The sequence below is a fragment of the Allobosea sp. 2KB_26 genome (genome assembly GCF_052115715.1).
Taxonomy (GTDB): domain Bacteria; phylum Pseudomonadota; class Alphaproteobacteria; order Rhizobiales; family Beijerinckiaceae; genus Allobosea.
On the sequence record NZ_JBFRHE010000001.1, the window covers coordinates 110,970 to 167,725 of the forward strand.

General features: G+C 64.6%; 53 protein-coding genes (1 of these 53 only partly in view). 31 read left to right on the plus strand and 22 right to left on the minus strand.

The annotated features are described in order from the left end of the window. Positions 1-222, minus strand: the start of a protein-coding gene (locus AB4099_RS00585) for a glutathione S-transferase family protein (RefSeq protein WP_441476675.1). It extends 456 nt beyond the left edge of the window; only the first 222 of its 678 coding nucleotides appear in the window; its start codon is at positions 220-222; the stop codon falls past the left edge of the window. A 45-nt stretch (positions 223-267) separates the two neighbouring features. Next, entirely contained in the window at positions 268-1,248 is a 981-nt protein-coding gene (locus tag AB4099_RS00590; protein WP_441476676.1) for a hypothetical protein, read from the minus strand. A gap of 263 nt (positions 1,249-1,511) precedes the next feature. Here AB4099_RS00590 and AB4099_RS00595 point away from each other — a divergent pair, with 263 nt between their 5' ends. The 4 genes from AB4099_RS00595 to AB4099_RS00610 all read left to right on the plus strand — a co-directional run bounded on the left by AB4099_RS00595 (position 1,512) and on the right by AB4099_RS00610 (position 7,099). Next, the gene (locus AB4099_RS00595) at positions 1,512-2,759 is read left to right on the plus strand and encodes an NAD(P)/FAD-dependent oxidoreductase (RefSeq protein WP_113514098.1); all 1,248 of its coding nucleotides are present in this window, start codon (positions 1,512-1,514) and stop codon (positions 2,757-2,759) included. A 188-nt stretch (positions 2,760-2,947) separates the two neighbouring features. Then, positions 2,948-4,090, plus strand: a complete 1,143-nt coding sequence (locus tag AB4099_RS00600) for a dipeptidase (protein ID WP_441476677.1) — start codon at positions 2,948-2,950, stop codon at positions 4,088-4,090. Positions 4,091-4,323: 233 nt separating this feature from the next. Beyond that, entirely contained in the window at positions 4,324-6,207 is a 1,884-nt protein-coding gene (locus AB4099_RS00605) for a methyl-accepting chemotaxis protein (protein ID WP_441476678.1), read from the plus strand. Between the two features lie 82 nt (positions 6,208-6,289). Further along, a complete protein-coding gene (locus AB4099_RS00610) occupies positions 6,290-7,099 on the plus strand; it encodes an RNA methyltransferase (RefSeq protein ID WP_441476679.1) in 810 nt (269 codons plus the stop codon). A 78-nt stretch (positions 7,100-7,177) separates the two neighbouring features. Here AB4099_RS00610 and AB4099_RS00615 read toward each other — a convergent pair whose 3' ends face one another. After that, a complete protein-coding gene (locus tag AB4099_RS00615; protein WP_441476680.1) occupies positions 7,178-9,445 on the minus strand; it encodes a TonB-dependent hemoglobin/transferrin/lactoferrin family receptor in 2,268 nt (755 codons plus the stop codon). Between the two features lie 350 nt (positions 9,446-9,795). On the opposite strand from AB4099_RS00615, the gene AB4099_RS00620 reads away from it, so the two are divergent. Further along, a complete protein-coding gene (locus AB4099_RS00620; RefSeq protein WP_441476681.1) occupies positions 9,796-11,115 on the plus strand; it encodes a flavin monoamine oxidase family protein in 1,320 nt (439 codons plus the stop codon). Here AB4099_RS00620 and AB4099_RS00625 read toward each other — a convergent pair. Further along, positions 11,112-12,044, minus strand: a complete 933-nt coding sequence (locus AB4099_RS00625) for a bifunctional helix-turn-helix transcriptional regulator/GNAT family N-acetyltransferase (RefSeq protein ID WP_441476682.1) — start codon at positions 12,042-12,044, stop codon at positions 11,112-11,114. The genes AB4099_RS00620 and AB4099_RS00625 overlap by 4 nt on opposite strands. 145 nt (positions 12,045-12,189) lie before the next feature. Here AB4099_RS00625 and murI point away from each other — a divergent pair, with 145 nt between their 5' ends. Both murI and rpsD read left to right on the plus strand, forming a co-directional pair. After that, positions 12,190-13,059 carry a glutamate racemase gene (gene murI / locus AB4099_RS00630; RefSeq protein WP_113513486.1) on the plus strand — a complete coding sequence of 290 codons (870 nt, stop codon included), beginning with the start codon at positions 12,190-12,192 and terminating at the stop codon, positions 13,057-13,059. 201 nt (positions 13,060-13,260) lie between these two features. Continuing rightward, on the plus strand, positions 13,261-13,878 hold the full coding sequence (rpsD, locus tag AB4099_RS00635; protein ID WP_043237713.1) for a 30S ribosomal protein S4: 618 nt from the start codon (positions 13,261-13,263) through the stop codon (positions 13,876-13,878). A gap of 166 nt (positions 13,879-14,044) precedes the next feature. Here the strand turns inward: rpsD and AB4099_RS00640 are convergent, their stop codons facing one another. From AB4099_RS00640 to AB4099_RS00650, 3 genes are all read right to left on the minus strand, one after another. After that, on the minus strand, positions 14,045-14,944 hold the full coding sequence (locus AB4099_RS00640; protein ID WP_441476683.1) for a heparin lyase I family protein: 900 nt from the start codon (positions 14,942-14,944) through the stop codon (positions 14,045-14,047). A gap of 241 nt (positions 14,945-15,185) precedes the next feature. Beyond that, complete coding sequence (locus tag AB4099_RS00645) at positions 15,186-15,338, minus strand: hypothetical protein (protein WP_441476684.1); 153 nt, start codon at positions 15,336-15,338, stop codon at positions 15,186-15,188. Positions 15,339-15,555: 217 nt separating this feature from the next. After that, on the minus strand, positions 15,556-16,041 hold the full coding sequence (locus AB4099_RS00650) for a Spy/CpxP family protein refolding chaperone (RefSeq protein ID WP_162768062.1): 486 nt from the start codon (positions 16,039-16,041) through the stop codon (positions 15,556-15,558). A gap of 368 nt (positions 16,042-16,409) precedes the next feature. Here AB4099_RS00650 and AB4099_RS00655 point away from each other — a divergent pair, with 368 nt between their 5' ends. From AB4099_RS00655 to AB4099_RS00665, 3 genes are all read left to right on the plus strand, one after another. After that, positions 16,410-17,411 (plus strand): P1 family peptidase, encoded by a 1,002-nt coding sequence (locus tag AB4099_RS00655; protein ID WP_441477649.1) that lies wholly within the window; start codon positions 16,410-16,412, stop codon positions 17,409-17,411. Between the two features lie 130 nt (positions 17,412-17,541). Further along, entirely contained in the window at positions 17,542-17,856 is a 315-nt protein-coding gene (locus AB4099_RS00660; protein ID WP_441476685.1) for a hypothetical protein, read from the plus strand. Beyond that, entirely contained in the window at positions 17,853-19,313 is a 1,461-nt protein-coding gene (locus tag AB4099_RS00665; protein ID WP_441476686.1) for a methyl-accepting chemotaxis protein, read from the plus strand. The genes AB4099_RS00660 and AB4099_RS00665 overlap by 4 nt, the downstream gene beginning before the upstream one ends. 40 nt (positions 19,314-19,353) lie before the next feature. On the opposite strand, the gene AB4099_RS00670 is transcribed toward AB4099_RS00665, so the two are convergent. Continuing rightward, positions 19,354-19,857: a GNAT family N-acetyltransferase gene (locus tag AB4099_RS00670; protein WP_441476687.1), complete on the minus strand. Its 504-nt coding sequence runs from the start codon at positions 19,855-19,857 to the stop codon at positions 19,354-19,356. Between the two features lie 58 nt (positions 19,858-19,915). Then, on the minus strand, positions 19,916-20,173 hold the full coding sequence (locus AB4099_RS00675; protein ID WP_113513492.1) for a YjhX family toxin: 258 nt from the start codon (positions 20,171-20,173) through the stop codon (positions 19,916-19,918). A 264-nt stretch (positions 20,174-20,437) separates the two neighbouring features. Here AB4099_RS00675 and AB4099_RS00680 point away from each other — a divergent pair, with 264 nt between their 5' ends. The 3 genes from AB4099_RS00680 to AB4099_RS00690 all read left to right on the plus strand — a co-directional run bounded on the left by AB4099_RS00680 (position 20,438) and on the right by AB4099_RS00690 (position 24,331). Beyond that, positions 20,438-21,226 carry an ATP12 family chaperone protein gene (locus AB4099_RS00680; protein ID WP_441476688.1) on the plus strand — a complete coding sequence of 263 codons (789 nt, stop codon included), beginning with the start codon at positions 20,438-20,440 and terminating at the stop codon, positions 21,224-21,226. Positions 21,227-21,315: 89 nt separating this feature from the next. Beyond that, positions 21,316-22,845, plus strand: a complete 1,530-nt coding sequence (locus AB4099_RS00685; protein ID WP_113513494.1) for an acyl-CoA carboxylase subunit beta — start codon at positions 21,316-21,318, stop codon at positions 22,843-22,845. Between the two features lie 34 nt (positions 22,846-22,879). Continuing rightward, complete coding sequence (locus AB4099_RS00690; protein WP_441476689.1) at positions 22,880-24,331, plus strand: FAD-binding oxidoreductase; 1,452 nt, start codon at positions 22,880-22,882, stop codon at positions 24,329-24,331. Positions 24,332-24,348: 17 nt separating this feature from the next. Here the strand turns inward: AB4099_RS00690 and fabF are convergent, their stop codons facing one another. The 7 genes from fabF to AB4099_RS00725 all read right to left on the minus strand — a co-directional run bounded on the left by fabF (position 24,349) and on the right by AB4099_RS00725 (position 29,921). Continuing rightward, on the minus strand, positions 24,349-25,626 hold the full coding sequence (fabF, locus tag AB4099_RS00695; RefSeq protein WP_441476690.1) for a beta-ketoacyl-ACP synthase II: 1,278 nt from the start codon (positions 25,624-25,626) through the stop codon (positions 24,349-24,351). Between the two features lie 9 nt (positions 25,627-25,635). Further along, on the minus strand, positions 25,636-26,151 hold the full coding sequence (locus tag AB4099_RS00700) for a winged helix-turn-helix transcriptional regulator (protein ID WP_113513497.1): 516 nt from the start codon (positions 26,149-26,151) through the stop codon (positions 25,636-25,638). An 82-nt stretch (positions 26,152-26,233) separates the two neighbouring features. Next, a complete protein-coding gene (locus tag AB4099_RS00705; RefSeq protein ID WP_441476691.1) occupies positions 26,234-26,875 on the minus strand; it encodes a hypothetical protein in 642 nt (213 codons plus the stop codon). Beyond that, the gene (locus AB4099_RS00710) at positions 26,872-27,489 is read right to left on the minus strand and encodes a hypothetical protein (RefSeq protein ID WP_441476692.1); all 618 of its coding nucleotides are present in this window, start codon (positions 27,487-27,489) and stop codon (positions 26,872-26,874) included. The genes AB4099_RS00705 and AB4099_RS00710 overlap by 4 nt, the downstream gene beginning before the upstream one ends. Beyond that, positions 27,486-28,445 carry an ABC transporter substrate-binding protein gene (locus tag AB4099_RS00715; RefSeq protein ID WP_441476693.1) on the minus strand — a complete coding sequence of 320 codons (960 nt, stop codon included), beginning with the start codon at positions 28,443-28,445 and terminating at the stop codon, positions 27,486-27,488. The genes AB4099_RS00710 and AB4099_RS00715 overlap by 4 nt, the downstream gene beginning before the upstream one ends. Then, the gene (locus AB4099_RS00720) at positions 28,442-29,194 is read right to left on the minus strand and encodes an ABC transporter ATP-binding protein (protein WP_441476694.1); all 753 of its coding nucleotides are present in this window, start codon (positions 29,192-29,194) and stop codon (positions 28,442-28,444) included. Before AB4099_RS00720 ends, AB4099_RS00715 begins: the two co-directional genes overlap by 4 nt. Next, the gene (locus tag AB4099_RS00725) at positions 29,187-29,921 is read right to left on the minus strand and encodes an ABC transporter permease (RefSeq protein WP_441476695.1); all 735 of its coding nucleotides are present in this window, start codon (positions 29,919-29,921) and stop codon (positions 29,187-29,189) included. The genes AB4099_RS00720 and AB4099_RS00725 overlap by 8 nt, the downstream gene beginning before the upstream one ends. Before the next feature lie 338 nt (positions 29,922-30,259). On the opposite strand from AB4099_RS00725, the gene AB4099_RS00730 reads away from it, so the two are divergent. The 3 genes from AB4099_RS00730 (at position 30,260) to dksA (ending at position 33,255) form a co-directional block, all read left to right on the plus strand. Continuing rightward, positions 30,260-31,633 carry an MBOAT family O-acyltransferase gene (locus tag AB4099_RS00730; protein WP_441476696.1) on the plus strand — a complete coding sequence of 458 codons (1,374 nt, stop codon included), beginning with the start codon at positions 30,260-30,262 and terminating at the stop codon, positions 31,631-31,633. Next, positions 31,608-32,645 (plus strand): hypothetical protein, encoded by a 1,038-nt coding sequence (locus AB4099_RS00735; protein WP_162768065.1) that lies wholly within the window; start codon positions 31,608-31,610, stop codon positions 32,643-32,645. Before AB4099_RS00730 ends, AB4099_RS00735 begins: the two co-directional genes overlap by 26 nt. Positions 32,646-32,832: 187 nt before the next feature. Then, positions 32,833-33,255: an RNA polymerase-binding protein DksA gene (gene dksA, locus AB4099_RS00740; protein ID WP_043237690.1), complete on the plus strand. Its 423-nt coding sequence runs from the start codon at positions 32,833-32,835 to the stop codon at positions 33,253-33,255. 238 nt (positions 33,256-33,493) lie between these two features. On the opposite strand, the gene flgH is transcribed toward dksA, so the two are convergent. The 4 genes from flgH to flgF are packed head-to-tail and all read right to left on the minus strand — an operon-like array spanning position 33,494 to position 36,886. Then, positions 33,494-34,246, minus strand: coding sequence for a flagellar basal body L-ring protein FlgH (flgH, locus tag AB4099_RS00745; protein WP_113514027.1), 753 nt, complete (start codon positions 34,244-34,246; stop codon positions 33,494-33,496). 23 nt (positions 34,247-34,269) lie between these two features. Further along, the gene (gene flgA, locus AB4099_RS00750) at positions 34,270-35,319 is read right to left on the minus strand and encodes a flagellar basal body P-ring formation chaperone FlgA (RefSeq protein WP_441476697.1); all 1,050 of its coding nucleotides are present in this window, start codon (positions 35,317-35,319) and stop codon (positions 34,270-34,272) included. Positions 35,320-35,330: 11 nt separating this feature from the next. Continuing rightward, the gene (gene flgG, locus AB4099_RS00755; RefSeq protein ID WP_113513506.1) at positions 35,331-36,122 is read right to left on the minus strand and encodes a flagellar basal-body rod protein FlgG; all 792 of its coding nucleotides are present in this window, start codon (positions 36,120-36,122) and stop codon (positions 35,331-35,333) included. Between the two features lie 20 nt (positions 36,123-36,142). Beyond that, positions 36,143-36,886, minus strand: a complete 744-nt coding sequence (gene flgF / locus AB4099_RS00760; RefSeq protein WP_113513507.1) for a flagellar basal-body rod protein FlgF — start codon at positions 36,884-36,886, stop codon at positions 36,143-36,145. Between the two features lie 291 nt (positions 36,887-37,177). Here flgF and fliL point away from each other — a divergent pair, with 291 nt between their 5' ends. The 5 genes from fliL to AB4099_RS00785 all read left to right on the plus strand — a co-directional run bounded on the left by fliL (position 37,178) and on the right by AB4099_RS00785 (position 43,715). Next, entirely contained in the window at positions 37,178-37,687 is a 510-nt protein-coding gene (fliL, locus tag AB4099_RS00765; protein WP_441476698.1) for a flagellar basal body-associated protein FliL, read from the plus strand. A gap of 39 nt (positions 37,688-37,726) precedes the next feature. Next, entirely contained in the window at positions 37,727-38,863 is a 1,137-nt protein-coding gene (gene fliM, locus AB4099_RS00770; RefSeq protein ID WP_113513509.1) for a flagellar motor switch protein FliM, read from the plus strand. 17 nt (positions 38,864-38,880) lie between these two features. Next, positions 38,881-39,339, plus strand: coding sequence for a DUF6468 domain-containing protein (locus AB4099_RS00775; protein WP_113513510.1), 459 nt, complete (start codon positions 38,881-38,883; stop codon positions 39,337-39,339). Continuing rightward, the gene (locus AB4099_RS00780) at positions 39,336-40,169 is read left to right on the plus strand and encodes a MotE family protein (protein WP_441476699.1); all 834 of its coding nucleotides are present in this window, start codon (positions 39,336-39,338) and stop codon (positions 40,167-40,169) included. The genes AB4099_RS00775 and AB4099_RS00780 overlap by 4 nt, the downstream gene beginning before the upstream one ends. 114 nt (positions 40,170-40,283) lie before the next feature. After that, the gene (locus tag AB4099_RS00785; protein WP_441476700.1) at positions 40,284-43,715 is read left to right on the plus strand and encodes a tetratricopeptide repeat protein; all 3,432 of its coding nucleotides are present in this window, start codon (positions 40,284-40,286) and stop codon (positions 43,713-43,715) included. A gap of 3 nt (positions 43,716-43,718) precedes the next feature. On the opposite strand, the gene fliP is transcribed toward AB4099_RS00785, so the two are convergent. Together fliP and AB4099_RS00795 are read right to left on the minus strand one after the other, a co-directional pair. Beyond that, positions 43,719-44,420 carry a flagellar type III secretion system pore protein FliP gene (gene fliP / locus AB4099_RS00790; protein WP_113514029.1) on the minus strand — a complete coding sequence of 234 codons (702 nt, stop codon included), beginning with the start codon at positions 44,418-44,420 and terminating at the stop codon, positions 43,719-43,721. Positions 44,421-44,617: 197 nt separating this feature from the next. Next, the gene (locus AB4099_RS00795) at positions 44,618-45,922 is read right to left on the minus strand and encodes a hypothetical protein (RefSeq protein ID WP_441476701.1); all 1,305 of its coding nucleotides are present in this window, start codon (positions 45,920-45,922) and stop codon (positions 44,618-44,620) included. Positions 45,923-46,180: 258 nt separating this feature from the next. Here AB4099_RS00795 and flgB point away from each other — a divergent pair, with 258 nt between their 5' ends. The 10 genes from flgB to alaS all read left to right on the plus strand — a co-directional run bounded on the left by flgB (position 46,181) and on the right by alaS (position 56,735). After that, the gene (gene flgB / locus AB4099_RS00800; RefSeq protein ID WP_441476702.1) at positions 46,181-46,582 is read left to right on the plus strand and encodes a flagellar basal body rod protein FlgB; all 402 of its coding nucleotides are present in this window, start codon (positions 46,181-46,183) and stop codon (positions 46,580-46,582) included. Positions 46,583-46,609: 27 nt separating this feature from the next. Further along, positions 46,610-47,020: a flagellar basal body rod protein FlgC gene (gene flgC, locus AB4099_RS00805; RefSeq protein ID WP_441476703.1), complete on the plus strand. Its 411-nt coding sequence runs from the start codon at positions 46,610-46,612 to the stop codon at positions 47,018-47,020. Between the two features lie 29 nt (positions 47,021-47,049). After that, entirely contained in the window at positions 47,050-47,376 is a 327-nt protein-coding gene (locus AB4099_RS00810; RefSeq protein ID WP_441476704.1) for a flagellar hook-basal body complex protein FliE, read from the plus strand. Positions 47,377-47,401: 25 nt separating this feature from the next. Then, positions 47,402-47,668: a flagellar biosynthesis protein FliQ gene (fliQ, locus tag AB4099_RS00815; protein ID WP_043237665.1), complete on the plus strand. Its 267-nt coding sequence runs from the start codon at positions 47,402-47,404 to the stop codon at positions 47,666-47,668. 74 nt (positions 47,669-47,742) lie between these two features. Further along, on the plus strand, positions 47,743-48,501 hold the full coding sequence (gene fliR / locus AB4099_RS00820) for a flagellar biosynthetic protein FliR (protein WP_069882615.1): 759 nt from the start codon (positions 47,743-47,745) through the stop codon (positions 48,499-48,501). 9 nt (positions 48,502-48,510) lie between these two features. Then, positions 48,511-49,578 carry a flagellar biosynthesis protein FlhB gene (gene flhB / locus AB4099_RS00825; RefSeq protein WP_113513522.1) on the plus strand — a complete coding sequence of 356 codons (1,068 nt, stop codon included), beginning with the start codon at positions 48,511-48,513 and terminating at the stop codon, positions 49,576-49,578. 75 nt (positions 49,579-49,653) lie between these two features. Beyond that, a complete protein-coding gene (gene cckA / locus AB4099_RS00830; protein ID WP_113513524.1) occupies positions 49,654-52,161 on the plus strand; it encodes a cell cycle histidine kinase CckA in 2,508 nt (835 codons plus the stop codon). Positions 52,162-52,218: 57 nt separating this feature from the next. Next, positions 52,219-52,698 carry a hypothetical protein gene (locus AB4099_RS00835; RefSeq protein ID WP_113513526.1) on the plus strand — a complete coding sequence of 160 codons (480 nt, stop codon included), beginning with the start codon at positions 52,219-52,221 and terminating at the stop codon, positions 52,696-52,698. A gap of 166 nt (positions 52,699-52,864) precedes the next feature. Beyond that, entirely contained in the window at positions 52,865-53,911 is a 1,047-nt protein-coding gene (gene recA / locus AB4099_RS00840; RefSeq protein WP_113514031.1) for a recombinase RecA, read from the plus strand. 181 nt (positions 53,912-54,092) lie between these two features. Then, entirely contained in the window at positions 54,093-56,735 is a 2,643-nt protein-coding gene (gene alaS, locus AB4099_RS00845; protein ID WP_113513528.1) for an alanine--tRNA ligase, read from the plus strand. Positions 56,736-56,756 lie beyond the last annotated feature (21 nt).

The following is a 56,756-nucleotide window of genomic DNA, read 5'->3' on the forward strand; positions in this document are numbered from 1 at the left end:
TTCGAGGATGACGGTGGAATCGTAGAGGACGAGTCCCTCGTCATTCATCACCGGCACTTGCCGCTTCGGATTCAGGGCCAGCACTTCGGGGTGGCGCGGATCGTAGCCAGTCACCTGGTTGAACGGCACCATGATACGCTCGAAGGCGAGCCCCTTCTCCCGCAGCGCGATCTCGACCTTGCGGGAGAACAGGCTCAGAGGCCCGGAATAGAGAGTGATCATGGCATCGCTCCTGGATTGCTGGGGCGATCGTCTCAGGCGGGATCGTCAACCCACGTCAGCAGGCGTTTCAGCGCGCTTGATCTTTCCGGCGATGCCGCGCAGCAGCCAGGGCAGCAGATAGATTGGGAACTGCGCCAGCGCAAAATACAGGAAAGTCGTCTGCGGCACGCCGGCCCCGAGCGCCGCAACCAACAGCCCCATGTTCCGTTGACCGGTGCCATAGCCGATCATGAAGCGTTCCGAGCGCCTGAACATCCGCAAGGCGAGCACCGTGAGCAGAAGGCCGGCGGCGGAAACCGAGAAGGCGATGGCCAGGAACAGCATGACCTGTCCGGGATTGGCCATGGCCGTCCGCGTCACGCCGTCCATCGCCGCGATGGCAAAGATGAAATACATCAGCACGCCAAAGCCATCGAGATTGGCCTTCATCGCTCGGATCCGGGCCGCGCCGAGCCAGTGCCGCAGGATCGCCGCCACCACCATGCCGCCGCCGACGAACAGCACGAGACGGAGCGTTAGCGCCCAGCGATCGAGCGGCACGGCAGCCCCCGCCAGCAACTCCACCACCACCGGGGCCACCAGCGGACTGAGCACCGTGGTCACCACCACGCCCGCGATGATCAGCGAAGGCTCGAAGCCGTAGAGGATCGCGACCGCCGGCGAGGACATGATCGGCGGAGCCGCGCCCATGATGGCAAGCCCGAGGATCAGGCCGGGATCGAGTGCCGCGCGACCGACGAGCAGGAACGCACCGCCGATCAGCACCGCCGGGCCGAGAATGAGCCAAAGGCAGGTGACGATCAGCTTGCCGGGACGGCGGATCAGCCCGGCTATGATGCTGAAATCGGCGCGCAGGAAGACGACCGTGGTGAAACAGAAGATCGTTATCGGCAGGAGCGGCCGCGCCGCTGCCGAGAACTGCGGCAGGGCCAGCCCCAGAAAGATCGAGAGCGCGAAACCCTGCGTGCCGTAGCGGCCGAGAAGGGCGAGGCCTGCGGCGAGGAAGGCGGCGAAACGCGAGAGCATGAAGGCCTGAATCGGTGCGACAACTGGGCCACACTGGCCGATCCCGACGCCTGCGTCACGCGCCGTTCGGGAAGGTCGGTTCTGCGTAGCGCAGAATCTTGCGCAGAAGAGAACGGTTTGTATGCGCGGCATGCGATCCGCGCCTGCTTGGCGCAAATCTTGCGAAACTTTCGCCGTTCGACCGCAAAAATGCACCATGCCGCTGACATCGCGGCGCAGCGCGGTATTTTGAGCGCGGCAACAGGGCTGACAGGAGCATAAAAATGCGGACCGATACGATTGTGCTCGGCGCGGGGATCGTCGGCATCTCGGTGGCTTTGCACCTGCAGAAGGCCGGCCGTTCCGTATTGCTGGTCGACAGGCGCGGACCGGGCGAGGAAACCAGCTATGGCAACGCCGGACTGATCCAGCGCGAAGGCGTCTATCCCTACGGCTTCCCGCATGATTTCGGCGCCTTGTTCCGCTACGCGATGAACAACACGATCGACGCGTCCTATCATTGGAACGCGATCCCCAAGCTCGCGCCCTTCCTGCTGTCCTACTGGCTGCATTCGCGCCCCTCCAAGCATGAGGCGATCGCTCACCAATACGCGACCCTGATCGAGCATTGCGTCACCGAGCATGACGCGCTCGCGGCCGAAGCCGGGGCGACGCATCTGCTGCGCCGCAAGGGCTGGATGAAGGTTTTCCGCTCTGCGGCCGAGCAGGAAGCAAGGCTGGCCGAGGCGGCCAAGTGGAACAAGGAATTCGGGCTGAACTACCGCCCGCTCGATGTCGCGACGCTGCGAGCCGAGGAGCCACATCTCGACCAGAGCCTGATCGGCGGCCTGCACTGGACCGACCCGGTCACGGTGATCGACCCGCTTGGCCTGTCGAAGGCCTATGTCGCTCTGTTTGAAAAGCTCGGCGGGCAGCTCGCGCAGGGCGATGCCGGCACGCTCGCACAGGATGGCCAGGGCTGGAGCATCGCGCTCGCCGACGGCACCCGCGCCAGCGCCCATGACGCCGTGATCGCGCTCGGCCCCTGGGCTGATGTCCTGACCAACCGGCTCGGCTACCACCTGCCACTCGCGGTCAAGCGCGGGTACCACATGCACTACAAGCCGCTCGGCAACGCGGTGCTGAACCACCCTGTCCTCGACACCGAGCGCGGCTATTTCCTGGCTCCGATGGTGAAGGGCATTCGGTTGACCACGGGTGCCGAGTTCGCGCTGCGCGACTCGCCGAAGACGCCGGTTCAGCTCGCTCGCGCAGAACCGATCGCCAAGACATTGTTCCCGCTCGGCGAGCGGGTCGATCCCGAGCCCTGGCTTGGGAACCGCCCCTGCACCCCGGATATGATGCCGATCATCGGCCCGGCGCCGAAGCACCGCAATCTCTGGTTCTCGTTCGGCCATGCCCATCACGGGCTGACGCTGGCCGCAGTGACAGGGCGCATGGTCGCCGAGATGGTGACCGGCGAGAAGGTCTTCGTCGATCCTGCCCCCTTCGCACCTTCCCGTTTCACCTGAGATGGAGATGCCATCATTCCCGGGGGCCTTATCGCCGCCGGGAATGATGCCTCGCAAGGAGACCGGGTCAGGCCCAGGCCTGACGCCGCACGCACCAGACAGCGAGCGGGCATGCGTCATCGCCCCTCGCCTCACCTGCAAAGCCCTGCCACGATCCCCGCCGTTTCGAATCCCCTCCAAGGTGCGCCATGGCCCTCGCCAAAACTCCAGTCCAGGACAATGCCTATGCCGCGGCGCTCGCTCTGCTCGAGCGCGCCCCGCTGATCGACGGCCATAACGACCTGCCCTATGTGATCCGGCTCGATGCCAAGGCGAAGGGCGATGTCGCGGCCTATGACCTGACCAAGGTCCATCCCGAGACCGACACCGACATTCCGCGCATGCAGGCGGGCAAGCTCGCGGGCCAGTTCTTCGCAGCCTATGTGCCGCCGAACCACCCGAAGCCCGCCGGCTTTGCGCTGGCCCAGATCGCGCTGATGCAGAATGTGCTGGCGAAGCATCCGAAGGTCTTCCGCCCGGGCCTCTCCGCCGCCGATGTCGAGGCTGCGAAGGCCGAGGGCAGGATCGCCCTGTTCATGACGATCGAGAACGGCTCGGCGATCGACAACGAGATCGATGCCCTCGACGCCTATTCCGCCCTTGGCGTGCGCCTGATGACGCTCTGCCATAACGGCACGCATGACTGGTGCGATTCGGCGACCGATGCCCCGCGTCACAACGGCCTTTCCGCCTTCGGCAAGGACGTGGTCCGGCGGATGAACAGGCTCGGCATGATCGTCGACCTCGCCCATGTCTCGCCGAAGGTGATGCATGATGCGCTCGACGTCAGCAGTGCGCCGCTCGTCTGGTCCCACTCGAACGCGTTCACGCTCTGCGACCATCCCCGCAACGTGCCTGACGATGTGCTCGATCGCGTCGCCGGGAACCACGGCATCGTCATGGCGACCTTCGTGCCTGACTTCATCAGCCAGGCCTCGCGCGACTGGCACCGTCCCGCCAAGGACCAGTATGGCAAGACACCGGACGGCATGGACTACAAGAAGGCCGAGGCAGAGATCGTCGCCAAATCCGGCCCGCGCCCGACAGCAACGCTAGCGCAATATTGCGACCATCTCGACTATCTCGCCAAGCGTATCGGCTACGACCATATCGGCATCGGCTCGGACTTCTTCGGCGGCCTCGCACCGGAAGGTCTGGAGGACAACTCGACCTTCCCGGCCCTGATCGCTGAATTGATTCGCCGTGGCTGGTCGGAAGAGCACCTGGAAAAGCTCGCGGGCGGCAACATGCTGCGCGTGATGCGCGCTGTGGAGGCGGCGGCGGAGCGCTGAGGCGCTCCCCTGCCATTTCAGGGCCGGCGAGGCCCGAAACGACCGAAACCGGGCTCCCGCCATGCAGTTCAGGCCGCAGGAATACTTGCGCGGCTCATGACCGGACCCGCTTCCAAAGGTCTCGCACAGAAAACAACTGCGTGCTGATCGATCAATTTCAGCTTTCTTAACGCCCGAAATGGCACGGAGTTGTGCAGCTCCAGCTGTTGCGAGCGCTTCGAGGGCCGATCAACATGACGTTAGGTAATATTCGTATCAGCATCAAGATCGCAGCGGCGATGCTGATCGTCGGATTGATTGGCCTGGCCGCAACGATTCTGAGCAGCATGCAATTGAGCGAGGTCGACAGCACCTATTCCGAGCTGATCAATTCGCGCAGCAAGGCGACGCTTGCCACTGCCCGATCGGCTCGCGCGGCAAACGACATTCTGGCTCAGGCCTACAAGGTCATTGCCTATCCTCGCGAGACCGACGGTGCGCGCAACGCCCAGAGCCAGTTGCAGCGCTCCTATAGCCAGGCGCTCGAACTGCTGAAGGAGGGACAGTCCCACCTTCCGGTGCGAGCGGCTGAATATGACGCGCTGACCAAACAGATCACCGACATCAAGGTGGGCGTCGACCGCGCGCTCCATTACGGCGCCAACGATGACAACGAACGGGCGTTGGCCGTGATGGACGAACTCGACGGCAAGCTCACCGCTGTCGTCAGCAACATCACCGACTTCAACAACGCGCTTGGAAAGGACACCGAGACGACCAGCGCGAGGTTGAGTTCCGAGACGAAGCGCACCATTGCCATTGTCATCGGCGGCAGCCTGCTTGGCCTGTTGATTGGCCTGGGCGGCGCGATGTGGATGTCGGCGAAGAGCATCACTGGCCCCTTGGCCCGATTGAAGGGCACGATGGAGAGGCTCGCCGCCAGCGATTTCGATGCCGAGATCGAGAGCCAGACGCGGCGTGACGAAGTCGGGGAAATGGCCCGGGCCGTGCTGATCTTCAAGGAGAATGGCCTCGAGATGCGCCGGCTCGAAGCCCAGACCACCGAGCAGGAGCGCCTGAGCGATGCAGAGCGTCGTCGCAATGAGACAGAGCGCCAGCGCGTCGAGGCCGAGCGGGCGATGCTCGCGAGGGAACAGCAGCATGTCGTCGGCCTGCTGGCCGCTGGCCTGGAGATGCTCGCGCAGGGCGATCTGACCTACCGGATCGACGACAATGTCGCTACCGACTATCTCAAGCTCCGCGATGATTTCAACCGTGCGGTGAACCGCCTTTCCGAGACCGTGGCGACGATCCAGACGACCTCCGTCGACGTCGCCAACGCCGCACGCGAGATCAACATGGGCGCCGACGACCTGTCGAAGCGCACCGAAGAGCAGGCCTCTTCGCTCGAGGAAACCGCCGCGACGACGGAAGAGCTCGCCGCATCCGTCAAGGCGTCGGCCTTGTCGTCCCGCCAGGCCGTGCTGCTTGCCAACGAGGCGACCGAGGTCGCCGAGAAGGGCGGCGCAATCGTCACCGATGCCGTCGCCGCCATGGCGCGGATCGAGCTGGCCTCGCGCAAGATCTCGGACATCACGTCGGTCATCGACGAGATCGCCTTCCAGACGAACCTGCTTGCGCTCAACGCAGCTGTCGAGGCAGCCCGCGCCGGCGATGCCGGCAAGGGCTTTGCCGTGGTCGCCTCGGAGGTCCGCACCTTGGCACAGCGCTCCTCGGAAGCGGCCAAGGACATCACATCACTGATCAGCGAATCGGGTGTCGAGGTCGCGCAAGGTGTCGGCCTGGTCCGTTCGGCCGGCGAGGCGCTCGGCAAGATCGTCGAAGCCTCCAAGAAAGTCTCGGCGACTGTCTCGGACATCTCCGCAGCCTCGGCCGAGCAGGCCAACGGCATCGATGAGATGAGCCAGACCGTCGCCCATATGGACGAGATGACCCAGCAGAACGCGGCCCTGGCCGAGGAGAGTGCCGCGTCGGCCAGCTCGCTCACCGGTCAGATCCAGCGCTTGAACGGGCTCGTCTCCAGCTTCCGGATCAAGGACGAGCGGGTGTCGCCGCAGCGCAGGACGGACACCAGAGCGGAGGCCGGGTTCGGCCTTGGCCTGCGCCGTAGCGCTTGACGCTGCTCTTCGCGGAAGCTGATAGGATCGGGCTTTCGAGCCCGGTCCCAGAACCGGCGAGACCGATACCGCAGAGTACCCGATGACCGGCTCAGGCACAGACCGCACCCGCCCCGCCACGCAGACCCCCGCTCCGGTCGTCATTCTCGTCGAGCCGCAAATGGCCGAGAACATCGGCATGTGTGCTCGCGCCATGGCGAATTTCGGCCTTTCCGAGATGCGGCTCGTGGCCCCTCGCGACGGTTGGCCAGCAGGCGGGGGCCTCAAGAAGGGCGCAACCGCCGCGGCCTCCGGCGCGACCCACATCCTTGAGAATGCGCGGCTCTACCCCGACGCCGCCGCCGCGACGGCCGATCTCAATCATGTGCTCGCCACCACAGCCCGCGAACGCGGCCAGATGAAGCGTGTCTTCACGCCAGCCGAAGTGATGCCGCCCCTTGCCGAACGTGTCGGCGGCGGCGAGCGCGTCGGCATCCTGTTCGGTCGCGAGCGCATCGGCCTGACCAATGAGGAGATCTCGCTCGCCGACGCGATCCTGACCTTTCCCGTTAACCCCGCCTTCGCCTCGCTCAATCTCGCCCAAGCCGTGCTGCTGGCCGGCTATGAGTGGTTCAAGACGACGGATGGCGAGCCGCCCTTCCGCGAGAGCAATCCCTCGCCGCCAGCGACTAGGGAGACGGTGTTTTCGATGTTCGGCTATCTCGAAGGCGAGCTTGAGCGTTGCGGCTTCTTCCCGCCCGGCAAGAAGCCGGTCATGACCGCCAATCTGCGCGACATCCTGCACCGCCTGGCGATGACTGAGCAGGAGGCGCGCACCTTGCGCGGCGTGTTCAAGTCTCTGGCAGAGGGGCCGCGGCACCCGCGCTCGGTGAAGCCCCCCGGGGAAGAATAGACGAGCCCGTTTGAGCCAAACGAGAAAGGCCGGAGCATCACTGCCCGGCCTTCTTGTATTCTGCTCGCGGGCTGAACCTCAGAACTGGTATTTCAGCGTCGCCTTCACCGTGCGCCCCGGCTCGCTATAGTAGTCGCGCGCCTGGGCAAGTGTGCCCGTCGGGACGTTAACCGCATCAAAGTACTTGCGGTCGAAGATGTTGTAGACGCCGAGCTGGAGCTCGATATCGGCGAGTTTCGTCGGCCGCCACCAGGCCGAAGCATTGAAGAGCGCGTAGCCCGGAGCTTTGAAACCCGCATTCGTGCCGGTCGTCGCAGCGACATCGTCACGCGCGGCAGCCAGCTTGGTCGAGACCTCGGCACCCCAGCTGTCGGTTCCATAGGCGATTGCGACAATACCCTGCATCGGCGGAATCGAATTCAGGAACGTGTCGGTGTCCTTGTTCTGGCCTCGAGTATAGGCGAAGGAGCCGCGCGCCAGCCAGTTCTCGGCGAAGGCATACTGGAAATTCGCCTCGACGCCCTGGATCTCGGCCCGCGCGACGTTCCGCGGCCCCTGGATGCCGCCCTGCGGATAGAGTGCATTCGGAGGCGCGATCTGCACAGTCTCAATGAAGTTGCGGTAATTGGTGTGGAAATACGTCACCGAACCGCCGAAGGCCCGGTCGCCGAAGCGGAAGCCGACATCGATGCCATTGCTGATTTCAGGGCGCAGCGTGGGATCGCCGATGCGCAGATAGGTCCCAACCGCACCGAAGCGGCCATAGAGCTCACTTGCAGTCGGCGCGCGAAAACCCTTCGACCACTGCGCGAAGGCTGTCACATCCTTGAACATGCCGGCATTCTTGAGGATGTCGTATTCGAGCCGCACCCGCGGCGACCAGGCGCTGTCGCTGGAGGAGGGCGGCAAGCCGACCGGGCTAGAGCCGCCATTGGTGTAGGCCGGCGTGTTCTGCGGCTTTTCCTCATACCAGTCGAACCGGACGCCCGGCGTGAGGCGCAGGCGGTTGTCGAGCATGCCGATCTCGTCATACGCGAAGATGCCGATCGCATTGCCGTCGACCTTCGGCTGGTCGGCCTGGTTGGTGTGCAGGTTGTTGCAGGCGCTGAAGGCACCGGTATAGGGCCGGCGGCAATTGTCGACGCCAGCCGAATACTGGTTCAGCGTCGTCGTGCGCAGTTCGGTGCCTAGCGTGATGCCGTGCGAGAAGATGCCAGTCTGGAAGCTCTTCACGACATGGCCGTTGAAGCCGAAGGCCTCCTGCTCGGTTTCGTTGTTGCGGCTATAGGGACCCATGACGCTGGTGAAGCGATAGGCTGAGACCAGCGCGTTGCGCTTGACGTTCTGCCAGTAAAGATTGGCATGGGCCTCGTCGAGGAAGCCCCCCGGCAGCTTGTAATCATAAGTCAGCGAGACACGCTGGCGCTCGACATCCTCGCCGGTGTCATAGTTGCCCGGGCGAAAATTGCCGGTCGGCGACACCGTCGAGGTGAGGACGTTGACCTTGTCCTCGCGCTTGAACAACTCGCCCGTAATGCCGAAACGATGCACATCATCGACATAGTGCTGGATCTTCGCGAGCAGTCCGTACTGCGTGAAATCAGTCGGGTTCGGCATCGTCCGGGTCGGACCGATGCTGTCGATCGTGCCCTTGTTGCCTGTCTCATGCCCGTCGCGGAAGCTGCCCTGGAGCAGGAAATAGGTCTGCTGCAGCCGTGCCGCGACCGCGGCGCTGCCGAACCAGGCTTCATCGGTACTGTCGTAGCCGGTCTTGGCGAGCGCACCGAACTGGCGGCCACTCTTGATCAGATCCTTGGGGTCGAGCGTGCGGACAGCCAGCACGCCCCCGAGAGCCCCGGAACCGAGCACGCTGGCTCCGCTGCCGCCACGCAGCAGGTCGAGCGTGGACAACGCGTCGAAGTCGAAGGCATTGGTCGAACTGCGGTCGATCCGGGTATCGGTCAGGAACGGCTGCCTGATGCCGTCGATCGTGGTCAGCACGCGCGGGCCATCGAGACCACGAATATTGATGCTGTTATTCTGGCGGTTGAAGCTGATGCCCGCTTCGACCCGGTTGGCCAGGTCGGAAATGCTCTGGACCTGCTGCCTGTCGAGTTCTTCGCGAGTCGTGCGGGTGGTCGTCGGCCCGGCGATCAGCGGCGCGCCGCTGATTCCCTCGCCCTGAACGGTAATGGTATCCAGAACGACGGGCCCTTCGGCCGATTGAGGAAAGGCCGGCGGCTGTACAGCTTGAACCCGCTGCTGTGCGCCGGCTTGTGACGCTGTCATCAACACAAGAACGCCGAGCGCCACGCCGTAACGCAGCCCGCCAGAATGCCCGCCCATAGTCAGAACCCCGCCCCTGCCGGCGCCGCCAATGGATCGGATGCGCAGCCTGCAGTTTAAAATTGCTGAAAACTAAGCTTTATCAATTCAGTAAAGCCGACACTCGATAAAAATAGAGTCGAATGCTGTCAATCGATTCTCAATCAATTGGCCAACAATAGAATTCATCCAATTGAGACTCGTCTTAATTTATAGAAATTCTATACTGCGAGCGCCAATTACGGAACCCGACCCCGCTCACGCTCTCCTCCCGATCTCGTGATTGCCGTGATCCGGCCGCAAAGCGGGTTGCGTATTGCCACGCACAAGCAGTCGCGCATCATGGCGCCCGACCGCTGCGGACAATGTTGATGATGCTCGACCGCCGGACTTTCCTGATGGGTTCAACTGCGTTTGCCGCAACCGCTGCCGGCGCGCCCGGCCCTGCCTTGGCCGGTGATCTCGATGTCGTCGTCATTGGCGCGGGGGCAGCCGGCATCGCGGCGGCGCGCGAACTGAAGGCGGCCGGACGTCAGGTCGTGATCATCGAAGCGCGCAACCGAGTCGGTGGCCGTGCCTTCACCGACACCTCGCTTGGCGCCGCCTACGATGCCGGCGCGATGTTCATCCACTGGGCCGAACGAAATCCCTGGGTGAAGATCGCGGCCGATCTCGGTATCCCAACACCGAACGAATCCTGGGGCAGCGGCTTCCAGGTTTTCGCCAACGGGCAACCGATGCCGGATGCCGAGCGGGTCAAACGGCGCGGTGCCTTCAGACAGATCGACCGCAAGCTCGAAACCGTCGATATCTCGAAGCGCGATCTCTCGGTTGCGGAACTGCTCGGAGATCTCGGCCCGGACATGACGCCCGTCGCCACCTCCGGGCTGCTGCTCTCGATCGGCGAGGAATCCGATCGCATCTCGGCGCGCGACTACCAGCGCCTGTGGAGCGGCGACGACTTCGTCGTTCCCTCGGGCTACGGCAATCTGGTCGCACGCCATGGCGAAGGGCTCGATATCCGCCTTGGCGAACCGGTCGAAGCCATTCGCTGGGACGGGCCCGGCGTCGAGATCACGACGCGCTCGGGGACGCTGAAGGCGCGCGCCTGCATCGTCACCGTGCCGGTCGGCGTTCTGAAGGCCGGCGACATCCGCTTCACGCCTGCGCTGCCTGCCCGAACCCGCGACGCCCTGAATGGCATCGGCATGGGCGCCCTCACCAAGATCGCGCTGAAGGTCGAGGGTGATCGCTTCGGCATCAAGCCCGGCATGAGCTATCTCGAAGCCGGCTCGCCCAAGGCCATGATGAATGTCGACCTCTTCCCGGACGACAAGGACATCGTCATCGCCTATTGCGGCGGGGACTATGCGCGCGACCTCTCCCGCGCGGGAACCGCCGCCGCACGGGATCATGTGACCGAGCTTTTGGCCAAGATGGTCGGCGAGAGCTTTCGCAAGGCCGTCACCGGCGTGTCATTCCCCGCCTGGTGGACCGATCCGTTCTCGCATGGCTCCTATTCGGTCTGCCGTCCCGGCTTCGAGACGGCCCGGGACAGGCTTGCCGAGCCGATCGGCGGCCGCGTCTGGCTCGCGGGCGAGGCGACGGCCGGCGGCGGTGCGATGACGGTAGGCGGCGCGACCTTGGCGGGGCGGGCGGCGGCAGCGGCCGTGGCGCGGCTGAAAGCTTAGCGTCCCAGTTCCAGCTCCCAGCTCTGCCCCACCAGATCCTGCCCGAAGGAATGGTGCCTCTCCTCGACAACGAGCCTGAACCCCGCGGCGATATAAATGCCGCGCGCCGCGTGCAGGATGTCGTTGGTCCACAGGACCACGCGCCGATAGCCAGCCGATCGCGCGAAGCCGATCGCCTCCTGCACCAGCGCCTTGCCGAGACCAAGCCCCTGCCCGCGCTTCTCGACCAGCACGAGCCGAAGCTTGGCGACTTCGTCCGACTCTCGAACCACGAAAGCCGAGCCGACCGGCAGCCCGTCGAGCTCCGCAATGAAGCAACGCTCCTTGCCGGGCTGGAACTCCCGCAGGAACTTTGCCGCGATCTCGGCGACCAACGCCTCGAAGCTGATGTCCCAGCCATAGTCTTCCGCATAGAGCCGGCCATGCGCCGATATCACCCAGCCAATATCGCCGGGCCTGAGCTCACGGATGAGCGGTGGCCGCTTCCACTCCCCGACATCGGACAATAGCCGCTCGGCGGTTTCCAGCGCCTCGACCAGATCCGCCCGCGCCGACTGTCCGAGCCGCGCCAGGATCGAGCCAGCCTGATCGCGTGACGCTTCATCCAGGGGCCGAAAGGCGTCGCGCCCCTCTCGCGTCAGCAGCAGGTGCGAAGCCCGCCCGTCGTTAAGGGAACGCTCGCGCCTCAGCCAGCCGGCAGCAGCAAAGCGCTTCAGGATGCGGGAGAGATAGGCGGGATCGAGGGCAAGCTCGCGTGCCAGCTCGCTTGCGAGCCAATCGTCACGTTGAGCCAACTCATAGAGCACGCGCGCCTCGGTCAACGCGAAACCGGAGCCGTGCAGGCTGCCACCAAGTGCTCCAATCCAGCGCGTGTGGAAGCGGTTGAAACGGCGGATCGCAGCGATCGCGGGGCTATCTGTGGCGGCCATGATGATCTCCGAGGATCAGAATCATGCCAATTAGTGGACAAAGTCAATTAAATTGAACCATGGCGGCCAGGAGTTCCTTGACCACTCCTTAACCGGGCTCTGGCCCAATGAGGCGCTCATCCATCTCCTGTGCAGGCGCCGACGCATGCGGGTCGATCTTCTGGCCGGAACAGCCTATGGCGCAGCCGTGATGCCACGCCGCCAACCCACCATTCTGGTATTCGATTCCGGGCTCGGCGGCCTGACAGTGCTGGCCGAGACCACGCGCGCCCGCCCGGACGCACGCATCGTCTACGCCGCCGATGACGCCGGCTTCCCCTATGGCCGGCTCAGCGAAGCGGAACTCATCGACCGCGTTCTGCAGGTCATGGAGCGGCTGATCGCGCGCTGTCATCCTGATCTTGTGGTGATCGCCTGCAACACCGCCTCGACACTGGTGCTGCCAGCGCTACGCGCCCGCTTCACCATCCCCTTCATCGGCACCGTCCCGGCGATCAAGCCGGCGGCCGAGACCACCCGCAGCGGCCTGATCTCGGTCCTGGCGACGCCTGGAACCGTCGCCCGCGACTATACGCGCGGCCTGATCGAGGCCTATGCGGCGCGCTGCGAGGTCACGCTGGTCGGCTCGGCCGGCCTCGCCGGCCTCGCCGAAGCCGCGCTCAAGGGTGAATCGGTCGACGACGCGGCAATCCTTGCGGAACTCGAACCCTGCTTCGTCGAACGCAACGGCGTGCGGACCGACGTGATCACCCTCTCCTGCACGCATTATCCACTGCTGCTCGAACGCATGCGCCGGCTGGCACCCTGGTCCGTCACCTGGATCGACCCTGCCCCGGCCATCGCCCGGCGGGTTTCCCAATTGCTGGGACCTGCAGTGCCCTCAACCTTCAGCGCGGCAGGCGATGCGCCGGCGATCTTCACGAGCGGGGCTGGCATCAGCGGACCGCTGCGCATTGCCCTCGTGGGCTACGGGCTGTCCCAGGTCCTGATCGAGCCATTTCCGCTGATGAATTGAGCAGAAATCCCCAGGCAACGCCCCAAGGGATTTGACTTGCGGGGGTTCCTGCGCCTATAGGGCTCTCGTCGCGCGGGTCCATCAGGGCCCGCGTGGCTTTTTCCGCACCCGTGATCCGCTCGTCGAGAGCCGGATCTGTCGCCCTGGTAACGGGGACAGGAGGGCGCGGTCCTCAACTCGCGAACCAAGAGGACACGCGATATGTCGAAGCGTCATGAGGCGAAATACAAGATTGACCGCCGCCTCGGTCAGAACATCTGGGGCCGCCCGAAGTCCCCGGTCAACCGTCGTGAGTACGGCCCCGGCCAGCACGGCCAGCGCCGCAAGGGCAAGCCGTCGGACTTCGGCACGCAGCTGCGCGCCAAGCAGAAGCTGAAGGGCTACTACGGCTCGATCTCCGAGAAGCAGTTCCGCCGTTACTACGCCGAGGCGATCCGACTGAAGGGCGACTCGGGCGAGAACCTCGTCGGCCTGCTCGAGCGCCGTCTCGACGCGGTGATCTACCGCGCCAAGTTCGTCCCGACGGTGTTTGCTGCTCGCCAGTTCGTCAACCATGGCCACGTCACGGTCAATGGCAAGCGCGTCAACATCGCGTCCTACCAGGTCAAGCCGGGTGACGTGATCGCGGTGAAGGAATCCTCCCGCCAGCTCGCCATCGTGATCGAATCGGCTGCGCTCGCCGAGCGCGACGTGCCGGACTACATCGATGCCGACCACACCAAGTTCTCGGCCACCTACACCCGCACCCCGACCCTGTCGGACGTGCCCTACGCGGTGCAGATGGAACCGAACCTGGTCATCGAGTTCTACTCGCGCTGATCCTGCATTGCAGGCTCGGGCTGCGAAGCTCCGATCGGAATCAGAAAAGGGCGGCTCTTCGGAGCCGCCCTTTTCAATTTGAGCCCTCGGTAGGTGCATCTTGCTACCCAGACGGGGGAGCACGACACATTGGACCGCCCATCAGACGGCTTCCCCAAGCAGCGCCTCAATCCGGCGCGATATCGATACCGCTCCACGCCGGATGGCCGGCGGGGCTCCGGGTCCAGAAGGCGATGTCATTGAACTGGATGGTCTGCGAGACATCGGGCAGTGCATCGCGATAAATGCCGAAGCGCGGCTGCGCGTCGATGACCGGCTTGCCTGCCTTCGTCATGCCGTAGCGCGGATATCCGAGTACGCCGCGATAGGCGGGGCAGCCGCGCCCGTCGAGCCAGAGCTGCAGATGGCTCTCACCGGCCTTCTGGCTCGGCCGTATCGAAACATTGACCCGGTGCCAGCCTCCCGGCGCGATGGGCCAGTCCCCGCAGAAATGGACCTGCCCGACGCTGTCGCCGCATGTCTCGGTGCCGGCAACCTTGGCGCGGAAGACCGGGGTCTTGCCGTCCGAATCCACCTCGATCTTGAAGAGCGGATTGCCGGGATCGCAGATCTCTTCTCCGCCCCTGCCCTTCTCGTAGCGCGGATCGATATTCTGCTTGATCTGTTGGATGACGGTGCGGTTCTTTCGCGTCAGCCACGGGGCCTCGACGCGAAACTGAAAACTGTACCAGGTCGTCGTCTCGAAGCGGATGAGCTCGCGCGTCATCTGGATCTCGGCGCGCTCCGTTGCCGAAGAGCCAGGATCGGGATCATAGGCATCGCCCGGCTTGACGGTCACGCTGAGGACGCGCCCACCGTCTTCAAGGCCCCGTTCCCCGACGCATCGAATGCGATCGGCGCGGACGGATTTATCAAGCAGTGACGAAATCTTCCAGTCCTCGGCGCCGATGCACGCCGTCTCGAAATCCGCCTGGAACGCCGGAAGCACCTCCTCGGCGCGGCCGAGCGCGGGACAGAACAAGGACAGGGAGATCAGCCCCACCGAGGCAAGAAGGCGAAGAACCACGGCGTCTCTCATGCGTTGCCCCAAACCCCGCCCAGATCCCGCATGGAAGCTATCTCAACCTTACGCGGGATCAACATGTTTGAGCCCCCGGTATTGAAACAGGGGAGCACCACAGGCTCCGGATCAGAGTTGCAGGATTGGCCACAGGGCCTGAGCAAAACAGCAAAAGGGGCGGCCCGCAGAAGCCGCCCCCTCTATCGCGCACGCCAACATGGCTGCGCTGCCGCCGGATTATCTCTCGTCAGAGATGCGAACCGACCTCGTCGCGAAAGAAATAGCAGCAGAGCCCGACGCAGCCGATCAGGATCGAAAGACCATACGGGCCGAACAGGCAGAGTATGAAAACGAAGGCGATGAAAATTCTCATCAGCCAGGTGGACGATTGAGCCATCATGAGACGCCCCTCTCACGAGAGTTACTGAGAAGACTCTAGGCGCTCAAAAATGAACTCAATTTGAAGGATTATGGTAAACTCTCGTTTTTCATGACCGCGGGCGCGTCAACCTTCGTGGCCCAGCTCTTCCGCATCGTCAGCCGGACCGCTCCCACCGACTGCAGCACGGAAAAAGGCGGCTCCAAGGAGCCGCCTCGTGAAGGTGATTGCGCCGCGATCAGTTGTTGTCGTCGTCGTCGCTGTGGTAGCGGCCGCGACGCGAGCCGCGATCGTCACCGTCGTGATCCCGGCCGCCGCGTCGATCCTGCCAGCGATCGCGCATGTTCTCCCGCATCCGCTCCATGCGGGCGCGCCCCTCGGAGAATGCTTCGCGCACAGCCCGGCGCGCCACGGTCTTCTGCTCGTCGCTCAGGGTAGACCAGAGCGGACGAACAGCATCCGCGAGTTCCTTGCTGCGCGTGGCACGTGCGGCCTGGCGGCTGGCCATTGCGTCCAGGCGCTCCATGATATCGGCATGGCGGAAATTCTCACGCTGCTCGCGCATCGCCGCGAAACCTTGGCGACGCTGCTCCATGCCCTTCTTCACCGTGTTCTCGACCGCATCGAACAACGGGACCTGCTCGGGTTTGAGCTTCATGTCGGTGCGCAATTTGGCAAAGCGCTCAGTCATGCGGGTCTGCGCGCGTTCGAGCCGCTCCTTCATGCGGGCTTCCATCTGCTCGGTGCGGCGCTGGTCGCGCTGGTCGGTACGCTCCTGCTGTGTCATGTCGCGCGAGGATCCGGAGCCGCTGGCGGGCGGAACCGGCTGAGGCTGCGCGACCGCGAACGTCGCAGCCAGAGCGGCTGCCGACGAAGCTGCGATAAGTGCGATGCGTTTCATCCTGGGTCTCCGTTTGTCGTATCGACAAGGTCAGGTCGCTGGCGGGTCTCGAAGCCGGTTCGCGATCATGGCAAGGCTGACCTCGCGCCCCTGACCCTGCGATGGCGCAAGGATGAAAAGATCGTAATGTAGCGATGACGCGCCAGCGAGCGCGAAGTTCCCGCCAGCTCTCCCCGGTGTCATTCCTCGTGATGCGCAACCTGATCACCGATGTCCGCGGCCTGCTCGTCGGGCAAGCCCAGGACCTTGCCGCAGCGACCGGCGTCACCGTCGCTCTGTTCGACCGCCCGACCGTAGCCTCGGTCGCCATTCTCGGCGGCGGTCCCGGCACCCGTGATACCGCATTGCTGGAACCGGAAATGACAGTCGAGCATGTCGACGCCATCGTGCTCTCCGGTGGCTCCGCCTGGGGGCTGGCAGCGGCAGACGGAGTCATGGCAACGCTTGCCGCCAACGGTCGCGGCTTCCCGGTCGGCGGCATGCGCGTGCCGATCGTGCCGCAGGCGATTCTGTTCGATCTCCTCAATGGCGGCGACAAGGGCTGGGCCAAGGGCAATGGCGCAGAGGCGCCCTATCGGACGCTGGCACAGACGGCAGCCGCGACTGTCGGCACTGACTTTGCTCTCGGAAGCGCCGGCGCCGGCTACGGTGCGACCACAGCCACGCTCAAGGGGGGACTCGGCTCGGCCAGCGCGCGCGCCGCTACCGGTCAGATCGTGGGCGCGCTCGTCGCCGTCAACGCCGTTGGCAGTGCCACGATCGGCGACGGACCTTGCTTTTGGGCCGCACCCTACGAGCGCGAAAGTGAGTTCGGCGGCCTGGGCTGGCCTTCCCTGATCTCGCCCGATGATCTCAGGCTGCGCTTCAAGGGCGGGGCCGGACAGAACACCACGATCGCGCTCGTCGCGACCGACGCCGCACTCACCAAATCGCAGGCGAAACGGCTGGCGCTTGCGGCGCATGATGGCCTGGCCCGGGCGCTCAGGCCGGTCCATGCACCGCTTGACGGCGACATCGTCTTTGCGGCGGCGACCGGTCATGGCGGCGCGCCGTCCGATGCCTTCGCCCTGGCAGAACTCTGCGCGACCGCGGCCGACGTCCTCGCTCGAGCCGTCGCGCGCGGCGTCCACGCTGCAACCGCCCTTCCCTTTGCCGGAACCAAGCCCGCCTGGCGCGACAGGTTCGGGACCTGACGCTCGCTCCGCTCCGGCGGCGTTTACCACCCGGAAAGGCAAGACTCCGCATCATTCGCGTGTAGTTGCACGGCCCTATCTTCGCTGACCGCTTCGCGCCGCTTGCGCGATCACCGATACAGGGTGCAGCATGCGTGAGATCGCCTTTGGCGCCACGTTTGGTCTCGCCACGGCGCTGGTTGCGCTCCTCGCGGCAGCATGGCCAATATCCGGCCGACCGGTCGCGTCCTATTTTCCTCCGGGCACCACAGCGGCCGAAGCAGCAGCAGCCATCGAGCAGGCGGGCGGGCGCCTGCTCGAGTTCGGAGAGACACCCTCCCTCGTCCTCAGCATCAGCGACCGCCCCGACTACACCGTGGAACTCTATCGCTCGGGCGCCTGGCTCGTGGCCAGCGCGGAGTTGGCCAGACTTTGCGTGAACCGCTCTGGGAGGCGCCGTACATGAAGAATGTCGAACAACTCAGAGCGCAGTTCGCCTATGTGCTGATTGGCGTGCTCTGGGCAAATGTCGTGCTTCTCGCGCTGACCAGCGGCTTGACCGACCACGATAATTTCGAACTTCTCCTCGCAGCCGACGTCGGGCTTGCCAGCCTGGGAACGCTGGCATGGTGGCTCGATGGGACGAACTGGCTCGCCCGCCAGGTCACCTCTGTCGCCACCATGGGACAGGTGATGCTTCTGGTCTACGCGTTCAGCGGCCACCCTTATCAGGCCGACATTCATATGTACTTTTTCGCCATGCTCGCCGTGCTCTCCGGCTGGCTCGACTGGCGCGTCTTCGTGCCGACAACGCTTGCGGTTGCAGCCCACCACGGACTTCTGAGCGCGATCAATCCGGCCGCCGTCTTCCCGAATGGCGGCAGTCTCGGTCGTGTGTTCCTCCATGCGGTGATCGTCGCGGTTCAGGCCGCAGCCCTCGGTTCGATCGTCCACTCGCTCCGCGCCGCCTTCATCGCCTCCGAACACGAACGACAGGCAGCAACCACCGCGCAGCTCGCCGCTGAGGAAGCCCGGCACGAAGTTGCAACGACGACGGAGCGGGCAGCCACCGAGCGGCGAACGATCCTGTTCGCGATCGCCAGCGACTTTGAGAGCAAGATCGCCGGCATCGCGCGGGATGTGATCTCGTCCGTACAAACAGTCAGTGCCGCCGCCCAGCAGATGATGAGCGGCACCACACAAGTCGCGGAACGCTCGAAGGCCGCCGCGGCCTCATCGCTTCACACCTCTTCGAATGTAATCGCCGTGACGCAGGCGACCAGCGAGCTTGCGGCCTCGATCAGGGAAATAGACAAGCAGGTTGCCGAAACCACGCGTATCGTCGGCTCAACCACGCAAAACGCGCAGACCGTGTTGACGACGGTCAATGAGCTTTCGAAGAAGGCAGATAATGTCGGCACCATCGTCGGCATGATCTCGACGATTGCGGCGCAGACAAATCTCCTGGCCCTCAATGCCGCAATCGAAGCTGCTCGCTTCGGTCATTCCAGCAGTGGCTTTGCGGTCGTTGCTCAGGAGGTCAAGGCGCTGGCCCACCAGACCTCGCTGGCGACAGAAGATACCCAGCGCCAGATCGAAGCGATCCGCAACTCGAGCGGTGAAACCATCCGCGCCATCGACACGATGAACACGACGATCGGCTCGCTCAATGAGGTTTCAGCGGCAGTCGCGACCGTCGTCGAACAGCAGAACGCAGCCACCTCGGGAATTGCCCGCAACATCGAGGCTGCAGCACACGAGACCATCGCGACCTCCGGCAATATCGAGTTCGTCAGCAAGGTGGCAGCAGAAGCCGGTCAGGCAGCGGCCTTCGTGGCCGAATCCGCCAACAGGCTGGCCGCCCAATCCGCGCATCTCGACACCGAGGTCGCGCAGTTCCTGGGTCGAATCCGGGCAACCTGATTCTGACGCAGGCGCAGCCGCAAGCCCGGGCTCTCTTTCCTCAGGGTTCGCCTGATTCGAACGCCGCGTCGTAGCGGACTTCGCCCGCCGGTAGCGGCCCGCCAAAACCAAGCACCTGGAAATACTCTTTAGGCACATCGGCAAGCCAGAGTTGCGACTCGACAGCGAAACCGAAGCGACCATAGTATCCCGGCGCCCCCAGCAGGACACAGCCCTTCGCGCCGACCGCTTTCAGCCTGTCGAGCCCGGCGCGCGCAAGAGCCTGCCCTATGCCTCTCCCCTGCATGTCCGGCCGAACAGCCAGGGGCCCGAGACCGAACCAGCCAAGCCCCTGCCCGCCGATCGTGACCGGAGAGAAGGCAATATGACCGAGGAGCGCGCCGCCATCGGCAGCGACAAGGGACAGCGCCAGCGCATCGGCCCCACGCAAGCCATCGACGATCGCGGCCTCCGTCTGGCTGCTGTGGGAAACGTCCTTGAAGGCGTTGGTAATAAGCACCCGGATTGCGGGAATATCAGCGGGTTGCTCATCGCGGATGATCATGTTGCGTCCTCGCTTCTCGCAAGAGCGGAAGGGCCCATGACGGGCCCTTCCCTTGGTCTTACCGGTTGTCGGCCTGCGACCGCACTGCAAGCCGGCCCCGTCGCGAGATGCGATAGGGCCGCCCCTGCCTCGATTCGATCATCCGCTTGCGCCTGAGGCTCCCGAAAAGCTCGAGCGTGCAGTTGGTCAGCACGTAGCCCTCGTGTGTGAAGCAGTCGACATGGTGGATGCGGCCATCATCGCCGCGATGGTGGCGGATATGCCCGCCCTGGGCCAGCACGTGCAGCACGCGCTGCTCGCCCCTGGAGATATTCATGTTTGTAGAGCCTGTGCATGAAACCATGACAAGCGCCTGAGCCTCATGCAGGCATCGAATGCTGCATTTCAGACCCGGCGCTGCATCACGTCCCGCCGAAGCGAAACGTCACCGGGTTCCCGCACTCTCAAACATGAAATTCCCCAACACGATCATTTCCGCGCGCATAGGCGCGGGAGGACGGGCGTTTAGAGCACGCTCCTCCTGACGTCAACCGCCGCCGGGACCGTTTCCCGCCTGCGCCGAATGCGCTATGGGGACCGCATGTCGACAGATGCATTTCTCCAGCGGTTCGGTGCGCCGGGCACGCCTCAGCCCGATCCCGTTGCCGCGGCGCAAAGCGCGATGCGCAACGCCCTGCCCAAGCGCTTCTACGAAACCGCGAGTGTGCTCGAACGCGACGGGCTCTTCCATGTCGCGCTCGATGGCAGGACGGCGCGGACCCCCGCCCGGAATCCATTGGCCATCACCTCGCGCCCGGTCGCCGAGGCGCTCGCCGCGGAATGGCAGGCACAGGGCGAGCGGATCGATCCCGCCATCATGCCGCTGACACGACTGGTCAATTCCGCGCTCGATGGCGTGTCCGACCAGCATGAGGCCGTGCGTGCCGAGATCGTACGCTATGCCGGCAGCGACGCGCTCTGCTATCGCGCCAGCGAACCGGACAATCTGGTCGAGCGCCAGCGTGATGTCTGGGACCCGGTCATCGCTGGCACCGAGACCGCCCTCGGCGCACGCTTCGCCGTCACTGAGGGCGTGATGTTTGCCGCGCAGCCGGCCGACTTGCTCGACGCCGTCGCCCGGCGTGTTGCCGAACTTTCTGCGCCTCTGGCGCTCGCCGGAGCGCATAATGTGATGACCCTTTCAGGCTCGGCCATTCTCATGCTGGCTCTCGCCGACGGGCGGCTGGACGAAGAACAGGCATGGACTGCCGCCCATCTCGACGAGGACTATCAGATCGAGATCTGGGGACAGGATGAGGATGCCGCGGACCGGCGGACGATCCGCCGCCAGGAATTCGCAGCGGCCGTGCTTCTGCTCCAACACGGATAACGCAAGCCCGAACGAACGGCTGATGGACAGCACGGCCTTCGCCGCTTAAGCCGGAACGCAGGCGTTCTGACCGGCGACGGGGCATTTCCATGAAGGACATTCTCGAGCAGCTCGAATCCCGCCGCGAGGGCGCGCGCAAGGGCGGCGGCGACAGGCGCATCGAGGCGCAGCACAAGCGTGGCAAGCTGACCGCTCGCGAGCGTATCGAACTCCTGCTCGATCACGGCTCTTTCGAAGAATTCGACATGTTCGTGCAGCACCGCTGCGTGGATTTCGGCATGGAGAAGGGTGAGAAGATCCCGGGCGACGGCGTCGTCACCGGCTGGGGCACGGTCAATGGCCGTACCGTCTTCGTCTTCTCCAAGGACTTCACCGTCTTCGGCGGCTCACTCTCCGAAACACATGCCCAGAAGATCACCAAGATCCAGGACATGGCGCTGAAGATGCGGGCCCCGATCGTCGGCCTGTTCGATGCCGGCGGCGCCCGCATCCAGGAAGGCGTCGCGGCACTCGGCGGCTATGGCGAGGTCTTCAAGCGCAATGTCACAGCCTCGGGCGTCATTCCCCAGATCTCGGTGATCATGGGCCCCTGCGCTGGCGGCGACGTCTATTCCCCGGCCATGACCGACTTCATCTTCATGGTCCGCGACACCAGCTACATGTTCGTCACCGGCCCGGAGGTGGTGAAGACCGTCACCAACGAGACCGTTACGTCCGAGGAGCTGGGCGGGGCCAAGGTCCACACCTCAAAATCCTCGGTGGCCGACGGCTCCTTCGAGAACGATGTCGAGGCGCTGCTGCAGGTGCGCCGGCTGATCGACTTCCTGCCGGCCAACAACACGGTCGGCGTCCCGGAATGGCCGAGCTTCGATGTGCCTGACCGCGTCGACATGAGCCTCGACACGCTCGTGCCGGACAATCCGAACAAGCCCTATGACATCAAGGAACTGATCCTGAAGACGCTCGACGAGGGCGACTTCTTCGAGATCCAGGCGGCCTATGCCGGCAATATCGTCACCGGATTCGGCCGCATCGAGGGCCGCACCGTCGGTGTCGTCGCCAACCAGCCCATGGTGCTGGCAGGCGTGCTCGATTCCGATGCCAGCCGCAAGGCGGCCCGCTTCGTGCGCTATTGCGACGCCTTCGAGATTCCCATCGTCACCTTCGTCGACGTGCCGGGTTTCCTGCCGGGCACAGCGCAGGAATATGGTGGGTTGATCAAGCACGGCGCAAAACTGCTCTTCGCCTATAGCGAATGCACCGTGCCGCTGGTCACGGTCATCACCCGCAAGGCCTTTGGCGGCGCCTATGACGTGATGGCCTCAAAACATATCGGCGCCGACGTCAACTATGCCTGGCCGACAGCGCAGATCGCGGTGATGGGCGCCAAGGGCGCGGTCGAGATCATCTTCCGCGGCGGCGATGCCGAGACCATCGCCCGCCAGACCAAGGAATATGAGGACCGCTTCATGTCGCCCTTCGTCGCCGCCGAGCGCGGCTATGTCGACGAGGTGATCATGCCGCACTCGACCCGTCGCCGGATCGCCCGGGCCCTGGCCATGCTCAGGACCAAGAGCATCGAGCGGCCCTGGCGCAAGCACGACAATATTCCGCTGTGAGCTGACGCTCGACCCGCCGGTTCAAGGGCAATCGATGCGCGAGCCGACCCGCAGAGCGTTCCTTTCCGGCGCTGCCGCTGGTGCCGCCTCAGCATTCGTGCCGACAACGTCGGCAGCGCGGTCTCGCGAGGTGCTCAACGATGCGAGCCGCCTGAACACTGTTCCCGTGTTCAGGCATTGGATCACGAAAGCCGAAGCGGAGACCGACTTCCTTGCGCAGCTCCGGCGCGAGTTAAAGGACGCTGCCGCAGCCAAGCGCCCCGTCTGCGTCGGGGCGGCTCGTCATTCGATGGGTGGCCAGAGCTTGCCCCGCAACGGCTCGGCGATGACGTTCAATCGTGACTTCTGTGAAGTCGATCGAGCGGCGAGAACCGCAAGCGTTCATGCTGGCACGCGTTGGTTCGAGGTCATCGCACATCTTGACAAAATTGGCTTTTCGCCAGCGGTCATGCAGTCGAACAGTGATTTCGGCGTCGCGGCCACCTTCTGCGTCAACGCCCATGGCTGGCCAGCGCCGTATGGGCCGTTCGGCTCGACGGTACGCTCCTTTCGTATGATGCTGGCGGACGGCTCGATCGTGACTTGCTCGCGTACGGAGAATGCCGAGCTCTTTACTCTCGCGATGGGCGGCTATGGACTTTTCGGGGTCATTCTCGATCTTGAATTGGACATGGTGGAAAACCTGCTTCTGGCTCCGCGCCAAGAGGTGATGCCAACGAGCGAATTCGCTGCCCGCTTCGTCGGCGCCATCGAGAAGGATCCAGCCGTACGAATGATGTACGGCCGACTGAGCGTGGCCAAACGCGGCTTCTTCGATGAGGCTCTGCTCGTCACCTTTCGTCCCGTACCGACACCACCGACAGGCCTGCCGGCAGCCCCGCGTACGCATCCGCTTTCGAAAGTCATGCGTGGCGTCTACCGCGCGCAAATCGGATCGGAATCCGCAAAGCAGACGCGCTGGTTCGCCGAGACTATGGTCGGTCAGAAAATCTCCTCTGGCACAGCCACGCGCAATGCCCTGATGAATCAGGCCGTGGCCAACTTGCAGGGGCACGACCGGCATAGAACTGACATTCTGCATGAATATTTCGTGCCGCCCGAACGTTTCGGCGAATTCGTCGCGGGCTGCCGGAATATCATCCCAAAGGCGCAGGCAGAGTTCTTGAATGTCACACTCCGCTATGTCCTGAAGGACGAAATCAGCCTGCTCAGCTATGCGGCCACGAACCGCATAGCCGCGGTGATGTCCTTCTCACAGGAGATGACGCCGGAGGGCGAGGCAGACATGCTTCGCCTGAGCGAAAACTTGATCGATCTTGCAGCTTCGGTCGGCGGTAGTTTCTACCTGCCCTACCGTCTGCATGCCCGGCCGGATCAGTTGGAGCGGCTATACCCGCAGCTGACCCAGGTCTTGCAACGCAAGCGCCATTACGATCCGGGTCTCCTCTTCCGAAACCTCATGTGGGACACCTACTTTGCAGGTTGAAGGCCCTCCGGTTGACCTCATTGCGGCTGCTCACTGCAGCGCCTGAACACCACGCTCGCATTCACTCCGCCAAAGCCGAAACCGTTCGAGATAGCATGCTCCATCTGGAGCGGTCGTGCTTGCCTAGCCACGAGATCGAGCCCGGCCGCATCCTCATCCGGATTGTCGAGGTTGAGCGTCGGCGGAGCGATCTGGTCACGCAGCGCCAGGATCGTGAAGATCGCTTCCAGGCCGCCGGCAGCGCCGAGCAAGTGGCCCGTCGCCGATTTGGTGGCGCTGATCGCGATGCTGCGCTCCGAACCGAAGAGGGCCCGGATCGCAGCCAATTCGCCTCGGTCGCCAACCGGTGTCGAGGTCGAATGCGCGTTGAGATGACGGATATCGGCCGGCTGCAGACCGGTCTGTTTGAGGGCGATCTCCATGGCCCGCCGCGCACCCGAACCGTCTTCCGGACCTGACGTGATGTGATAGGCATCGGCGCTGGTGCCATAGCCGGTGATCTCAGCCAGAGGCGTAGCGCCCCGCGCCTGCGCATGCTCCAATGCCTCGATCACCAGCATGCCGGCCCCCTCGCCCATGACGAAGCCGTCTCGGTCCCGGTCGAAGGGGCGTGAGGCGCGCTCGGGCTCGTCATTGAAGCCGGTCGAGAGAGCACGCGCCGCAGCGAAGCCACCAAGCGCGACAAGATCGATGCAGGCCTCGGCGCCGCCGCAGAGCGCAATATCGGCCTCTCCCGCCCGGATCAGCCGAGCCGCATCGCCGATCGCCTGCACGCCGGCGGCGCAGGCCGTGACCGGCGCACCGATCGGCCCCTTGAAGCCGTGGTCGATCGAGACATGACCAGCCGCAAGATTGACCAGGAAGGACGGGATCGTGAAGGGCGAAAGCCGTCGTACTCCGCGCGTATCGGTGATGCGCACCGCTTCGGCGATCGCTGGGAAGCCGCCAATGCCGGAGGCGATGACCGTCGCAGTACGCTCTCGCTGCACGTCATCGGCCGGCGCCCAGCCGGCCTGCTCCAGCGCCTCCTTCGCCGCGACCAGCGCGAACTGAATGAAGCGATCCATCTTGCGCTGATCCTTGGGAGCGATCGCGCTGTCTGGATCGAAGCCACCCTCGGCGTCCTCCGCCTTCGTCGGCACGACACCGGCAACCTTGGCCGGCAAGGTCTCGACAATGCTGTCAGGCAGGCGCCGCAGCCCGGAACGACCGGCGAGCAGCCGCGACCATGCCAGTTCGGTTCCACAGCCCAGGGGCGAGACAACGCCCATACCGGTTACAACGACGCGGCGCATCGGCAGATCCTATTCGATGTGAGAGGAAGAGAGCGGTCGCAAACCTCTCTGCGCGGCAATGTGCCGCCGCATCTGTTCGCTGGCTCGCGGACCGGGAATGAGAGCGACATTATCGGACGTGATCGGCGTCGCGCTGGCAGCATCGACCAGAATCGGTTCGAGCGGCTTGCCGGAATCGCGCCCTGCCAGCAGCAGGGACACGCCCTCGGGAGCGAGATGCCGGTTGCCCCAGGCGAGCATTGCCGCAATCACTGGGAAGAAGTCCTGCCCCTTGGCAGTAAGCAGGTACTCATATCGCCTTGGCCGCTCGCGATAGAGCCGCCGCTCGAACAGGCCGCTTTCCGTGAGGTGCTTGAGACGGCGGGCCAGCATATTGGGCGCAATGCCGAGACTCGCCTGAAACGCGTCGAAGCGCGTGAGCCCCTGGAACGCATCACGCAGGATCAGGAGGCTCCACCACTCGCCGACGGTTTCGACCGTCCGTGCGCAAGGGCATTCGGAGAGTGAAGCGGGCCTGGATTGCATGCTCACCCCGGCTAGACCAGTTACTATCTTTTTGCAAGTAACTGGTCTGACCGGAGTGCAGGGGCCTTTCGCACCGGGGCCGCTAACCCGGGGTTCGAAACGCCTCATCCGTCCAGTCGAGCAGCTTGCCCAGAAAGCGCGAGGCCGCCGGCATGAAGAAGCTGCCATGATGGTAGAACGGGTCGAGCGTCGTCACGATCATGCGCCCGGCCCCACCGCCAACATGACAATGGTCGTAGAGGATCGAGCCGCCCTTGCCCTGCGGGTCGCCGTCCGGCGTGATGTCCACCAGTGAGGTCGCCCCCGGCGGTGGCGTCAGCAGGCCGTGATAGTGCCAGACCAGCTCCTTCATCCCGACATGGCGGAAGAGTTCGTGATCGGGCGCGACAATGCGGTGGCCGGGATCGGCCCCCTGCTCCAGCCACCACCAGAAATTGGTCGGGCGGAACTCCCAGGAGACACCGGGCGCCCATTGCTGGGCGCTGTTCTCGCCTAGTACGATCAACGTGCCGCCACCCACCAGATAGTCGAGGAGGATCGGGCGCTTGCCACGCAGAACGCCCGGATGGATGCGATCCGCCACCATCAAGGCATCGCAGCCGGCAAGGTCGGCCGCGGTCAGTTCAGGTGCGTAGATCGTCCGGTCGAAGCGACCGCCGAGCCGCTCACCGTAGATTGCTTCCTGGTGGTAATAGGTTCCACCGTCCAGCACCGCGAGTGTCATGCTGCCTCCGATGGCTTGGCGATCCAGTCGAACAGCTGCGGCATGATCCGCTCCGAGCTGTTGCCCGAGCCGAAATAGCCCCACAGATCCGCGCCGGCATGGACGAGCAACCGTCCCCCCACCGCCGGCCGACAATCGAAATCGACCGGAGACCGGTTCGGTCCCAGGCTGTTGATGATGCGCGCACCGGGGGGTGGGGGGTTGGAGCCGCGCCCATAGAAGCCCGCCACGCCACGCCGTTTCGAGAGATCCGCGGGATCGACGCCGGCCCAGACCGGATGGTCCGCCTCTCGGTTCACCACAAGATCATCGACCCGATAGCCGGGGATAGGCTGGAACGGCGAGAGCTCGGCCAGGAATGGGTGCCCGATATGGCCGCAGACGACGATCGTGCCGCCACCGGCCAGGAAGGCTTCGAGTTGCCCCCGACGCGAGGCAAGATAGCGCTGGTCCGAATGCAGGCCGAGCAGCAGGGCGCGCGTGCGGGAAAGCACGGTCCGTTCGAGATCGTAGAACGGCACGAGGTCGATGCGCGGGCCGAGCGCGAGATCGGTGACGAGTGCCTGGGCACCGGTCTCGCTCTGCTCGCAATCAAGGAGGATGGCGTCGATCACGGTTTGAACGCCATCGGATCGATGAGGTCGCGGCCCATGTCGATGGTCTTCTGCAACATGCCGGCCTCGATCATGAAGGATTGATCGGCTTCAAGATTCTTCACATCGGCATCGGTCATGGCGAGCGTGAAATCATACCAGGGCAGCTGCCTGCGCGCGTCCTCGACCGAGATCCTCTGGTCCTCGGCTGCGATCTTCAGGGCTTCATCCGGGTTGGCCTTCATGAACGCGAGTGCCTTGCCGTGAGCCGCGAGATAGGCCTGGACCAAGTCTGGATGGTTCCGAAGAAAATCGGCTCGTACCGCGATCACCGAGGTCGGAGCGATCAGGCCTTCGCCGCTCGCCAGGATACGTCCACCGGCAGCTTCGACTTGCAGGGCATTGGGGCCGGCCAGCGTCGCCGCATCAACCTTGCCCGCTAGAAGTGCTGCCCGCGCCGCCGGAATATCCATGTTGAGATACTCGACATCGCGGAGCTTCATGCCATTGGCGGCCAGCGCCGCCGCCAGGAGCTGGTTCAGCGTCGTCCCCTTGGGACCGCCCACGCTCTTGCCCTTCAGATCCTTGACCGAAGCAGGGCCGCTCGCCGTCGTCATCACAAAGAAAGCCTTGGGCGAACGCGAATAGGCGGCAATCACCTTGAGGTCGACGCCGTTCGCCCGCCCGAGAATGGCCGAGGTTCCCCCCAGCACGCTGGCAATATCGACCGCACCGGCAGCAAGCGCCTGGATCTGCGCCGCGCCCGAGGTGATCTCGGGATTCTCCACCTTGTTGATGCCTGCAGCGGCGAAGGTTTCTTCGAGGAAGCCCTTCTTGCGCATGATGATGGAGGGAACGTTGAAGGGTGACGCTACATAAGTGACGCGCACGCTCGATGGCTTGTCGGCAGCACGAACCGAGATCGCAGGCGCAGCCGCGACGACGACCGCAAGGGCAATCAGCTTCAGAAGTTTCATGACACAATCTCCTTCTGTGGAGGATGCCCGCTCGTCTCGAGCAGGCGCTCGAGCACGGCACGGCGGTGGGCGAGCAGCGCGGGATCCGTGGCGTCTCGCGGGTAAGGAAGATCGACGCGACGCAGACCGACGAGTCGGCCCGCCGACAATTCGGCAATGGCCTCACCGAGCAGAACCGCCTCCTCAACGTCATGGGTGACGAAGACGACGGTCGGCCGGCGCTTGCGCCAGATTTCGACGAGCTCTTGCTGCATGGTGCGCCGCGTGAAGGCGTCGAGCGCACCAAAGGGCTCGTCCATGAGCAGAAGGTCCGGTTCGAGGACGAGCGCGCGGGCAATCGCGACCCGCTGCGCCATGCCTCCCGAGAGCTGATCGGGGGTCGCCTCTGCAAATCCAGAAAGCCCGACGAGGGCCAACGCTTCGCTGACGCGCTGATCGATGACCTCTTGCGGGATGCGGCCGCGGAGCCCGAACCCGGCATTGCGCGCGACGCTGAGCCACGGCATCAGCCGCGGCTCCTGGAAGACATAGCCGATGCGCGGACGCCCGCCGCCAGCAAAATTCAACGTGCCGGACGTCGGCTCGGCAAGCCCGGCCAGGATGCGCAGCAACGTGGTCTTGCCGCAGCCGCTGCGCCCGACGATCGCGGTGAAGCTGCCGCGCGGCAGATCGAGATCGACGCCTTCAAGAGCGGCGACGCTGCGCCCCGCCACCGAATAGCTCATGCCGAGATTGCGCGCCTCAAACACGGCCGAGCTCCAGATGGGAGCGCAGCCAGGGCGCGCTGCGGCGAATAGCAGCCCGAGCCAAGGCATCGGCGATCAAGCCGAGCACGCCAATGACAAGGACCCCGACGAGAACGATGTCGGTGCGCGCCAGATTCTGGGCGTCGATGATCATGTAACCGAGCCCCGAACTCGACGCGATCAGCTCGGCTCCGACCAAGGCCCGCCAACTGTAGCCGAGCCCGATCCGCAAACCGACGACGAGGGCCGGCAGCGAAGCCGGAAGTACGATTCGGCGCAGAATCTCGAAGCGATTCAGACCGCAGGCACGGCCGACCTCGACGAGCTTCGGATCCGCCTGGGCGATCCCGCCCAGAGCCCCCAGGAAGATCGGAAAGAAGCAGGAGAGCACGATCACGCCGATCTTCTGCACTTCGCCGATGCCGAGCCACAGGATCAGCAGGGGCAGCAGCGCAAGCGGCGGAATTTGGCGCAGGAATTCGAGGGCTGGCTCGACCAGCGCGCGCAACCGCGGAAGCAGGCCGAACAACAACGCAAGGGGCAAGGCACTGGCGACGGAAAGGCCGTAGCCGAGGATGACGCGCTGCAGGCTGATCGCCACATGCCTGGCGAGGGAGCCGTCGGCGATGAGCTGGCGTCCCGCTTCCACAACCGCGGCTGGCCCCGGCAACAGGAAGGGCGAGACGAGACCAGAAGCGCTGGCCGCAGACCAGAGCAGTCCCAATAGCAAGAATATAGGTAGTCCCTTGGACACGGCTACGACAATTGTTTCAGCGCAAGGCAGCGACGCTCGCGCGACTGACTAGCACTGTTTCGCGGAGCATCAACAACATTAAGATCGAAATCACACGAATATTAATTATAATTATTCCAATGAGAAATATACGCTTTCGAAAATCGACGAATAATCACCCGCATACTTTGCAGACCGAAGAAGGCTGCGCGCCTGGCGAGCATTCCCAATCGACAGCATTCCTCGCCCAGCCTCCTGGCTTGCGACCGCAGGCATGACTCCAGAGAAATAATCGTCTAAGGCGGCGCTCGCCCCCAAGAGAATTCCCGCTCTCGATGCTGTTCAATTCCTTCGTCTTCCTGCTCGGCTTCCTGCCGCTTGCACTGGCCCTGCACTGGCTGGTCGAGCGTTTTCAGCCAAGCCTGCGGCTGCCTGTTCTGGCGCTCCTGTCCTTTGTCTTCTACGGCTATTGGGACTGGCGCTTTGTCCCGCTGCTCGCCTTCTCGATCCTGCTCAACTGGTGGATCGCCGAAGCCTTCCTGAAGACCAAGCGAAGCGGCCTGATTTCGCTGGCGATCGCACTCAACCTCGCCGTGCTGGCGCTGTTCAAATACTTCAATTTTTTCGCTGAGCTCGCAGGCATGGTTCCGGGATTACCCGTCCCCAAGCTTGATCTGGCGCTTCCGCTCGGCATCTCCTTCTTTACCTTCCACCACGTGATGTACCTGACCGATCTCAGGCGCGGCGAGGCGCCGCGCTACGATCTGGTGCGCTATGCGCTCTACATCGCCTTCTTCCCGCAGGTCCTGGCCGGACCGCTGGTGCGCTGGCGCGAGATCATGCATCAGTTCGACGAACGACCCTATTTGCGGTCCGACTCGGCCGAACGCATCGCACGTGGGCTGATGCTCCTGACTGCCGGTCTCGCCAAGAAGGTGCTGCTCGGCGACCCACTGGCCGAATACGCCAACCCCGTCTTCGCCGCGGCTGCCGCCGGACAAGTCGTTTCGGTAGCCGAGGCGTGGCAAGGCACGCTCGCCTTCACCTTCCAGATCTATTTCGACTTCTCCGGCTATACCGACATGGCGCTCGGCCTGGCCCTACTCTTCGGCATCGTGCTGCCGCAGAATTTCGATGTGCCCTATCGCAGCATCAGCATCCAGGATTTCTGGCGGCGCTGGCACATGACGCTGTCGCGCTTCCTCCGCGACTACCTCTACATCTGGATGGGCGGCTCGCGGCAAGGCCTGCCGACCCAGATCTGGGCGCTATTCGCCACCATGGCGCTCGGCGGCCTCTGGCATGGCGCCGGCCTCACCTTCATCGCCTGGGGCGTCGCCCATGGCGTGGCCCTTATCGTCTGCCTGCTCTGGCGCCGCGCCAAGCTGCCGATGCCGGCGCTGATCGGCTGGGCCCTGACCCTGCTCTTTGTGACGCTGTGCTGGGTCTTGTTCCGCGCCTCCTCCTTCCCGGCGGCGCTGACGATCTACAAGGGCCTTTTCGGCTTCGCGCCGATCGGCTCCGGCTTCAAATGGCGCGCTTTGCTGCCTGCAGCCGCCTTTGCGATGCTCGGCCCGACCGCATGGGCCCTGGTGCACCGGCTGCCGCCGGCGCGGTGGATCGCCGTGCTGACGGCAGTGCTCTTCGTGCTTGTGTTGTTCAAGATCGGCGACGACGCCAATTATGAATTCATCTACTTCCAGTTCTGAACGGCTCAGCGCCGAGGCCAAACCCGCCGCAGGAATGCGCTGGCAGCGGTTTATCCGTGTCTCGCTGACTGCGGGAGGCCTTTTGCTGGCCGCCTTCTTCGTCTCAGCCATCCTGATCGACCCCTATGACAGCGGGCGCTCACCGCTGTCGTTGAAGCAGGGTGTTCGTCCGCAGGGACCGCGCACAGCCGCCGCCAGCCGCGGCCGCGACCCTGCATTTTCGGGAGCGATATTCGGCAATTCCCATATCCAACTGGTCAAACCCGACCTGCTGAAAACGCTGACCGGAATCCCCTTCGTCTCGCTGATCGCCCCCGCGACAGGCCCCAAGGAGACGCTGGTGCTGATCGACTGGTACCTGCGCCATAGGCAAGAACCGGCCAAGGCTCTGGTCATCAGCGTCGACCACACCTGGTGCACGCCCGACCCGGCCATGCCGGTCAGCAAACCCTTCCCGTTCTGGCTCTTCAGCCGCAATTTCGCGGAGTATCTCTTCGGATTGATGCGCTACGACATCGTCGAGGAACTGCCACGCCGCATCCGATACGAGATCACGAACGCACCGGACCGCGCTCGCCCGGATGGGTACTGGGACTATGAAGCTGGCTATGTCGGCCTGGGATATGTCGAAAAGCCCGAGCTTCGACGCAGGTTGCTCGAGCGCCAGGATATGAGTGGTGGTAACGAGACCGGACCTTTCCCGGCGGCCACCGCGCTCGCTGCTCTTCTTGAGGCAGAATCAAAGGGCGCTCCCGTGGTGCTGGTGCGTCCGCCGCTTCATATTACCGCGCTGCCGGCACCTGGCAGTCCCGAAGGGCGGGCCGAGGCGGCCTGCCGGGCCGCTTTCCAGGCTCTAGCTGACGAACGCCCTGCAACGAAGCTTGTCGATCTGCGTCGCGACACGCCCCTGATCCGTGAGCCTTCCAATTTCTTCGACCATAGCCATTACCGTCAGATTGTCGCCCGCGAGGTCGAAAACAGCATTGCCGTGGCGCTCACGTCTCTGCGATAGGCTCAGCAAAGATGCCCCGAGAACGACGGATTTCATTTTTATGACAACGACTTCGCGAGATTGGTTGAAACTGCATCGATCGCGATTGTTACTGTCTCTCTCCCTCGCTATAAGGGCGCCAAATCGGCGGCCCGACTAAGGCAGAGTCGGTAGGCACGCCGGAAACAGACACTCAGAGAGCGCGCCTATGTCGAAACAGATCATCCTGGACGCCGACTACCGACCCTCCGACGCCGAACCCTTCATGAACGAGCGTCAGCGCGAGTACTTTCGCAGCAAGCTGCTCGCCTGGAAGGAGGAGATCCTCAAGGAAGCCAAGGAGACGCTGGTCACCTTGCAGAGCGAGAGCGAAAATCACCCCGATATCGCCGATCGCGCCTCATCAGAGACCGATCGCGCGATCGAGCTGCGCGCTCGCGACCGTCAACGCAAGCTGATCGCCAAGATCGAAGCTGCGATCGCACGGATCGACGAGGGCAACTACGGCTATTGCGAGGAGACCGGCGAGCCGATCTCGCTCAAGCGTCTCGAGGCCCGGCCGATCGCAACACTGTCGCTGGAGGCGCAGGAGCGTCACGAGCGCAATGAACGTGTTTTCCGCGACGACTGAACCTTCCCCAACATCAAAAGCCTGGAGAAGGCCTTTCGCCCCCGGCGAAAGGCCTTTTTGTTGGAATGGAGGAAACCCCGCGCGGGAGGCGCGGGGTTTCAATGGATACCAACCGTAAAAGCTTGGGGAGCGTGGCTGGCATCCGGGACAGGGGCTTGCCTCGGGAGGAAGCAGCCCGCCGGCCAGGGAGGGAAAGGCGGGGAGCGTACCTCGCCTGGCCGGGTTTCTCGAAAGGCCGTCAGAAGGGCAGCAGGATATCCATGACCTGCTGGCCATAGCGAGGCTGCTGGACATCGGTGATCTGACCGCGGCCTCCGTAGGCGATGCGCGCCTGGGCAATCTTGCTTGAATCGATCGTGTTGTCGGATTCGATGTCCTCAGGCCGGATCACACCGGCAACGATCAATTCGCGCACCTCGAAATTGACCCGGATCTCCTGCTTGCCTTCGATCACGAGATTGCCGTTCGGCAGGGTTTGGGTCACCACGGCAGCGACATTGGTGGCAAGCTGCTCGGCGCGGCGGACCGAACCCGAGCCTTCGCTCGAGCCCTCGGAGTCGAGCTTCAGCAACTCACCCGCGCTGGAACCGTCCGGCAGGAACTTGTCGAGCTTGTTCTCGAATCCCATGATCCTCGCCGCGCCGAAATCCTCGCCGTTCTTGCGGCTGCGCTTGGTGGTGTTGTCGAGTTGGGCCCGGTCGGTGACCTTGACCTTGACCGTGACGAGATCCCCGACCATGCGGGCGCGCTGGTCCTTGAAAAAGGCGCGCGAGCCTGTCCGCCACAGCGAGTTCGGCGCGAAGGAGGCATGCTCGACCGCCGGCATCGGCATCTGCACGGGCTTGTAGCCCTTCATCGCAGTCGGATCCTCGATCGGCGAGAGCGCCGGCGCCTGGCCGACATTGGCGAGCCGATCGGCGGCGCCGCAGGCGCTGAGCGTGAGACCGAGCGCCAGGACGCTCGAGAACCGGAGGAGCTTGACCTGAGACATGATGATGTTCCGCATTTTCGTCACTACTGCGCGTTGGCGACGCGGCCGATGCCGGCCGATTTGACCGTGATCCGGCCGGGACCGCTGACCGTGCCCTGCAGCACACGCTTGGATTGGGGATTGGTGACGCTGACGACATCGCCCTTTGCGCCAGCCTCTCCGGCGCGCCCACGCATGGTGAGAAGCAGGCCCGGCGCCTCGTAGACGATGGTGACGAGATCGCCGCGGCCGACAATTTCCTCGCGCTGCACATCGCCATTGCGCAGCGGCATTCCGGCCATCAGCGCGCGTCGCGCAACCTTGTCGACCGCTCCCTTGATCTCGGCGATCAGCTCACCCCCCTGGCCTTCACGCGGGCGCCGCTCGACAATCACGTCGGCGGCGGTCAGCGTCTCGCCCCGGGCAATGGCGCGGAGCGGAACCACGACTTCCGTCGTTTCGACCAGATGGCCCGAGATCCGCACAGGCTTCAGGCGCAGCGCGGCGCTACCCGGCACCGTCAGCAGGGCCTGGAGACGACGCGAGCGGGCGTCGTAGCTCAGGTCGACCACCGTCATGGCGCCGGTCAGTTCGGGCTCGACCGCGATCGAAGGCGTGCCCCCGTCCACGGCCAGCGCAAAAATGCGGCTATCGACGCCGAAGCGCTCCAGCAGGCCGGTCTTGACCGCAGCCTCGACATCGGACGCCATGACGCGGCGAGCCGCGCGGGTAACGACAACCTGGGCGATGCCCTGGCCGTCGATATCGCTCGCCTCGCGAATGAGGCCGCCATTCCTGGCGGCTTCGATGATACGAGCGGCCTGGATCGTACCGGTCTCGCCGAGCGCCGGCGCGCGGAAGGCCGGCATGGCAGCGTCCTGCGCAGAAAGACCGGCGATCAGATCGCCGAAGGTGACGAGATCCCGCGAGAGCGTCAGTTCGTTGCGCAACTGCATCCGGCGTAGAACCGGGGCTGGATGCGCCTTTTCGACCGGCAAGGCAGCCGTTGCGATAGGCGCGGCCTGGTGCGGCTGGGCCGCAAGCGCGGTTCCAGCGAAGAGCAGGGAAACAAGGAGGCTGGAGGAGCGGATCATGAGCACGGTCCTCACCCGCGGAACATCTGCGTCGTCGCCGACAGCATCTGGTCGGCGGCGGTGATGACCTTGGAATTCATTTCGTAGGCACGCTGGGCCGAGATCAGGGAGGACAGCTCGATGACGGCCTGCACGTTGCCTTCTTCGAGCGAATACTGCTGGAGCGTGCCAAACCCCTCGGCGCCGCCGACGCCATCGATCGCCTGGCCCGAGGCCGCCGTTTCGATGAAGAGGTTGTCGCCGAGCGATTCAAGGCCGACCTTGTTGATGAAGCGGGCAAGTTGGATCTGCCCGACCTGCTGCGGCGCGGTCTGGCCGGGAAGCCTGACCTCGACCGTGCCTTGCGCGTTGATGCTGACGCTGGTCGCATTGTTCGGGATCGTGATGCCCGGCTCGACCTGATAGCCATCGCGGGTCACGAGCTGCCCCTGCGAATCGAGATCGAACGAGCCGTCGCGGGAATAGGCGGTCCGTCCGTCCGGCATGCGGATACGGAAGAAGCCCTCGCCCTTGACCGCGAGATCGTATTCCTTCTCGGTCGACGTCATGTTGCCTTGCGTCATCACGCGACCGGTCGAAACCGTCTTGACGCCCGAGCCGATGAAGGTGCCTGCCGGCACCTGCGTGTTCTGGTCGGAGGTGGCGGAGCCGGCCCGACGGAAGTTCTCGTAGAGGAGATCCTGGAAGTGGACGCGCTGGCGCTTGTAGCCAGTGGTGCGCACGTTGGCGATGTTGTTGGAGATGACCTGAACGTTGAGTTCCTGGGCCATCATGCCGGTCGCGGCGGTCTGAAGGGCGCGCATCGTGCTGGCTCCTTTTCCTGTCAGGCCTGCTGGTCAGCGAGGCGCGAGATCGCCCGGCTGCGCAATTCGTCGGATTTGGACATCAGGTTCGCCATGCTCTGGTAGGAGCGCTGGACCTCCATCAACCGCGTCATCTCGATCACCGCCTTGACATTGGATGTCTCGACCGCGCCGGGCTCGAGCCGGGCCAGCGGTCCGGCCGGCTGAGCGGGGGCGGTCGAAGCGAAGAGATTGGTGCCGTCGCTGCTCAACGCAGCCGGATTGGCGAAGCGCACCTGGCGGAGCTTGCCGCGGGTACCGAGATTGGTGGAGACCGTGCCGTCGGCCGCAATGCTGGCGCCGGTTTCGGTATCGCCGAACTGGATCGGGCCGCCCTCTCCCAGGACCGGCTGACCGCCTTGGGTGACGAGCTGACCACGGCCATTGATGGAGAGCGAACCGGCACGCGTATAGCGCTCGCCCTGCGGGGTCTGCACCACGAGGAAATTATCGCCGCGCAACGCCACATCGAGCGGATTGCCGGTGCGCTCGATCACGCCCTGGGACAGATCGACCGGGGTGCCTTTGTCGATGACATAGGACAGCTTGCGGTCAGGCGCCTTGAAGCCCTCGGCGCTCGCCTGGGGCATGAGAAACTCATTGAAGCGCGCCGAACGCGCCTTGAAGCCGTTCGTGCCGACATTCGCCACGTTATTGGCGATAACATCCAGCTCACGCGCCAGAGCCATCTGGCGCGACAGGCCGACGAGAAGCATGTTCTCCACGGCGGTAACTCCCGATCATGTCCCGCGAAAGCCTCGACGCTCCCCAGCGCAGCCTTCGCAGAGCAGTCACCGCAACCACCGTGCCAACGTGGTTAACCGATATCATCACGTTGAAATATAAGGTATATTTCCCCATCCGGACTGCGCCGACCACTCGGCAACAGCGCGTCGGCGGGCAGAAACGACCCGGCAAGAACTGCCGTCCTTAACGAGACATTAACCCTGTTTCGTCAGATTTGCGGGAGTGAGCCGCCCAGAATGGAGCCGCGCTCCGGACCCGGGCAGACAGGTATGGCCAAGAAGACCAAGAGCAGCGACGACGAGGCCGCAGCAGGCGCCGACGCGCCGAAGGCGGGCAAGAAGAAGCTCGTGATGATCGTCGGCGGCGTGGTGCTGCTGGTCGCTCTCGGTGGCGGTGGCTGGTTTTTCCTGAAGAAGCCTTCGCCAGAACAGCTTGCGGCGGCAGAAGCGGCCAAGAACGTCAAGAAGCCGGCAACCTTCGTCGAAATGAAGGACATGATGATCGGCATTTCGAGCGGCGGCCAGCAGGACCGCCAGCCCATCATGAAGATCAAGGTTGTGCTCGAGATCGCGGATGCCAAGGCCTCCGAGGAGATCAAGCCGCTGCTGCCCCGTGTCGAGGATGCCTTTCAGGTCTTCATGCGCGAGCTGCGCCCCGCCGATCTCGATGGATCCGCCGGAATCTACCGGCTGAAGGAAGAGCTTTTGCGTCGCGTGAACGTCACCGTCTATCCGGCCAAGGTCGAAGCGGTGCTGTTCAAGGAACTGCTGGTCCAGTGAACCGGCCTACCCGATCCCTGACCATCAGCCGAGCGTCCCATGGCCGATAGCGAACTCGAACAGACCGGCGGGCTTCCCAAGGACCAGCCGCTGACGCCGGAGAACATGGCGGCGGAATGGGCCACCATGCCCGACACCGTCGAGGAGGAAGGCGAGGCCGAAGGCGGTACCGACCGCCTGATGAGCCAAGACGAAATCGACACGATGCTCGGTTTCTCTGCCGGAGATGACAAGGACAGCCGCAATGGCATCCAGGCGATCGTCGAATCCGGCTCGGTCTCCTATGAACGCCTGCCGATGCTCGAGATTATTTTCGAGCGTCTGGTCCGGCTGCTCTCGACCAGCCTGCGCAACTTCTTCACCGACAACGTCGAGGTGTCCCTCGAGAGCATCCGCTCCGTCCGCTTTGGCGACTATATCAACTCGATCTCGCTGCCCGCCATGCTCTCCGTCTTCAAGGCAGAGGAATGGGACAATTTCGGCCTGATCACGATCGAATCCTCGCTGATCTACTCGGTGCTGGACACCATGCTCGGCGGCAAGCGCGGGCAGCCTGCCCCGCGGGTCGACGGACGCCCCTTCACGTCGATCGAATTCAATCTGCTGAAGCGCGTGATCGCACTCGTGCTGAGCGACGCCGAGGCGGCGTTCCAGCCACTCTCGCCCGTGAATTTCAAGGTCGACCGGATCGAGTCCAATCCGCGCTTCGTCTCGATCTCGCGCCCTGCCAATGCGGCAATCCGGGTCGAACTGCGCTTCGACATGGAAGGGCGCGGCGGCTCGCTGCACATCCTCCTGCCTTATGCGACGATCGAGCCGATCCGTGAGCTGCTCCTCGAGAGCTTCATGGGTGAGAAGCTCGGCCGCGACCCGATCTGGGAAAACCACCTTGCGACCGAGGTCTGGCAGACCGACGTCGCGGTGAAATGCGTGCTGCACGAGACCCAGATGCCGCTGAAGCGCGTGATGAAGCTCGAGATCGGCGACACGCTGATGTTCGACGCCCGGCCGGATTCGGTGGTCTCGCTGCGCTGCGGCGACTTCATGGTCAGCGAAGGTCGCATCGGGCGCGTCGACGACAAGATTGCCGTCCAGGTCGTCAGCCCGCTGCGACGCTCCAAAACGACGATCGCCGCCTTTGACAGCGCCACCAGCCATCTCGGCTCGCCGATCTGACGCCCGGGGACAACGCCATGACGATTACCCTTATCGCCGATGCGCTGGTCGCCAGCCTCCTCGTCGCCACCATCATCACCTGCTATGTCCTGTCCAAGCGAATCGAACGGCTCAAGGCGGATGAAGGCGCGATGCGACAGACCATCGGCGCCCTGATCTCCGCCACCGACACGGCCGAGCGCGCCATCGCCGGCCTGAAGCTGACGCTTGGCGACTGCGACCGGACGCTGGCCGAGCGACTGCGTACCGCCGAGCGCTATGCCGCCGATCTCGCAGCCCAGGTCGAAGCCGGTCAGGACGTCATGGAACGCATCGCCCAGATCGTCAGCGCCGCCACGCTGGTTGCGCCCAAGACAGCAGATCCTGCGCCCGAGGCCGCCGAAGAACCGACCGTCTCGCGCCTGACGAATGCCGCACACGCAGCCGCTGCGATCAGGGCCCGCGCCGCCAAGCGGCTGGAAGGTCAGGCGGCGTGATCGAGAGGCCCCGCCTCATCCCGGCAGTGATCCTCGGCGCCATGGGCCTCCTGGCGCTGAAGCTGATCGCCTGGACGTCGGAGCCGTATCCCGCCAAGGGACCCGCCAGTGCGCAGGCGTTTCCGAAGACCCAGCCTGCCACACAGCCTCTCAAGACGGAACCTGAAGTCTGGGGCCTCGCCAAGGTCATCGCCCGCGCACACGCCCCCGATACGTTCCTCGACCCCGAAACCACCGGCACGATCGAGAAGCCCAAGGCCAAGCCGGAGGAAGAGGCGAAGGCCGAGGCCGCACGCGCGGCCAACCCGAACAACAAGGCCGATGTCCTCAATGGCACCGCCAGGACCACCTCGCCTGCCGAGCGCGCGATACTGGAGCGCCTCGGCGAGCGGCGCGAGGAGATCGAGGCGCGCATGCGCGAATTGGAGATGCGTGAGCGCCTGCTCGACACGGCGGAGAAGAAGCTCGACGGCCGCGTCGGCGACCTGAAGCAGCTCGAGGACAAGGTCGACGGCCCCAAGGCCAAGCAGGCCGAGGAAGAGAGCAAGGCGATCAAGAACCTCGTCATCATGTACGAGACCATGAAGCCAAAGGACGCCGCAAAGGTCTTCGACCGTCTGAACCTCAGCGTGCTGGTTCCCGTGGTCCAGCAGATGAACCCGCGCAAGATGTCGGATGTGCTCGCTGCAATGTCCCCGGATGCTGCGGAGAAGCTGACCGTTGCCTTGGCGACCCCGGCGCGGGCGCCCAGCCTCCCGCGTCTCGCCGCCGAAGCAGCCCCCCTGCCGGGCAACGAGCTGCCCGCCGTCGCGCTGCCGCAGCGGCGCTGACCCTCCCGCGTCCTTAACGCGCCATTATCCTTGACGCCTTACCGTCGGTAGCGCTCGGGCTGCCGTCTTGCGGTCGTGCCGGGCACTGGTGTCGCGTTGCGTGAGTGTACCGGTTTGCGTTTCCCGCGTTCTCTTGCCTTTGGTGTCGGACTGGCCGCGCTTGGCGTTGCCGCCAGCCTGTCCATGCCCGCGCTTGGCGCAACGGCGACCTTGCAGGGCGCCGCCATGCCGCCCGGCTTCGGGCGCCTGTCGCTGACGTTCGACGAGCCGATGCCAGTGCGCGCCCGGGTTGCCAATGGTGTCCTGGTCGTTGCCTTCGGCGGCCCCGTGAAGATCGACGTCAACAAGATCGCCAAGGAACTCCCGGACTATGTCTCGATCGCGCGGATCGACCCCGACGGTCGCGGCATGCGCTTTGCTCTCGCCCGCCCGTATCGGGCGAACCTGATCGAGGCTGGGGACAAGGCTTTCATCGACCTGCTCCCGGAGACCTGGAAGGGTCTGATGCCCGGACCTCCGCCCGAGGTCATCGCCGCCCTGGCCGAGCGCGTCCGGCTGGCGGAGGCCCGCGCCCGCGAGATCGACCGCCGTCCGCCGCCTGCGCCCAAACCTCTCCTGCTGACCAGCGCCAAGCTCCCGACGCTGGAGCGGCTGATTTTTCAGGCGCCCGCGGAAACCAAACTGGCCCATGAGCTTGTTGACGGCACGCTCAGGCTGACCTTCGATCAGGTGCTCACGGTGGAGCCGTCCGCGATCAGGTCCGCCCTGCCGGAACGGGTCGGTCTCGCCTCGACCGAGACCGGTATGGGGAATACCCAGCTCGGCTTTTCCCTGCCCAAGGACTGGCAGGCCCGCAGCTTCCGCGACGACGACCGCCTCGTCGTCGATCTGCTGCCGCCGGCCAAGGCCGGCGTGCTCAGCCTGACCGGCCTCCAGGCAAATGCCTCTGAGCAGCCGGACAAACCGTCCGCCCCTGCGGTCAAGCCGGCAGTCGCAAGCGAGGCGGCGGCGCCGCAGCAGGCCGCGCCAGCCGCCAAGCCAGCCGCAGAGCCCGCCGCGCCCGCCATCGACCCGACACCTCAGCTCGTGAAGATCCAGTCATCGACCGGTCAGGATGGCAGCCGCATCGATTTCCGCTTCCCGCGCCCGACCGGGGCTGCGGCCTTCATCGATGCCGGCCTGGTGACCCTCGTCTTCGACACCCGCGATACGATCGACCCCGCGAGCTTCCGGCAGATGCTTCCGGAGCTGATCGAGGAGACCGTCGTCACGCGCGAAGGCAAAGCCACGTTGGTGCGGCTGCGCCTTTCCAACCAGCAACTGGTGCGCTTCACCGATGACGGCACCGGCTGGTCGCTCGGCTTCGGAGAACAGGCAGGCAAGCCGACGAACCCTGTTGCCCCCGCACGCACCGTCGATGAGCGCGGACAGACGATCCTCGCCGTTCCGTTACCCGGCATGACCGGCGTGCACTGGATCGAGGGTGGGACCGCGGGCATGCCGATGGCCGTCGCAACCGCGCTGGGGCCAACCCGGGCCGTGACCAAGCCTTACCGCTTCGTCGAATTCGGCTTGATGCAGACCGCCCATGGACTCGCCGTCATGCCGCGCTCCGATGATATCGTCGTTCGCGCCGGCACCGAGCAAGCCCTGATCGGGCGCGCCGGCGGACTGACCGTCACCCTCGATCTTCCGCAGAGCGAAGAGGACAAGACGAAGGCGCCGATCGCGGCCCCCCCGCCCCTGCTCAGCCCGGAGCTCTGGGCGAAGCTGCGCGTTGCAGCCGTGCGCGAACGTGCGCGCGATCTTCTGCGCGATGTCGCCGACGCCTCGCGCAGTCGCAAATCCGAAGCACGGTTGGCTCTTGCCCGCTTCTATGCCGCCAATGGGCTGATGCCGGAGGCCGCGGGGCCGCTCCAGGCGATGCTGGCCGACGACGCTGCGATGCGCGGCAATCGCGAGGCTCTTTTCCTGAAGGGCGTGATCGCGGCGAAGATGCACCGTAACCCCGAGGCTCTCGCAGCTTTCGAGGCCGGCCCGCTCAAGGAAGATGCCGAGGCGGGGCTCTGGCGCGCACTGATCGAACAGAGGCTCGGGCGCCAGGCACAGGCGCTTGCCGGTTTCCGGCGCGCGGAGGCGACGCTCGATGGCTACCCAGATGATTTGCAGGTGCAGTTCCGCCCGGCTATGGCACGCGCAGCCATGGCGATGCAGGATATGACGACGGGAGAGCGCCAGATCGAGCGGCTCTCGGAATTGCCGCGCGATCTTGTCGACAAGGATGAGCTCGCACTCCTTCGCGCCATGCTCGATGACGTCAGCGGTCGCCCGGAGGCCGCGCTGAACGGCTACAAGCCGCTCTTCGAGGCCGTGAGCAGGCCGGTCGCGGCGGAGGCGCAACTGCGTGCCATCCGACTGGTCCAGACCGAGAAACGCCAGGACATTTCACCGGACGAGGCGACCCGCAGGCTCGAGACCGTGTCGATCATCTGGCGCGGCGGCGAGATCGAGATCGAGGCTTTGTCCGAGCTCGGCCGTCTCTACACTGCGCAGCACCGTTGGCGTGACGCCTTCCAGATCGCGCGCCGCGCCAACAACAACTACCCCGACAATCCGCTGACGCGCCGCCTTCACGACGAAACGGCCCAGCGCTTCGCCGAGATCTTCAGCAACCGCGACGGAGCGCAGGAGCAACTGCCGCGCATCGAAGCGCTGGCCCTGTTCTACGACTTCAAGGAATTCCTGCCGATCGGCCGGCGCGGCGACGAAATCGCCCGCCTGCTCGCCGATCGGTTGGTGGAACTCGACCTCCTCGACCAGGCGAGCGAGATCCTGCGCTACCAGATGCAGGCCCGCCTGACCGGCGCCGCACGGTCAACGGTGGCTGCACGCCTTGCCATGATCGCGCTGATGAACGGCAAGCCAGCCGAGGCGCTGCAAGCGATCTCCTCGACGCGGCTGATCGAGCTGCCGGGCGACGTCAAGCGGGCACGGCTCCTGCTCGAGGCGAAGGCCCTCTCCGATCTCTCGCGCACCGATCAGGCGCTCGAGATGCTGGAGATCGAACGCGGCCCGGAAGTCGACCGCCTACGCTCGGACATTTACTGGACGGGACGCCGCTGGCGCGAGGCTGGCGAAGCGCATGAACGCATTCTGGGCGAAAGCTGGCGTGGCAACGCGCCGCTGAACGAGCGCGAGCGCGCCGACGTGATGCGCGCCGCGGTCTCCTATGTGATGTCGAATGAGGCCCTGTCGCTCGACCGGCTGCGCACGAAATTCGCTGCCAAGATGGCCGAGAGCACGGACGCCCGCACCTTCGCCTTCGTGACCGGGGCCAACCGCGCCAATGCCGCCGATATCCGCGAAATGGCACGCGCCGCTTCCGGAGCCGACAACCTGTCGGAGTTCATGAGGGCCTATCGCGAGCGCTATCCGGCCTATTCCACCGCTGTCCGCAGCCGGCCCAAACCCGAGCCCGAACAGGCGACACCGCCCAGTTCGACCGGTGCCGAGGCAAGTCCGGACGCAGCGCCAGGCCGCGGTTGACCGCTACGTTCCGTAACTCTTGATCAGCGATCCAGTGACGAGGCCCCAGCCGTCCACCAGGACGAAGAAGATCAGCTTGAACGGCAGGGCGACTGTCACCGGCGGCAACATCATCATGCCGACGGACATCAGGATCGAGGCCACCACAAGATCGATGATCAGGAACGGCACGAACAGCAGGAAACCGATCTCGAAGGCCCGGCGCAGCTCGGAGATCATGAACGCCGGCACGAGGATCTGGATCTGGATATCCTCCGGCTGCGTCGGGCGGGGCTCGCGCGACATCTCGATGAACAGCATCAGGTCCTTCTCGCGGACATGCTTGAGCATGAACGTCTTGAAGGGCACGACGCCGCGGTTATAGGCCTCCTGGGGCTGGATCTGCCCGGCAACCAGCGGCTCGACTGAGACGCGGTAGGCCTCGCGCAATGTCGGCGCCATCACGAAGCCGGTGAGGAACAGGGCCAGCCCGACGATCACGGCGTTGGGGGGCGCTGTCTGCGTGCCGATGGCCGAGCGCAGCAGGGACAGCACAACCGCGATCCGTGTGAACGACGTCACCATGATCAGGATCGACGGCGCCAGGGACAGCACCGTGATGACGGCGATGAGTTGCAGCGCCCGCTCGGCGACGCCCCCACCTTGCCCGAGATCAAGCGAAAGCGTTTGCGCCCGAGCCGGCTCGCAGAGCGCAAGCGCGACCATCGCGCCGGCACAAGCGACGCGGCAGCCGCGACGCCATCTTGCATCCGTCAAGGTCAGGATCACGCAAAGCCGCCATCAAAGCCCGACTCAACCGATCGGGCGAGACGACGCTAGGGCGCTGATGTCCGCCAGGGCAACCAAACTGGCGGCCTCAGGATCGTCGCAGCCCGACAATCCTGTTGATCATGCCCGTCCGATCAGGACTTCGACTTCGGATCACGCCCCAGCAGTCGCGCGAACTCGGCTTCGATCGCATCGACCGAGAACGGATCGATCTGAATAGGCTTCTCCTCCGGCTTCGATTCGGCCTTCGGCTCCTCGGTGGCGGGAACGGTGGGCGTCTCGACCTTTGGCTCGACCCCGGCCTGGGACTCGGCGATCTCCGCCTCAGCCTCCGTATCGGCCTCGTCCTCGCTGACCTCCAGCGCGTCTTCCTCGTCCTTTGGCGACAGCCTGTCGCCATGCTCCACGGGTGCCGGCGCGGAATGCACGACCGGTGCGGGCTCCGGCGGCTTGGGGGCTTCTTGAGCTGGACGGAAGGGAGCGGGCTGCGGCTCGACGACAGGCACCGGCGGCGTCACCACATCCGAGGGCTTGGGCTTCAGGCCGAGAGCCATTTCGAGTTCGGCCGCAACATCGGCCGGCACCCCAACGGGGCGCCCGAAGACGGGCGGAGGAGCCGTCGGAACCGGAGAGAGGACCGGCGCGGCCGCTGCGGGCTTCGGCTCTTCAGGCTTGACCGGCGCGGGCGGCGTCACCGGCGGGATCTCCGGAGCCGGGGTTGCGGGCACCTGGGACGATCGCACAGCCGAATGCGGACGCTTCAGCGCCTCCTCGAGCTGACGGGCCATATCGTCGAGCTCATCGGAACTCACGCTTGGCGCCGGGGCCTGGTTGCGACCGAAATTCGGCGCCTGCGAGGCTACGATTGCAGCTCCTGCAGCGAGACCGGCCATGCCGGCCGCTGCAGCGCCTGCCGGCGCCACAGCCGGTTCGACGCGCGCAGCAGGCGCAGGCGTACGATGCGGTAGCGGCGGCAGGCTGTCCGGCTGCGGGGCAGCGGCCGGCGGCGGAGAGGCGCGGCGCGTTTCCTCCTGCAGATCGGCACGAAGAGCCTCGAAACCGAGCGCCGGGTCAATCGCCAGAGGGCGTTCAAAGACCGGGGCCTCGGCCTGCGCCGGGACCGCAATCCGGCCGCTGCTGCTGCCGCGCACGATATTGGTCTCGACCACCACGTCGGAGGCGCCGCCGATCATAACCAGATGCTCGACATTGTCGCGTCGGATCAGCACGAGCTGTCGCTGCCGGTCGAGGTCATGGATATCGACCACCCCGAGGCGAGGCTGTCGGGCGCGGCCACCGCCCTGCCCTCCTATCCTGAGTCGCCCGCCGGTGATGCGCCGCAACAGGAAGGCGAAGAGCGCCACCAGAATCAGGACGATAGCGAATGCAATGATCCAGCGGAGGCCGGTCGAGAGTTCGAAGCCAAACAACGTCTGCAAGGTTTGCCTCATGTGCGACGGCGACAGCCCTTGGCGGACCGCAATTCCACCCAAGGTTCAACACGTTGGCTATAGCATAACGCCCGCAATTTCGGGAAACAGGGTTAGCACTTGGTTAATTTGGTGCACCGGTTTTGTGGATTTTAACGCGAAATTAACCAAGCACCCGGCAATATTTTCCCAGTGGATCGCCTGTCAGGACGGAATCGCAAGCCGGTTCTGTCCACGGCCATCCCCTCAGGAAACGGGACAAACTCCATGTCTGGCAATGCTTTAGGCACTGGCGGCAACCTGATGCAGGCGTTGAAGACGCGCATGCATTGGCACCAGTCCCGGCAAAAAGTGCTGTCCGAGAATGTCGCCAACGCCGACAGCCCCGGATTTCGCCCGATGGACCTCAAGGCGCCGGCCGTCGGCACGGCTTCGTCCGGCGTCTCGCTGGCTCAGACCTCTGCCGGCCATATGGGCCCCTCCGGCCAGCGCAACGGATTCGATACCGCCAAGGCGCCCCGCTTCGAGGTCACGCCCAATGGCAACGGCGTCAATCTCGAGGACGAGATGATGAAGGTGGCCCAGAACCAGTCCGACTATCAGCTCGCCGCCTCGCTCTACAGCAAGGGACTGGGACTGATGAAGATCGCGATCGGCAAGGGCCGCTAAGGCATCGGACGCAGGAGCAGAAGCCTCATGGATCTTCTCAAGAGCATCGCAGTGGCGACGTCGGGCCTGCGCAGCCAGTCCGGCCGCATGCGGATCATCGCCGAGAACCTGGCCAACGCCGATTCGGGGTCGGATCGCGCCGGCGTCGATCCCTATCGCCGCAAGATTCCGACATTCCAGCGCCGGGTCGACCGGGAACTCGAAGCCCAGGTCGTCGATCTCGGCCGCGTCCAGCGCGACCAGAGTGCCTTCCGGACGAAATTCGAGCCCGGCAACCCCGCCGCCGACGCCACCGGCAACGTCAGCATGCCGAACGTGAACTCACTGGTCGAGACCATGGACATGCGCGAGGCACAGCGCAGCTACGAGGCGAATCTCAACCTGATCTCCTCCACGCGCCGGATGATCCAGCGCACCATCGACATCCTGCGCGTCTGACCGGCGCCAGCGGAACGGAACCTCGCACCATGGCCACATCCAGCTTCGCCGCCGGCGCTTATGCCTCGACGCAGGGTCTCGGCGCCGGCAACCTGATGCGCAAGCCGCTCGGTGCGGCCGCCGGCGCCAGTGCGGGCATGACCGATTTCTCCTCGCTCATCGGCAAGGCGCTGGAAGCAACCGCCGATGCCGGCCGCAAGAGCGACGTCCAGACCGCGAGCGTGGCCGCTGGCCGCTCCGACATCGTCGATGTCGTCACCGCCGTCGCAGAGAGCGAAGCCGCGATCGAAACGCTGGTGGCGGTTCGCGACCGCATGATTGCAGCGTATGAGGAAATCATGCGGATGCCGGTCTGATTCCCGGCTCGATCAGGACGAAACCATGACCTCAGGCGCCATCCTCGACGTCGCGCGCGACGGCATCGTCGTCTTCCTCAAGGCCGGCGGTCCACTCATGATGGTCGCGCTCGGGGTCGGCCTCGCCGTCTCGCTCGTCCAGGCCCTGACGCAGATTCAGGAGCAGACCCTGATCTTCGTCCCCAAGATCATTGCGGTCTTTGCCGCCATGATGCTGTTTCTGCCGTTCATGGGCGATGCGCTTGCAGGTTATATGGGGCGGGTCGCCGTCCGAATCGCCACGGGCGAATGAACCTTTCGCTGCCGCGACCGGCTCTGGGGCTGCCGCAGTGGCGTCCCGAGTGGCGCAAGGGTCTTGCCGGCACGATGCAGATCGCGATCCTGCCCGAGATCGGCGCGCTCTTCGTGCTCGTCTTCGCACGTGTCGGCACCCTCGTGATGCTGATGCCCGGCATCGGCGAACGCTTCATCTTCTCGCGCGCGCGGCTGTCGCTGGCCTTCTTCATCGCACTGATGATCGTCCCCATGGCGCGCACGATCATCACCCCGCCCGGCGACATGCCGGCACTCGTCGGCCTTCTCATCAGCGAACTCCTGATCGGATTAACCATCGGGCTCAGCGTGCGCCTTGTGATGGCTTGCCTGCAGAGCGCGGGTGCGATCGTGGCCCAGACCATGGGCCTGGGTTTCGCGATGACGGTCGATCCGACTGGAGGCATGCAGAACCCGTCGATCGGCAACTTTCTGACGATGCTCGGCATCACGCTGATCCTGGTCACCGACCTCCATCACGTCGCCATCGCGGCGATTCATGAAAGCTATCGGCTCCTACCGCCTGGCGGCTTTCCGGATGTCGGAGATATGATGACCCTGGCGATCCGTGCGGCGACGCAGGGCTTCGCTCTCGCCGTTCAGATTTCCGCCCCCTTCATCGTCTTCGGCTTGCTCTTCAATCTCGGGCTCGGCGTGCTGGCGCGGATGATGCCGCAGCTTCAGGTCTTCTTCCTCGCCGTGCCGGCCTCGATCCTCGGTGGCATGCTCGTGTTGCTCGCCGTCGTCGGCGTGATGATGGGCGTCTTCCTCGAGGATCTCGGCAACTTCCTTCGCCAGTTCACCGGCAACTGAGGAGCGGCGATGTCAGAGGACGCCGACAACGAGGACAGAACAGAAGACCCGACTCAGCGAAAGCTGGACCAGGCAATAGAGAAGGGCGACATCGCCCGCTCGCAGGAGATCGGCACCTTCTTCGTCCTTTGCGGCTTCACACTGGCGCTCCTGGTCGGAGCCGGCTGGTCGGCGAGCAGTGCGGCGCTCTCCCTGCGCTCCTTCCTGATGAACGCGCATCAGGTGCCCTCCAGCGGCGAGGCCTTCTTCAACGTCACCAAGCAGGGCGTGATGACCGGCTTCATGGCGCTCGGCCTGCCCTTCGCCTTCATCCTCTGCGCCGGGCTTGCGGGCGCACTGATCCAGCACAAGCCGCTCTGGACCGTCGAGCCGCTGATGCCGAAATTCAACCGGATCTCGCTGATGGCCGGGGCCAAGCGGCTCTTTGGAAAGGAGGCCTGGGTCAATTTTGCCAAGGGCCTCGCCAAGATCCTGCTGATCGGCACCGTCGTCGGCCTGACGCTCTGGAAGGAACACGACCGGCTCGAGAGCTTCGCACAGATGAGCGTCGCCGCGATGCTGCCGGCGACGCTGTCGCTGACGATCAAACTCATGGCGAGCGTGCTCGCGCTCTTCGCAGTCATCGCAATTGGCGATTTCGTCTATCAGCGCTTCAGCTGGTACCAGCGTCAGCGTATGACCAAGCAGGAGCTGAAGGAGGAGTTCAAGAACTCCGAAGGTAATCCCGAGGTCAAGGCGAAGCTGCGTCAGATCCGCGCGCAGCGGGTGAGGAAACGCATGATGGCCGCGGTCCCGAAGGCGACCGTGATCATCACCAACCCGACCCACTTCGCCGTCGCACTTCAATACGAACAGGGCATGGGCGCCCCGCTCTGCCTCGCCAAAGGCGTCGATGCGCTCGCCCTGAAGATCCGCGAGGTCGCGGGGGAGCATCGCGTGCCGATCGTCGAGAACCCACCGCTGGCCCGCGCGCTCTATGCCACAGTCGATATCGACGAAGAAATTCCTGTCGAACACTATCAGGCCGTGGCCGAAGTCATCGGTTACGTCTTGCGCCTGAAGGGTCGGCGCGCCTAACTCGCAATCTGCGCGACCTGCGCGCTAAGCCCCTCGCAGGCGGCGATGAGGCATGAAACGGGACGGACCAGCCGCATGAGCGGAACCACGGCGACAACCGCGATCGATCGCTCCGACAAGTCAGGCCATATCGGCCTGATCGTGATCCTGCTTGTCGCCAGCGTGCTCGTCGGAGCCGCAATCGCGCTCGGCTTCATTGCCAATGAATGGGCGCAACCGCTGATCCTGGGCCTGCTGGCCCTGCTTTCGGTGATCGGTGTCTTCGGCCTCTTCGCCTTTTCGATCGGCCTCGTTCAGTTTTCGGGCCGTGCAGCGCGCAACGACCTGACCAAGGCCATCGTCGACAGCGCCGATGACGGCGTCGTCGTCACCGAAGGCGAGAACCGCATCGTCTACGCCAACGAAACCTATCTGGCGCTGGCCGGGGCGCGCGGAGCCAGCGACATCAAGCCGGTCGAGCGCCTGTTTACCGGTCGCCCGGAGGTGTCGGAAGCGATCTACCGCTTGGCGACCGCTGCACGCGATGGCCGCCGGCTGGCGGAGGAAGTCCGGCTCGAGCCCGCCCTCAATGGTCGCGATACCGTCGGCTGGTATCGAATTCGCGTTTCCCCCGTGCGCCGCGAGGGCAAGGCCGCCATGCTCTGGAGCGTCTCCGACGTGACGCCCGAGCGTGAGCGCCAGGAGAACGCCTTCCAGGAACTCCAGCACGCGATCGATTATCTCGATCACGCACCGGCTGGCTTCCTCTCGATCGACGCCGATGGCGAGGTGCCCTATATCAATGCCACGCTCTCGGGCTGGCTCGACTATGACCTCGCCCGCTTCGGCTCGGGCGGACTGCATCTCGACGACATCGCAACCTCGAACGCGGCTGCCCTGATCCAGGCTATTCGCGGTCAGCCCGGCGATGTCCGCGTCGAGGTCCTCGATGTCGATCTGCGCCGGCGCAATGGCACGACCCTGCCAGTCAGGCTGCATCATCAGGTCGCCTTCGGCAGCGATAGCCGCGCTGGCCCCTCTCGCACCCTCGTACTTAACCGGACGACCGGCGAAGCTGGATCCGACGGGCGCAGCGATGCCGAAGTGCGCTTTGCCCGCTTCTTCCACTCGACGCCGATGGCGATCGCCACCGTTGACCGCAACGGTGCGATCCTGCGCTCCAACGCCGCCTTCACCCGACTGACGCAGCAGGGCCGCCAGCCCGCTATGATCCAGGATCTCGTCGCGCCGGGCAGTCTTGACGAGGCGCTCGCGGCGACGATGGCCGGCAGCAGCGACATCGCCCCGCTCGATGCCAACCTCTCGGGCGAGGACGGACGCTCCGCCAAACTTTATCTCTCTCCGGTCGCAGCGACCGAGGACAGTGATGGTGAGCGCGCCATCGTCTATGCGCTGGAGACCACCTCCGAGCGCAAGCTCAAGGACAATATCGACCAGGCCCAAAAGATGCAGGCCGTCGGCCAGCTCGCCGGCGGCATCGCGCACGATTTCAACAACGTGCTCCAGGTCATCATCAACGCGTCCGAGTTCCTGCTCGCCAGCCACAAGCCGACCGATCCGTCCTTCCCCGACATCATGCAGATCAAGCAGAACGCCTACCGGGCGGCCTCGCTGGTCCGGCAGTTGCTCGCCTTCTCGCGCCGCCAGACGCTGCGCCCACAGGTGCTCGAACTCGGCGATGTACTCTCCGATCTCTCGCTGATGCTGAAGCGCGTCGTCGCTGACAAGGTCTCGCTCGACATTCGCCAGGGCCGCGACCTCTGGCCGGTCAAGGCCGATCTCGGTCAGCTCGAACAGGTCATCGTCAATCTCGCGGTCAATGCGCGCGATGCCATGCAGGACGGCGGCAAGCTGCAGGTCCGCACACGCAATGTCGCTGCGGAGGAATGCGCCGGCTTTAGCCACCAGGCCTTGCCTGCTGCCGACTATGTCATGCTCGAAGTCGAAGACAGCGGCACCGGCATCCCGGCCGAACATCTCGACAAGATCTTCGAGCCCTTCTTCACCACCAAGGAGGTCGGCAAGGGCACGGGCCTCGGCCTTTCCATGGTCTACGGCATCGTCAAGCAGACCGGTGGCTTCGTCTTCGTCGATTCGACCGTCGGCAAGGGCACGACCTTCCGCATCTTCCTGCCGCGTCACGTGCCGACGGAAGAGGAGATCGCCGCCGACAACGCCGTCAAGGAGGCGCCCAAGAAAGTCGCAGCCGATCATACCGGCGCCGGCGTCATCCTGCTGGTCGAGGACGAGGACGCGGTGCGGGCCCTCAATGCCCGCATGCTGATCTCGCGCGGCTATACCGTGCACGAAGCGGCCTCGGGCGTGGAGGCGCTCGATATCTTCCTCAAGCATGACGGCAAGATCGACCTCGTCGTTTCCGACGTGGTCATGCCTGAAATGGATGGGCCAACCCTGCTTGGCGAGCTGCGCCAGCGCAACCCGGCCACCAAGGTCGTCTTCGTTTCCGGCTATGCGGAAGAGGCCTTCCGCAAGAACCTGCCGGAAGGCGAGCAATTCCACTTCCTGCCCAAGCCCTTCACGATGAAGCAGCTGGTCGAGACGGTGAAGGCGGCGATGAGCTGAGGCGCGAGGCTGCGCAGATAGCGAGGCGCAGCGTCCTCGAACGATGCGGACAGCGCGATGTCGGATAGGAATTCACGCAGATACCTGGTCCTGCTTCTCGTCCAGACCCTCTGCGCGATCGTCGTGCTCTCCAATATGCGGGGCATTTTCCTCCTGCTGATCGACAATATCGGAACGGTTGTCACCGCCTCCCTCGGCGGTGCGTCGCAGATGATGCTTGCGGTCGTGATCGGCCAGGCCTGCTACTGGTGGCGCTTGCGCCATGTGACCATCCCGGCCAGCTATCGCGGCCTGGTGATCGGCCACTTGGTCTCGTTCGCCGCCAGGATCGGCTTCATCTTCGGCGGCGCTCTGTTCTCGCTCTATTATCTGCGGCACGTCCCGGTACTCGATCTTGGCTATCTCGATCTGAGCTGGCGCGGCGCGCTCCTGATCGCCGTCATCTTCGCGCTCTACTGCTACACGCTGGAGCTCGAGCGGCTCGGCAACGCGATGCAGGTCCGGGCCATGCAGGCGAAGGGCGACAGCCGGATTTGAACAGCCGTGCGTGGAGGCGATGAACGAGAACAAAAAAAGAACTTGAAGACAAGAACAAACCATGACCATATTTGCTCACGGCGCACATTGAGAAGTGATCGCGCCCCTGCCATAAGGAGCGCACGTTGTGAATCAGGCAAATCTCCGGCTCGTGGAAGGCTCTTCGATGGACAAGGCTAAGGCGCTTGATGCGGCGCTCTCGCAGATCGAACGGGCTTTCGGCAAGGGCTCGATCATGCGCCTGGGCAAGAACCAGCAGGCGATCGAGATCGAGACCATCTCGACCGGCTCGCTCGGGCTCGATATCGCGCTCGGCGTCGGCGGGCTCCCCAGGGGCCGCGTCATAGAGATTTACGGACCTGAATCCTCCGGCAAGACCACGCTTGCGCTGCACACCATTGCCGAGGCCCAGAAGAAGGGTGGCGTTTGCGCCTTCGTCGATGCCGAGCACGCACTCGACCCGGTCTATGCCCGCAAGCTTGGCGTCAATCTCGACGATCTCCTGATCTCGCAGCCAGATACCGGCGAGCAGGCGCTCGAGATCACCGACACCCTGGTTCGCTCCGGCGCCATCGACGTGCTGGTCGTCGACTCCGTTGCGGCCCTTACGCCCCGTGCCGAAATCGAAGGCGAGATGGGTGATGTCCAGCCCGGCCTCCAGGCGCGCCTGATGAGCCAGGCCTTGCGCAAGCTCACCGCGTCGATCTCGCGCTCGAACTGCATGGTCATCTTCATCAACCAGATCCGCATGAAGATCGGCGTGATGTATGGCTCGCCCGAGACCACGACCGGTGGCAACGCCCTGAAATTCTACGCCTCGGTGCGCCTCGACATTCGCCGCGTCTCGACGCTGAAGGAGCGCGATGAGGCCACCGGCAACCAGGTCCGCGTCAAGGTCGTGAAGAACAAGGTGGCGCCGCCCTTCAAGCAGGTCGAGTTCGACATCATGTTCGGCGAGGGCATCTCGAAGGTTGGCGAACTGATCGACCTCGGCGTCAAGGCCGGGATGGTCGAGAAGGCCGGAGCCTGGTTCTCCTTCGACAGCCAGCGCCTCGGCCAGGGGCGGGAGAACGCCAAATCCTTCCTCAAGGCCAATCCGGACGTCGCGGCGCGCATCGAGGCCACGATCCGGCAGAACTCCGGCCTCGTTGCCGATCGCATTCTCGATGAGGCGACACCGACCGACGATGATCTCGACGAGGGCGACGCCTGAGCCTCATCTCCGCGTCAGCGGCAGGGTATTTTCGTCGGGCGGCCTTTCGGGGCCGCCCGTTTCTTTTATGTGCCAAGGCCTTGTCACGGGATTTCTGGACAGGCGCAAAGCCGCTGACTAGAACCGATCCCCAACAGCAGGCCCGCCCGGCCACCCATCCTGAAGCAGAGTTCGAATTGCGATGAGCGGCGTCAACGAAATCAGGTCCACCTTCCTCGATTATTTCAAGGCGAACGGCCATGAGGTGGTGCCGTCGAGCCCGCTCGTGCCGCGCAATGACCCGACGCTGATGTTCGCCAATTCAGGCATGGTGCAGTTCAAGAACGTCTTCACCGGACAGGAAAAGCGCTCCTACCAGCGCGCCACGTCAGCGCAGAAATGCGTGCGTGCCGGCGGCAAGCACAACGACCTCGACAATGTCGGCTACACTGCGCGTCACCACACCTTCTTCGAGATGCTGGGGAACTTCTCCTTCGGCGACTATTTCAAGGAACAGGCGATCACCCACGCCTGGACGCTGGTCACGCGCGAATTCGGCCTGCCCAAGGAAAAGCTGACCGTCACGGTCTATTCCGAGGATGACGAGGCGCACGCGCTCTGGAAGAAGATCGCCGGGCTTTCGGATTCGAAGATCATCCGGATCCCGACCTCGGACAATTTCTGGCGCATGGGCGACACCGGCCCCTGCGGCCCCTGCTCCGAGATCTTCTACGACCATGGCGACCATATCCCCGGCGGCCCTCCCGGCTCGCCCGATGAGGACGGCGACCGCTTCATCGAGATCTGGAACCTCGTGTTCATGCAGTATGAGGAGGCCGCTGGCGGCATCCGCACCAATCTGCCGCGCCCGTCGATCGACACCGGCATGGGGCTGGAGCGTGTCGCCGCGGTGCTCCAGGGCACGCACGACAATTACGAGATCGACCTCTTCGCGACCCTGATCCGCGCCATCGCAGATATGACATCGGTCTCGTCGGACGGGCCGATGAAGGCGAGCCACCGTGTCATCGCCGACCACCTGCGCTGCTCTGCCTTCCTGATCGCCGACGGCGTTCTGCCCTCGAACGAAGGCCGCGGCTATGTCCTGCGCCGCATCATGCGTCGCGGCATGCGCCATGCCCAGTTGCTCGGCGCCAAGGAGCCGTTGCTTCACCGGCTCGTGCCGGTCCTGACCCGAGAAATGGGCCAGGCCTATCCCGAGCTGCTGCGAGCAGAGGCGCTGATCACCGAGACCCTGAAGCTCGAGGAGACGCGTTTCCGCACCACACTGGCGCGCGGCCTCTCGATCCTCGACGATGCTGCCAAGGATCTCGGCGCCGGCCAGAAGCTGAAGGGCGACGTCGCCTTTACGCTTTACGATACCTATGGCTTCCCGCTCGATCTGACTCAGGATGCGCTCCGGGCCCGCGATATCGGCGTCGATCTCGACGGGTTCGACGCGGCGATGCAGCAGCAGAAGGCGAAGGCGCGCGCCGCCTGGTCCGGCACCGGCGAGGCTGCGACGGAAAAGCTCTGGTTCCCGCTGCGTGACCGCGTCGGCGCCACCGAGTTCCTCGGCTACGACACCGAAACGGCCGAGGGCGTCGTCACCGGGTTGATCCGCGACAATGCGGAAGTCGAGAGCCTGAAGGCCGGCGAGACCGGCTTCGTCCTGCTCAACCAGACTCCGTTCTATGGCGAGTCCGGCGGCCAGGTTGGCGATACCGGCACGATCACCGGGGCGGGCTTCTCCGCACAGGTTTTGGATGTGCAGAAGAAGCTCGGCGACATCTTCGCCCACGCCGTCAGGGTCACTTCGGGCGAAATCAAGCTCGGCGCGCCTGCTGAGCTGACGGTCGATCATGCTCGCCGGAGCACGATTCGCGCCAACCACTCCGCGACCCACCTGCTGCACGAGGCGCTCCGGCTCGTCCTTGGCGATCATGTCGCCCAGAAGGGCTCGCTGGTCTCGCCCGAGCGGCTGCGCTTCGACTTCTCGCACCCCAAGCCGATCTCAGAGGCCGAACTGGCCCAGGTCGAGGATATCGCCAACGCCGCCGTGCTGCGGAACGAGCCGGTGGCGACCCATCTGATGAGCGTCGACGAAGCCATCGCTTCGGGCGCCCGCGCCTTGTTCGGTGAAAAATACGGCGATGAGGTCCGTGTCGTCTCGATGGGGACGACCGAGGCCGGCAAGGCTTTCTCGGTCGAGCTCTGCGGTGGCACCCATGTTTCGCGCACCGGAGATATCGGCATCGTCAGCATCGCAGGCGAAAGCGCGGTGGCCGCTGGCGTGCGACGTCTCGAGGCAGTGACCGGCGCGGAAGCCCGGCGCCAGCTCAACACCGATGCCAGGCGTCTGCGCGACCTCGCCGCCCTGCTCAAGGTTCCCGCGGCCGAAGCCGAGACGCGCCTCGCCGCCCTGGTCGAGGAGCGCCGCAAGCTCGACCGCGAACTCACCGAGGCGCGCAAGAAGCTCGCGATGGGCGGCGGCGGTGCAGCCGAGGATCCGATTCGGGAGATCTCCGGCGCCAAGCTCCTGGCCCGCGCCGTTACCGGCGTCGAGATGAAGGATCTGAAGAGCCTCGCCGACGAAGCCAAGTCCCGCGTCGGCTCGGGCGTCGTCGCCATTGTCGGCGTCGCGGAGGACGGCAAGGCCGGCGTCGTCGTCGGGGTTACCGAGGATCTGACCTCGCGCTTCGACGCCGTGGCGCTGGTGCGCGCCGCCTCCGAGCAGCTTGGCGGCAAGGGCGGTGGTGGGCGCCGCGACATGGCGCAGGCTGGAGGCCCGGACGGCGCCAAGGCCCAGGCTGCGCTCGACGCCGTCGCAGCCGCGATGAGCTGAGCGGGTTCGGGCGCCGGAGAA

Bases quoted from the DNA above. Each gene is read 5' to 3' on its own strand.
- AB4099_RS00590 (WP_441476676.1), bottom strand. From the start codon at position 1,248: ATGCTCTCGCGTTTCGCCGCCTTCCTCGCCGCAGGCCTCGCCCTTCTC.
- AB4099_RS00595 (WP_113514098.1), top strand. From the start codon at position 1,512: ATGCGGACCGATACGATTGTGCTCGGCGCGGGGATCGTCGGCATCTCG.
- AB4099_RS00600 (WP_441476677.1), top strand. From the start codon at position 2,948: ATGGCCCTCGCCAAAACTCCAGTCCAGGACAATGCCTATGCCGCGGCG.
- AB4099_RS00605 (WP_441476678.1), top strand. From the start codon at position 4,324: ATGACGTTAGGTAATATTCGTATCAGCATCAAGATCGCAGCGGCGATG.
- AB4099_RS00610 (WP_441476679.1), top strand. From the start codon at position 6,290: ATGACCGGCTCAGGCACAGACCGCACCCGCCCCGCCACGCAGACCCCC.
- AB4099_RS00615 (WP_441476680.1), bottom strand. From the start codon at position 9,445: ATGGGCGGGCATTCTGGCGGGCTGCGTTACGGCGTGGCGCTCGGCGTT.
- AB4099_RS00620 (WP_441476681.1), top strand. From the start codon at position 9,796: ATGATGCTCGACCGCCGGACTTTCCTGATGGGTTCAACTGCGTTTGCC.
- AB4099_RS00625 (WP_441476682.1), bottom strand. From the start codon at position 12,044: ATGGCCGCCACAGATAGCCCCGCGATCGCTGCGATCCGCCGTTTCAAC.
- murI (WP_113513486.1), top strand. From the start codon at position 12,190: ATGCGGGTCGATCTTCTGGCCGGAACAGCCTATGGCGCAGCCGTGATG.
- rpsD (WP_043237713.1), top strand. From the start codon at position 13,261: ATGTCGAAGCGTCATGAGGCGAAATACAAGATTGACCGCCGCCTCGGT.
- AB4099_RS00645 (WP_441476684.1), bottom strand. From the start codon at position 15,338: ATGATGGCTCAATCGTCCACCTGGCTGATGAGAATTTTCATCGCCTTC.
- AB4099_RS00650 (WP_162768062.1), bottom strand. From the start codon at position 16,041: ATGAAGGAGCGGCTCGAACGCGCGCAGACCCGCATGACTGAGCGCTTT.
- AB4099_RS00655 (WP_441477649.1), top strand. From the start codon at position 16,410: ATGCGCAACCTGATCACCGATGTCCGCGGCCTGCTCGTCGGGCAAGCC.
- AB4099_RS00660 (WP_441476685.1), top strand. From the start codon at position 17,542: ATGCGTGAGATCGCCTTTGGCGCCACGTTTGGTCTCGCCACGGCGCTG.
- AB4099_RS00665 (WP_441476686.1), top strand. From the start codon at position 17,853: ATGAAGAATGTCGAACAACTCAGAGCGCAGTTCGCCTATGTGCTGATT.
- AB4099_RS00670 (WP_441476687.1), bottom strand. From the start codon at position 19,857: ATGATCATCCGCGATGAGCAACCCGCTGATATTCCCGCAATCCGGGTG.
- AB4099_RS00675 (WP_113513492.1), bottom strand. From the start codon at position 20,173: ATGAATATCTCCAGGGGCGAGCAGCGCGTGCTGCACGTGCTGGCCCAG.
- AB4099_RS00680 (WP_441476688.1), top strand. From the start codon at position 20,438: ATGTCGACAGATGCATTTCTCCAGCGGTTCGGTGCGCCGGGCACGCCT.
- AB4099_RS00685 (WP_113513494.1), top strand. From the start codon at position 21,316: ATGAAGGACATTCTCGAGCAGCTCGAATCCCGCCGCGAGGGCGCGCGC.
- AB4099_RS00690 (WP_441476689.1), top strand. From the start codon at position 22,880: ATGCGCGAGCCGACCCGCAGAGCGTTCCTTTCCGGCGCTGCCGCTGGT.
- fabF (WP_441476690.1), bottom strand. From the start codon at position 25,626: ATGCGCCGCGTCGTTGTAACCGGTATGGGCGTTGTCTCGCCCCTGGGC.
- AB4099_RS00700 (WP_113513497.1), bottom strand. From the start codon at position 26,151: ATGCAATCCAGGCCCGCTTCACTCTCCGAATGCCCTTGCGCACGGACG.
- AB4099_RS00705 (WP_441476691.1), bottom strand. From the start codon at position 26,875: ATGACACTCGCGGTGCTGGACGGTGGAACCTATTACCACCAGGAAGCA.
- AB4099_RS00715 (WP_441476693.1), bottom strand. From the start codon at position 28,445: ATGAAACTTCTGAAGCTGATTGCCCTTGCGGTCGTCGTCGCGGCTGCG.
- AB4099_RS00730 (WP_441476696.1), top strand. From the start codon at position 30,260: ATGCTGTTCAATTCCTTCGTCTTCCTGCTCGGCTTCCTGCCGCTTGCA.
- AB4099_RS00735 (WP_162768065.1), top strand. From the start codon at position 31,608: ATGAATTCATCTACTTCCAGTTCTGAACGGCTCAGCGCCGAGGCCAAA.
- dksA (WP_043237690.1), top strand. From the start codon at position 32,833: ATGTCGAAACAGATCATCCTGGACGCCGACTACCGACCCTCCGACGCC.
- flgH (WP_113514027.1), bottom strand. From the start codon at position 34,246: ATGTCTCAGGTCAAGCTCCTCCGGTTCTCGAGCGTCCTGGCGCTCGGT.
- flgA (WP_441476697.1), bottom strand. From the start codon at position 35,319: ATGATCCGCTCCTCCAGCCTCCTTGTTTCCCTGCTCTTCGCTGGAACC.
- flgG (WP_113513506.1), bottom strand. From the start codon at position 36,122: ATGCGCGCCCTTCAGACCGCCGCGACCGGCATGATGGCCCAGGAACTC.
- fliL (WP_441476698.1), top strand. From the start codon at position 37,178: ATGGCCAAGAAGACCAAGAGCAGCGACGACGAGGCCGCAGCAGGCGCC.
- fliM (WP_113513509.1), top strand. From the start codon at position 37,727: ATGGCCGATAGCGAACTCGAACAGACCGGCGGGCTTCCCAAGGACCAG.
- AB4099_RS00775 (WP_113513510.1), top strand. From the start codon at position 38,881: ATGACGATTACCCTTATCGCCGATGCGCTGGTCGCCAGCCTCCTCGTC.
- fliP (WP_113514029.1), bottom strand. From the start codon at position 44,420: ATGGTCGCGCTTGCGCTCTGCGAGCCGGCTCGGGCGCAAACGCTTTCG.
- flgB (WP_441476702.1), top strand. From the start codon at position 46,181: ATGTCTGGCAATGCTTTAGGCACTGGCGGCAACCTGATGCAGGCGTTG.
- flgC (WP_441476703.1), top strand. From the start codon at position 46,610: ATGGATCTTCTCAAGAGCATCGCAGTGGCGACGTCGGGCCTGCGCAGC.
- AB4099_RS00810 (WP_441476704.1), top strand. From the start codon at position 47,050: ATGGCCACATCCAGCTTCGCCGCCGGCGCTTATGCCTCGACGCAGGGT.
- fliQ (WP_043237665.1), top strand. From the start codon at position 47,402: ATGACCTCAGGCGCCATCCTCGACGTCGCGCGCGACGGCATCGTCGTC.
- fliR (WP_069882615.1), top strand. From the start codon at position 47,743: ATGCAGATCGCGATCCTGCCCGAGATCGGCGCGCTCTTCGTGCTCGTC.
- flhB (WP_113513522.1), top strand. From the start codon at position 48,511: ATGTCAGAGGACGCCGACAACGAGGACAGAACAGAAGACCCGACTCAG.
- cckA (WP_113513524.1), top strand. From the start codon at position 49,654: ATGAGCGGAACCACGGCGACAACCGCGATCGATCGCTCCGACAAGTCA.
- AB4099_RS00835 (WP_113513526.1), top strand. From the start codon at position 52,219: ATGTCGGATAGGAATTCACGCAGATACCTGGTCCTGCTTCTCGTCCAG.
- recA (WP_113514031.1), top strand. From the start codon at position 52,865: ATGGACAAGGCTAAGGCGCTTGATGCGGCGCTCTCGCAGATCGAACGG.
- alaS (WP_113513528.1), top strand. From the start codon at position 54,093: ATGAGCGGCGTCAACGAAATCAGGTCCACCTTCCTCGATTATTTCAAG.